This window comes from Geodermatophilus sp. SYSU D00703 (assembly GCF_054050155.1).
Window position 1 is genome coordinate 1 of the sequence record NZ_JBJGYU010000025.1, and the last position, 55,693, is coordinate 55,693.

The window sequence follows — 55,693 nt, forward strand, 5'->3', positions numbered from 1 at the left end:
GGAGGGGGGGGTGGGTGCGCACCCGCGCCGCGCCGGCGGGTGGGGGGGGGGGGGGGGGGGGGGGGGGGGGGCGGACCCCCCGCCCCCCCCCCCCCCCCCCCCCCCCGCGTCCGGAGCAGCTGGAGGCCCCGGGTGGCGGCCCCGCTTCGGCCCCGCCCCGGGCCTGCGAAGGGTGGGGAGGGCGGGGTCCTCCTAGGATCGGCCGGGTGAGCGCCCGCCGGGCCGCGCTGGTGGTCGCGGTGGTCCTCGGGGCGGCGCTCGTCGTCGTCATCGCCGTCCGGACGCCGTGGACGCTGCTGCCCGAGCCGCCCGGGGGGCGCACACCGATCCGGCCGGGAGCCGGCCTGCCGCCGGGGGTCGCCGAGCGGGCGGAGGCGTTCGCCGCCGCCCTCCGGCCGGCCTCCCTCGTCTCGCTCGTGCTGAGCCTGGCGACCTCCGCGGTCCTGGCCCTGACCCCGCTGGGCCGCCGGCTGGTGCAGGCGGTCGCGCGGCCGCTGGGCGGCGGCTGGGGCTGGCAGGTGCTCCTCGGCACGGCCGCGCTCGTGGTCGTCGGCCGCCTGGTCACGCTCGCGCCCGCCGCCTACGCCGAGGTGGTCCGGCACCGGTACGGGCTGTCCACCCGCAGCTGGTCGCTGTGGCTCCGCGACGTCGCCGTCTCCACCGCCATCAGCGCCGCGGTCACCGCCGGGGTCCTGCTCGCGCTGGTGTGGCTGGCCCGGCGCGCCCCCCGCACCTGGTGGGCCTGGGCGGCGCTGGTCGCCGCGGCGTTCGTGGTCGTCGGGTCCTTCCTCTACCCGGTGCTCATCGAACCCGCCTTCAACCGGTTCGACCCGCTGCCGGCCGGGCAGCTGCGCACCGACCTGCTGGAGCTGGCGGAGGAGAACGGCACCCCGGTCGCGGACGTGCTGGTCGCCGACGCCTCGCGGCGGACCACCGCGCTCAACGCCTACGTCTCCGGCTTCGGCTCCACCCGGCGGATCGTCGTGTACGACACGGTGCTCGACCAGCTCCCCGACGCCGAGATCGAGTCGATCGTGGCCCACGAGCTCGGCCACGTCAGCGCCGACGACGTCCTCACCGGCACGCTCACCGGGGCTCTCGGCGCGGCCGCGTCGGTGGCCGCGCTGGGCTGGCTGCTGTCGTGGACCCCGCTGCTCCGGCGTGCGGGCGTGGACGGCCCCGGCGACCCCCGGGTGGTCCCGCTGGCGCTGCTGCTGGTGGCCGTGGGCACGCTGGTGGCGACGCCGGTGCAGAACCTGGTCTCCCGGCAGACCGAGGCGCGCGCCGACCTGCACGCCCTCGACCTCACGGGGGACGCCGAGGCCTTCATCGCCATGCAGGACCGGCTGGCCGCCAGCAACCTCTCCGACCCCGACCCGCCCGCGGCCTGGCAGTGGTTCTTCGGCTCGCACCCCACCGGGCCGCAGCGGGTGGCCTTCGCGGAGGACTGGCAGCGGCTGCAGGAGGCCGGGTGAGGACGCTCGTCGTCACCAACGACTTCCCGCCGCGGCAGGGCGGCATCCAGACCTTCGTCGCGGCGCTGCTGGCCCGACGGCCACCGGACTCCCTCGTCGTGCTCGCCTCCCGGTCGCCGGGGTGGGAGGAGCACGACGCCGCGCTGCCCTATCCGGTGGTCCGCCGGCCGACCGGCGTGCTGTTGCCGACGCCGAGCACCGCGCGCGCCGCGGCCGACCTGGCCCGGCGCTACGGCTGCGACACCGCCTTCTTCGGCGCCGCGGCGCCGCTCGGGCTGCTGGCCCCCGCGCTGCGGGCCGCCGGCGTCCGGCACCTGGTGGGTGCCACGCACGGCCACGAGACCGGCTGGGCGGCCCTGCCGGGAGCGCGGCAGCTGATGCGGCGGATCGCCGGGGGGCTCGACGTCCTCACCTACATCAGCGAGTACACGCACGGCCGGCTGGCCCCGGCGCTGGGGAGCGCGGCCCGCATGGCGCAGCTGTCACCCGGGGTGGACGTCGACCTGTTCACGCCGAAGGCCGACGGCGGCGCGGTGCGGGACCGGTACGGGCTGGGCCGGGCCCCGGTGGTCGTCTGCGTCTCGAGGCTGGTCGCCCGCAAGGGGCAGGACGTGCTGGTCGCCGGTTGGCCGCGGGTGCTGGAGCGGCACCCCGACGCCCGGCTGCTGCTCGTCGGCGGCGGCCCGCTGGAGACCCGGCTGCGGCGCGCCGTCGCCGAGCGGGGCCTGTCGGAGTCCGTCGTCCTGACCGGGCCGGTGCCGCCGGACCGGCTGCCCGAGCACTACGCCGCCGGTGACGTCTTCGCCATGCCCTGCCGCACCCGCCGCCGCGGCCTGGACGTCGAGGGGCTGGGCATGGTCTACCTCGAGGCGGCCGCCTGCGGGCTGCCGGTCGTGGCCGGCACGTCCGGGGGCGCGCCGGAGACGGTGCGGGAGGGGGTGACCGGCCACGTCGTCGCCGATCCGCGGTCGCCGGACGGGGTGGCGGCGACGATCGCCGGCCTGCTCGACGACCCCGACCGGGCCCGGCGGATGGGCGCCGCCGGCCGCGCGTGGGTGGAGGAGCGGTGGTCGTGGTCGACGATCGCCGGCACCTTCGCCGCCCTGCTCGAACGCTGAGAGGCCCCGCTGCAGGGTCCCGCCCCGAGCCCTGCGAGGGGTGGGGGCAGCGGGGTCCTCCTGTCAGCGGGAGTAGAGGGCCTCGACCTCGCTGTCGAACTCCTTCATGACCACGGCCCGCTTCAGCTTGAGGCTCGGCGTCAGCATCCCGTTGGCCTCGGTGAAGTCGGTGGCCAGCACTCGGAACTTCTTGATCGACTCCGCCTTGGACACCGCCTTGTTCGCCTCGGCGACGGCGGTCTCGATCTCGGCGAGGACGTCGGGGTCCTCGGTCAGCGCCGCGGGCGTCGTGTCGGCCGGCTTCCCCTTGGACTCCAGCCAGGCGGGCAGCGCCTCCTCGTCGAGGGTGACCAGCGCGCCGATGAACGGGCGCTGGTCGCCGACGACGATGCACTGGCTGATCAGCCGGTGGGCGCGCAGCCGGTCCTCGAGCACCGCCGGGGCGACGTTCTTGCCGCCCGCGGTCACCAGGATCTCCTTCTTGCGGCCGGTGATCCGGATGAAGCCGTCGCTGTCGATGTCGCCGAGGTCGCCGGAGTGGAACCAGCCGTCGGCGTCGATCGCCTCGGCGGTGGCCTGCGCGTTCTGCCAGTAGCCGCGCATCACGATGCCGCCGCGGATGAGGATCTCCCCGTCGTCGGCGATCGCGGCCTCGACGCCGGGCAGCGGGCGCCCGACGGTGCCGATGCGGAACGCGGCGTCGTGGTTGACCGCGGCGGCCGCGGTGGTCTCGGTGAGGCCGTAACCCTCGTAGACGGTGACGCCGATGCCGCGGAAGAAGTGGCCGAGCCGCTCACCGAGCGGGGCACCGCCGGAGACCGCCCCGAGGCACCGGCCGCCGAGCGCCGCCCGCAGCTTGCCGTAGACCAGCTTGTCGAACAGCGCGTGCTGGGCGCGCAGCCCCAACCCGGGGCCGCCGGAGTCCTGGGCGCGCGACCAGTCGATGGCCACCTGAGCGGCCCGGTCGAAGACCTTCCCCTTGCCGCCGGCCTCCGCCTTGGCCTTGGCCTGGTTGTAGACCTTCTCGAACACCCGCGGGACGGCGAGCACGAAGGTCGGCTGGAAGGCGCCGAGGTCCTCGACGAGGTGGGACACGTCGGGGGTGTGGCCGATGACCGTGCGGGTCTTGACCGCGCCGACCTCCAGCACGCGGGCCAGCACGTGCGCCAGCGGGATGAACAGCAGCAGCGAGCCCTCCGCGTTGAGGAGCCGGCTCAGCAGCGTCATGCCGTTGCCGATCTCGAACAGGAAGTTCGCGTGGGTCAGCTCGCAGCCCTTGGGCCGGCCGGTGGTGCCGCTGGTGTAGATGATCGTGGCCAGGCTGGACGAGTGCAGCGTCGCTCGCCGGGCGGCCAGCTCGGCGTCGGGGACGTCGGCCCCGGCGGCGGTCAGCGTGCCGAGGGCGTCGTCGTCGATGACGAACACCGGGCCGAGCTCGGGGGCCTGGTCGCGGACCGACTCGACGGCCGCCGCGTGCTCCGGGCGCTCCACGACCGCCGCCCGCGCGCCGGAGTCGGCGAGGATCCAGGCGACCTGGTCGGCGCTGGAGGTCTCGTACACCGGGACGACGACCGCGCCGACGGCCCAGATGGCGAAGTCGAGGACGGTCCACTCGTAGCGGGTCTTGGCCTGCAGCGCGACGCGGTCACCGGCCTGCACGCCGGAGGCCACCAGGCCCTTGGCGACGCCGGCCACCTCGGCGGCGAACGCGCGCCAGGTGACGTCCTGCCACCGGCCGTCGCGGCGGACCCGCAGGCCCACCTCGTCGCCGTGCTGGGCCACGTTGGTGGCGAGCAGGTCGGGCAGGGCCTCGTCGGGGCCCACCTCGGTCGTTGCCGGGACGCTGAACTCGCGCACGCCTGGTCCTCTCCTCCCGCCCGGCCACGGCTCCGTCGCCTGCGGTCCGGGACGCGGACGTGTGCCGAATCTATCCGCTGGCCGCTACCCGGGAGTAGCAGGCGCACGTGCCACGAACGGGGGACCACACCCGGAACGGTTAGCCTGCTGCGCATGGCGGAGCAGTCCACCCAGTCGATCACCGTCGACGCCCCGGCGTCGGACGTCATGGCGGTCATCGCCGACTTCCCGGCCTATCCGCAGTGGGTGGCGGCCGCCAAGCAGGTCGAGGTCGTCGAGGCCGGCCCCGGCGGCCGCGCCCGGCGCGTGCACTTCGTGCTCGACGCCGGCATGGTCAAGGACGACTACGTCCTCGAGTACGACTGGGACGGCGACCGCCAGGTGTCCTGGCACCTGGTGACCGGTCAGATGCAGAAGCGCCAGGAGGGCTCGTACACCCTCGACGAGCGCGGCGGCCGCACCGAGGTCACCTACCGGATCACCATCGACACCCACCTGCCGCTGCTCGGCATGTTCAAGCGCAAGGCGGAGAAGGTCATCCTCGACACGGCTCTCAAGGAGCTCAAGAAGCGCGTCGAGGGCTGACCGGACCGTGCGCACGTTGCTCCTCACCGGTCCCGGTGGGGCCGGTACCACCACCCTCGCCGCGGCGGCCGCCGTGCGTGCCGCCCGCTCCGGCCGGCGCACCCTGCTCCTGGCCCGCCCCGGCACCCCACCGGTCGGCCCCGGCGCCGTCCCGGGTCTCACCGTCGACCCGGTGGAGCCGCTGGGCGCGCTGGAGGGGCTGTGGTCGACGGTGGCCGAGCAGGCGGGCGACGCCGTCCCCGGCGTGATCCTGCCCCCGCCCACGTCGGTGGTGCCGCTGCCGGGTGCCGGTCAGCTGGCGCTGCTGGCCCGGCTCGGCCGGGCCGTGCGCGGGTCCGAGGCCGACGTCGTCGTCGTCGACGCGGGCCCGCTGCCCTCCGGGGCCGCCCTGGTCGCGCTGCCCGGCGTGCTGCGCTGGTGGCTGGACCAGGCGCTGCCGACCCGGCTGCGCGTACTCGGCGCCGTCCGCACCGCCGCCGTCCGGTCGGGCACGGTCAAGCGCGGGCCGGTGGACGCCGCGCTGGACGCCGTGCCGGTCCTCGAGGAGCTGGTCGGCGGGCTGCCGCTGACCGACCCGGCCGTCACCGAGGTGCGGCTGGTGGCCACCCCGCGGCCCGCCGCGGTGGCGGCGCTGCGGTCGGCCGTGACGGCGCTGGCGCTGCACGGGCAGCGCCCGACCACCGTCCTCGCCCGCGTGCTGCCCGGCGGCGGTGCGGGGGAGTGGTGGGCGCGCCGCGCCGCCGAGCAGGACGCCGCTCTCGCCGCCCTGGCCGAGCTGGCCCCCGTGCGGCGGGTCGGGGAGTCCGCCGAGGCGCCGGGGGACGCCGCGGCGCTGGCCGCGCTGCTGCCCGAGGACGACGACCGGGGGCCGGCCGACCCGGTGACCCCCGTGACCGAGCGGGTGGACCGCGGCCGCAGGCTGGTGCTGCCGCTGCCGTTCGCCGAGCGCGCCGGCCTGGAACTGACCCGCTGGGAGGACGACCTCGTGGTCACCGTGGCGGGGACGCGCCGGTCGATCCGGCTCGACGCCCTGCTGCGGCGCTGCCTGATCACCGCCGGCACCCTCGCCGACGCCGGCACCGCGAAGGCGCGGCTCGAGGTCACCTTCACGCCCGATCCACAGCAGTGGCCGGCCTCGCTGCTGGCCGCCGAGGGGAGCACGACATGACCGACGGACCCGACTGGGTGGAGCAGGCCCGGCATCTGGTGACCGGGCTGGGGCAGACCCTCGGCTCGTCGCTGCGGGAGAGCACTCCGGACGGCGGCCACCCGGTCGACTGCCGGTGGTGCCCGGTCTGCCAGGTCGCGGCCGTGGTCCGCGGGGAGCGGCCGGAGGTCACCGCCGCGCTGGCCGACGTCCTCGGTGCGGCGGCGGCCGCCCTGCGCTCGTTCAGCGAGGCCGGCCGCGAGGCGACGCCAGGAGACGCCGCGCCGCCGCCGGAGGGCCCCGCGGCGACGCCGGATGGCCCCGGGACGGAGACGTTCCCGCCGCCCGCGGCCAGGACCTCACCGGTCCAGCGCGTCGAGATCGCCTGAGTGACCGAGACGCGGACCCCGCGCGACCCGGCCGCCGCCGGGCTGCCCGCGCTGGGCATCGACATCGGCGGCACGAAGGTCGCCGGGGGCGTGGTGGCCCCCGACGGGACGGTCCTCGCCACGGCGCGCCGGGCCACGCCAGGGGCGTCGGTCAGCGAGACCGAGGACGCCATCGTCGCCGTGGTGGAGGAGCTCGCCCTGTGGCACGGCGGGCCGATGGTCGGCGTCGGCGTCGGCGCGGCCGGCTGGTTCGACCGCACCGGGGACACCGTGCTGTTCAGCCCGCACCTGGCCTGGCGGAACTCCACGCTGCGCAAGGACCTCGCCACGCGGCTGCAGCGACCCATGTGGGTCGGGAACGACGCCGACGCCGCCGCCTGGGCCGAGTACCGCTACGGCGCGGCCGCCGGCGCCGACCTCGCGCTGATGATCACCCTCGGGACCGGCATCGGCGGCGGGATCGTGATGGGCGGCCGGCTGCAGCGCGGCTCGCACGGTGTGGCGGGGGAGTGGGGGCACATGCGCGTCGTGCCGGACGGCCGGCTGTGCGCCTGCGGCAACCGCGGCTGCTGGGAGCAGTACGCCAGCGGCACCGCGCTCGGTCACACCGCCCGCGAGGTGGCCCGCAACTCGCCGGCCGCCGCGGCGCTGCTGCTGGAGCGGGTGGACGGCGACGCCGACCGGCTCACCGGCGAGGACGTCGCCCGCGCCGCCGCCGAGGGGGACCCGCTGGCGCTGGAGCTGCTCGCCGAGGTGGGCTCGTGGCTCGGGCAGGGCATCGCCGACCTGGCCGCCGTCCTCGACCCCGAGGTCGTGGTCATCGGCGGCGGGGTGAGCGTGCTCGGCGAGATGGTGCTCGGCCCGGCGCGGGCGCGGCTGGAGCGGGCGCTGCCCGGCCGCGGCTTCCGGCCCGGGCCGCGGGTGCTCGCCGCCCGGCTGGGTGCCCAGGCCGGCCTGGTCGGCGCCGCGGACCTGGTGCGCCGCTCGGTCTCCGAGGGCGACGCCTAGCGGCGATGACGCCGTCGCCCTACCGGGCGACACCGCGGCCACGTGCCGTCCTCCTGTCGCGCTGAGCTCGTCCCGGCCCTCTTCGCGGAGGCCTCCGGCCCCCACTCGTCCAGCCGACTCACACTCCCGTGAGCTCGCGGGCCAGCTGCTCCAGGAACAGGCCGATGTCAGTGACGATGCCCATCGCCTGGGCGCTGCCGCGGTCGGCGAGCTTGGTCACCGTCGCCGGGTTGATGTCCACGCACACCAGCGGCACCGACGCCGGGAGGATGTTCCCGGTCGCGATGGCGTGCAGCATGGTCGCCACCATGATCGCGAAGCCGGCGTCCGGCAGCTGGGCGCGCATCGCCCGCTGACCCTCGATGACGTCGGTGTACACGTCGGGCAGCGGGCCGTCGTCGCGCACCGAGCCGACCAGCACGAACGGCTTGCCGGCCCGCACCATCGCGTGCATCACCCCGCCGGTCAGGACGCCGGACCGCACGGCCGCCGCGATCGAGCCGGCCCGCCGGATGGTGTTGATGGCCCGGATGTGGTGCTCGTGCCCGTGCGGCACCCCGGACCCCTTGGCCAGGTCGACGCCGAGTGAGGTGCCGTAGAGCGCGGACTCGATGTCGTGGGTGGCCAGCGCGTTGCCGGCGAACAGGACGTCGACGTAGCCGGCGTCCACCAGCCGCACCATCGCCGGCGCCGCACCGGTGTGGACGACGGCCGGACCGCCGACCCACAGCACCTTCTGCCCGGCCGCCTTGACCTCGCGCATCCGGTCGGCGATCTGCCGCACCAGCACCACCTGCGGCTTCTCGCTGGAGGCCACCGAGGACATGAAGCCGAACACCTCCTCCTCCCCGCGGGCCACCGCGGGCGGCATCTCGACCCGGACGCCGTGCGCGCCGCACACCACCGACTGCCCGGCCCGCACGTCGCTGACCGGCACGGTGCGGACGACGACCCGCCCGCCCTCCTCGGTGACGACGAGCCCGCAGTCCATCTCGGCGCGGTCGACCGGCAGCCACTCGCGGTCCAGCCGGACGAACGTGTCCAGGTTGGTCGTCGAGTAGAAGTCCTCGGGGAAGACGCCGTCGGCCGGAGCCGGGCGCAGGGTCGCCGTCCCCGGGGCGACGGCGTTGGCCCCGTGGGTCTGCAGCCGCATGACGATGCGCTCGAGCAGGTCGGGGTCGGCGGCCTTGATCTCGACGGTGGCGCGGGACTCGTCCTCGTGCTGGCGGCCGAGGTCGAGGGCCTCGATCCGGTAGTCGCCGCCGTACTCGAGGACGTCGTCGAGGACGCGGGCCAGGATGCCGGTGTCCATCAGGTGGCCGGTCAGGGTGACGGTGGTGGAGTGCAGTGCGGCGCCCACCCGCCGCAGGCTAGCCACACGACGTCCTCGGTGTGACTCCCCGCCCGCTCCGCTCCTCGCTGGTTCCTCGGTGCGATGCGCACGGGCCGTCGTCACACGACGGCGCCGTCGTCGCCGTCGTCGGTCGTGCGGTCCCGCATCCGTGACACCAGGACCCCGACGCCGCCCACGACGGCGGCCACGCCCAGCACCAGGCCGACGTCGACCGACAGCCCGAGCGCCCGCGGCGCGACGATGAGCACCGCGCCCGCGGCGATGAGCAGCACCGCGTACAGCGAGGCGGGGGCCGGAGCGGGCACCGGCGGGGGCGGCGGCGGCTCGAAGTGCTCGTCGGGCCGGTCGAGGACCTCGGGCTCGGCCGGCGCGGGCGGCGGGGCCGACGACGGCTCCTCGTCGACGACCGTCCGGCCGTGCTCGGCCTCGAACGCGGCCACGATCCGCGCCCACTCGGCGTCCTCGTCGAGGTCGCGCCGGGGCGCCCGCGACGCGCGGGTCCGCTCCTGCACGTGCTCGTCGACGTGCTGCTCGACGAGGGCGCGGCCCTCCGCCGAGCGCGCCCGGTCGACGAAGATCCGGTCGGAGGGCGGGCTGGGCAGGGAGACGGTCCGCGTGTAGGGCTCGACGTCGGTGGAGGGCTCCAGGTAGGCGGCGATGCCCGCGTCCCGCAGCACGTCGAGCAGGTGCTCACCGACCCGCGGGTCGACGTCGCGCACCGGGGTCCAGAGGGCGGCGTCGAGCCCGTTGTCGCGCCGTCCGCGCCGGCCGGTCACGCCCCGGCCTCCATCGCGGGCATGCGCTCCCGGATCCAGTCCACGGACCCGGCGAAGACGCGCGGGGCGTCGTTGTCGAGCGTGGCGACGTGGTAGCTGTCCTCGAGCAGCACCTCGGTGGTGTCGGTGCTGGCCACGCCGGCGAGCAGCACGCGCACCGACGCCGGCTCCACCACGTGGTCGGTGACACTGCGGAAGACCAGCAGCGGCGCGGTGACCCGGCCGAGGTCGGCGCGGGTCGCCGTCCACAGCCGTCGCAGTCCCAGGACCGCGCGGGTGGGCAGTTTCGGGTACGCCCGCTCGTCGACGCCCGGCTTCTTGATGTCGTTGGCGATCGCCTTCCAGCTCGGGGTGAGCCGGGCCAGCACCGGGAGCAGCTTGGCGTCGAGGCGCTCGGTCAGCAGCGAGGGGTTGACCAGCACCAGGCCGGCCACGTCGTCCGGGCGCAGCTCGGCGAGCCGGATCGCCAGCGTCCCGCCCATGGACAGCCCGGCGACGACCACCCGGTCGCACTCGGCGGCCAACGCGTCGAACGCCGTGGCGACGGCGGCCACCCACTCCTGCTCGGTGGTGAGGTTGCAGTCCTGCCAGCGGGTGCCGTGCCCGGGCAGCAGCGGCGCGCGGACGGCGAACCCCTCCGCGGCCAGGTGCTCGCCCCAGGGCCGCATGCTGAACGGCGAGCCGGTGAAGCCGTGGACGAGCAGCACGCCCGTCCCGGCACCGGCCGGGCCGCCCGGGAAGGCGAACGGCTCGGCGCCGGGCCGCACGGCGGCGGGTGCCTCGTCAGTGGGCACGGCAGGTCCTCCTCGGCGCCGGCGGCGGGGGCCGACCGGCAGGGTGGGCGGGGCGCGACCGGCGACGTGGACCTGCGATTGTCCATCCGCCACCGGGCTCCTTAGTCTGGCAGCCCCCGAGGGAGGCGTGTTGTTCTACTGGTTCCTCAAGTTCGTGGCGATCGGCCCGGTCGTGAAGCTGGTGTTCCGCCCGCAGGCCGACGGCGAGGAGAACGTCCCGCGCACGGGCGCCGCGATCCTCGCGAGCAACCACCTGTCCGCAGCGGACTGGGTGTTCATGCCCCTGTCGCTGCGCCGCCGGGTCACCTTCCTCGCCAAGTCCGAGTACTTCACCGGCACCGGCGTCAAGGGATTCCTGCAGCGGGCCTTCTTCACCGGGTCGGGCCAGGTCCCCATCGACCGCACCAACGCCTCGGCGGCGGAGAACGCGATCCGCACCGGCCTGCGCATCCTGCGCGAGGGCAAGCTCCTGGGCATCTACCCGGAGGGCACCCGCTCACCTGACGGGCGGCTCTTCCGCGGCAAGACCGGGGTGGCCCGGATGGCGCTGGAGACCGGGGTGCCGGTCGTGCCGGTGGCTATGGTCTACCGGCACCGCTCGCTGCCCCTGGTGGGGAAGCGGCTGCCGAAGGTGAGCATCCGCTTCGGGAAGCCGCTGGACTTCTCCCGCTACGAGGGGCTGGCCGGCGACCGGTTCGTCGAGCGGTCGATCACCGACGAGATCATGTACGAGATCATGACCCTGTCGGCGCAGGAGTACGTCGACGTCTACGGCGCCAAGGTCAAGAAGACGATGGACGCCACCGGAGCCAGTGCCGCCGAGGTGGTCCGCCGCATGGAGCCGCCCGCCACCGAGGCCGGCGACCGCGAGCCGGACACCCTCGCCGGCTGAACCCGCCGGGCGGACCGGCAGGCGCGGGTAAGCCGGGAGGGGTCGCCCCGTCCAGGGGCTCGCCGCGGCCCCGTCCGGAGGCTCGCCGCGAGCCTGCGAGCGGTGAGGAGGACGGGGTCGTCCCCCGGTGGGGAGGACGGCGTCCTTCAGGGCCGCCACTCGTCGCGGTAGTGCGGGTGGTCGGCGTAGGTCTGGCCGATCAGTCGCAGCGCGTGGTCCATGGTCCCGCCGCGGGCGCCCTGCTCCTCCAGGTCCCGGAAGTACTCGACCAGCTGGCGCTTGGCGGCGGCGTCGCGCAGCACGTGGGCGACCAGCGCCCGGTTGGTCGGCGCGGGGCTGGCCTGGACGAAGCGGGCGGCCTCCTCGTCCTCGTCGAACCGGGCGAGCAGGAACTCGACGAGGTCGCCGTCCCGGGTCGGCAGGTCGCGGTGGCGTCCGGTGGTCTCCACGGTCAGGCCGTCCAGCCGCCGGCCCGGCCCACGGCCGCGCGCCAGCGCTCGTGCCGGCCGTCGTCCCGCCGCCCGGGCTCCGGCTCGAAGCGGCGGTCCAGGGACCAGGTGTCGGCGAGCTCGCCGGTGCTGCGCCACACCCCGGTGCCGAGGCCGGCCAGGAACGCGGCGCCCAGCGCTGTGGTCTCGGTGACCACCGGGCGGCGCACCGGCACGCCGAGCTGGTCGGCCTGCAGCTGCATGAGCAGGTCGTTGGCGCTGGCGCCGCCGTCGGCGGACAGCTCCGGCACCGCCAGCCCCGCCTCGGTCGCCATCACGTCGACGACGTCGCGCACCTGGAAGGCGATCGCCTCGAGCGTGGCGCGGGCGAGGTGCGCGCGGGAGGTGCCGCGGGTGATGCCGAGGACGGCGCCGCGGGCGTGCGGGTCCCAGTACGGGGCGCCCAGCCCGGTGAGGGCCGGCACGAAGACGACGTCCCCCGCGTCGGGCACCGTGCGGGCCAGCCCCTCGATCTCGGCGGCGGAGTCGATGAGGCCCAGGCCGTCGCGCAGCCACTGGACCGCGGCGCCGGTGACGAAGATCGACCCCTCCAGGGCGTAGACCAGCCCGTTGCCGAGGTCCCAGGCCACGGTGGTGAGCAGCCCGGCGTCCGAACGGACCGGCGCCGAGCCGGTGTTCTGCAGCACGAACGAGCCGGTGCCGTAGGTGCACTTGCTCGTGCCGGGGGAGTAGCAGGCCTGCCCGAACAGAGCCGCCTGCTGGTCCCCGGCGATGCCGGCCACCGGCAGCGCCAGGCCGAGGAACGCGTCGGGGTCGGTGGTACCGACGACGCCGGAGCTGGGCACCACCTCGGGCAGCGCCGCCCGGGGGACGTCGAACAGCGCGCACAGCTCGTCGGACCAGGTCCCGCGCTCGAGGTCGTAGAGCAGCGTGCGGGAGGCGTTGCTCGGGTCGGTGACGTGCACCGCGCCGCCGGTGAGCCGGTGCACCACGAACGAGTCGACGGTGCCCAGCGCCAGGGTGCCGTCGCCGACGCCGGCCCACAGCGCGGGCTCCTCGGCGGCGAGCCAGCAGAACTTGGTGGCGGTGAAGTAGGGGTCCAGCCGCAGGCCGGTGAGCTCGGCGACCCGCGGCTCGTGTCCGGCCTCGCGCAGCCGGTCGCAGATGCCGCTGGTGCGCCGGTCCTGCCAGACGACGGCCGGCCGGGGAGCCCGGCCGGTGCGCCGGTCCCACACCACGGCGGTCTCGCGCTGGTCGGTGATGCCCACGCAGGTCGGGGCGACGTCGGAGCCGGCCAGCGCGGCGCGGCAGGCGGCCAGCGTCGCCGTCCAGATGTCCTCGGGCTCGTGCTCGACCCAGCCCGGGCGCGGGAAGAGCTGCGCGAACTCGCGGTAGCCGCGGGAGAGGACGTCGCCGTCCTCGCCCACGACCAGCGCGGTCACCCCGGTCGTCCCCGCGTCGATCGCCAGCACCGGCATGATCGCCAACCTAACCCGCCGCCTACGGTGGGTGCGTGCGGCGGTTCTTCTACGACACCGAGTTCATCGAGGACGGCACCACCATCGAGCTCGTGTCGATCGGCGTCGTCGACGAGGACGGCCGCGAGTTCTACGCGGTGAGCACCGAGTTCGACCCGGACAAGGCCATCCCGTGGGTGCGGCGCAACGTGCTCGACCAGCTGCCGCCGCCGTCCGACCGGGCCTGGCGCAGCCGGCAGCGGATCCGCGACGACCTGCTGGCCTTCCTCACCGGTCCCGGGCAGGAGATCGAGCTATGGGCCTGGTTCGCCGCGTACGACCACGTCGCGCTGTGCCAGCTGTGGGGGCCGATGCCGGCGCTGCCGCGGCCGATCCCGCGGTTCACCCGCGAGCTGCGCCAGCGCTGGGACGACCTCGGCCGGCCGCCGCTGCCCCCCAAGCCGAGCGGCACCCACGACGCGCTGGTCGACGCCCGGTACAACCTGGCCCGCTGGCGGGCCATGGAGGGCGCCCGCCGCTGATCAGGCGGCTCGCGCCGGCGTGGGCGTGAACGTCACCGGCAGTTCGCGGACGCCGCGCAGCACGCCTCCGGCTGACCACTGCAGCGCGTCCTCCGGCACGCCCAGGGCGAGGTCGGGAAGCCGCTCCAGCAGTGCGGTGAACGCGACCTGCCCCTCCAGCCGGGCCAGCGGCGCGCCCAGGCAGTAGTGGATGCCGTGGCCGAACGCCAGGTGCCCGCGCTCGGCGGCGGTGACGTCGAACCGGTCCGGGTCGCGGAAGCGGGCGGGGTCCCGGTCGGCCGCGGCGACGGCGAGCAGCACCATCTCCCCGCGGGGGATCCGCACCCCGCCGATCTCCACGTCCTCGAGCGTGTAGCGGGTGAGTCCCGGGTTGACCGGGCCGTCGTACCGCAGGACCTCCTCCACCGCCTGCGGCACCCGGGACGGGTCGGCGCGCAGCAGGTCCAGCTGGTCGGGGGAGCGCAGCAGCGCCAGCGTGCCGTTGCCGATGAGGTTGACCGTGGTCACGTACCCCGCGATGAGCAGCAGGAAGGTCATCGCCAGGAGCTCCTGGCGGTCGAGCCGCTCCCCCTCGTCGGTTGCCTGGACCAGGTCGGTGAGCAGGTCGTCCGCGGACCGGGCGCGCTTGGCGTCGACGAGGTCGGCGAGGTAGCCGTACATGCGCTCGCGGGCCGCCGTGACCAGGGCCATGTCCGTGTCCGGGTCGAACGGCCGGTCGAGCATCTCGTCGGTCCAGACGCGGAAGCGGTCCCGGTCGGCCTCGGGGACGCCGAGCAGCTCGCCGATGACGGTGATCGGCAGCGGCAGCGCGAACTCGCCGATCAGCTCGGCGCGGCCCCGCGGGCTGATCCGGTCGAGCAGCGACCCGGTGATCTCCGCGATCCGCGGCCGCAGCCCCTCCACCCGGCGGGCGGTGAACGCCTTGGACACCAGCCGGCGCAGCCGCGTGTGCTCGGGCGGGTCGGAGCCGATCATGCTGCGGCTGAGGAAGTCCCCGCGGAGCAGCTCGGCGAGGTCGCGGGCGTGGTGCGGGTCGTTGCTGAGCCGGGGGTCCGAGAGCGCCGCGAGGACGTCGTCGTAGCGGGCGACGACCCACACGGGCAGGCCCAGCCGCTCGTCGACGCGCCGCACGGGGCCGCTCTCGCGCCACGCGGCGAGGGCGGGGAAGGGGTCGGCCAGGTCGGTCAGGGGGCTGGTCGGCACGGTCATCGCGGGGAGCCCGGGGAGGCGGGGCTCGGCCGCGACGCGGTCTCGCTGTCGGCGTCGGTGCGGGGCACCGGCACCCCGGCGCGCTGGGCCTGCGTCAGTGCCTCGATCATCTGCGTGAACTCCGCGGCGTCCGGCGGGATGAACCGCTCGGCTGCCGGTACCCGCTCCAGCACCGTGAGGAACTCCTCGAGCTCGTTGCCGTCCGCGGCGGGCAGGTGCGCGGAGAGGATCCGGGTGGGCCGCAGCTGCCGCACGCGGTCGAGCACCTCGCCGAACACGGTGGGCTCGGCCAGGTGGACCCAGGGCGAGTCGGACGTCGCCCAGCCGAGCATGCCCCCCGCCAGCGCCTCGGGCGGCACCTCGGAGGCGGCCCGGGCCGGCTCCGGGATGATCGCCCCGAACGCGTCGACGCTGAACAGCGCGCCGGTGGAGCGGTCGAGGACGCCGACCGACAGTGGGTTGTCGAACAGCGGCGGGGCGACGGCGGTCAGCGTGCGGTCGCCCACGTGGACGTCGTCGCCGACGCGGATCGCGTGCACCCGGTCCATCGGCAGTGGCCACCAGGTCGCCATGCGCAGCGCCGAGAAACCGTGGGTGACCAGGGTCGCGTTCGGCGCCAGCTCCATGAGCCGCTGGATGCTGCCGGTGTGGTCGGCGTCGTCGTGGGTGAGCCAGATCCAGCGCAGCCGCTCCGGGGCCACGATGGAGCTCACCGCGTCGACGAACTCGTCGGCGTCGACCCCGAGACCGGTGTCGACGAGCACCGGCTCCTCGGCCATGAGCAGGAAGGCGTTGACCGGCAGGACGCCCATCCCCGGCAGCGCCAGGTTGGCGGGGAGCACGTGCACGTCGGCCGAGCACTGGTAGGGGGTGTCCATCGCCGACCTCCGGCGGTCGCAGGGACGCGCGGCGCCGACGCTAGGACGCGGCCCGGGGTGCGGACAGGGCCCTTCTCCTCCCGTCCGGCGCCCGCTCAGGCGTCCAGGGGCGCCCCGTCCCCCGGGTGCGCGCGCAGGTGCTCGGCCACCGTCCGCGCCGGGTGCCCGGTGAGCTCCGGGACGACGTCGTCCCGACCGGACGGGCGGGCGGCGACCCGCCCGCCGAGGGTCCCCGGTGGGCCGGTGACGGCCCGATCACGCGGGCCGCGCGTGCTCCCGGCCCCGGTGCGGCATCATGACCCGCACCAACCCCTGAGCAGCGGAGACCCTTCCCGCGGAGGACGCACATGCGCATCGGCATCCTGACCGGCGGCGGTGACTGCCCGGGCCTCAACGCGGTGATCCGCGCGGTGGTCCGCAAGGCCGTCCAGCACGGGGACCAGGTCGTCGGCTTCCGGGACGGCTGGCGCGGCGTGCTCGACGCCGACACCGTGTCGCTGGACCTCGCCGCGGTCCGCGGCATCCTGCCCCGCGGCGGCACCGTCCTCGGCACCTCCCGCACCAACCCCTACGGGATGGAGGGCGGCCCCGACCGGGTCATGGCGAACCTGGAGCGCCTGGGTGTCGAGGCACTCATCCCCATCGGCGGGGAGGACACCCTGGGCGTGGCCACCAAGCTGGCCGAGGCGGGCCTGCGCATCGTCGGCGTCCCCAAGACGATCGACAACGACCTCGACGCCACCGACTACACCTTCGGCTTCGACACCGCGCTGGGCGTGGCCACCGAGGCGATCGACCGGTTGCACACCACCGGCGACAGCCACCACCGCACGCTCGTCGTCGAGGTCATGGGCCGGCACGCGGGCTGGATCGCGCTGCACGCGGGCATGGCCGGCGGCGCGACCGTCGTCCTCATCCCCGAGCAGCCCTTCGACGTCGAGGCCGTGGTCGCGCACTGCCAGCACCGGTTCGATTCCGGGTACTCGCCGATCGTCGTCGTCTCCGAGGGGGCGAAGGCCAAGGGCGGCGACCTGGTGCTGGCCGCGGGGGAAAAGGACGCCTTCGGGCACGTCCGGCTGGGCGGGATCGGGACCGCGCTGGCCTCGCTGATCGAGCAGCGCACCGGCCGGGAGGCCCGCTGCGTCGTCCTCGGGCACGTGCAGCGCGGCGGGACGCCGTCCCCGTTCGACCGGGTGCTGGCCACCCGCTTCGGACTGGCCGCCGTCGACGCCGTGCACGACGGCGAGTCCGGGGTCATGGTGGCGCTGCGCGGCACCGACATCGTGCGGGTGCCGCTGACGGCGGCGACCGCCCAGCTCAAGCTGGTGCCCGTGGAGCGCTACTCCGAGGTGGAGGTCTTCTTCGGCTGAGGGAGGACCCCGTCCTCCTCACCCCTCGCAGGCTCGGGGCGAGCCTCGGGACGGGGCCTGGGCCCCCGGTACCCTCTGGAGGCGTGACGCTCCCCGATCCCGCGGACCTGGTCCCCGGTCTGGACCGGTGGCGGGAACTGCCCGCCGCCCAGCAGCCCGAGTGGCCCGACCGCGCCGTGCTGGACACCGTTCTGTCCACCCTCTCCTCGGTGCCCCCGATCGTGGCGCCCAGCGAGGTCGACGAGCTGCGCACGCGGCTGGCCGAGGTGGCGCAGGGCCGGGCGTTCCTGCTGCAGGGCGGCGACTGCGCGGAGACCTTCGACCTCAACACCGACGCGCACCTGCAGAGCACCACGCGGACGCTGCTGCAGATGGCCGTCGTGCTCACCTACGGCGCCAGCGTGCCGGTGGTGAAGGTGGGCCGGGTCGCCGGGCAGTACGCCAAGCCGCGCTCGTCGAACACCGACGCGCTGGGCCTGCCCTCCTACCGCGGGGACATGGTCAACGACCTCGAGCCGGTGCTCGAGAAGCGCATCCCCGACCCGAACCGGCTGGTGCGGGCCTACGCCAACGCCGCCGCCGCGATGAACATGATCCGCGCCTATGCCCGCGGCGGGCTGGCCGACCTGCACCGCGTGCACGAGTGGAACAAGGACTTCGTCGCCAACTCCCCGGCCGGGGTGCGCTACGAGGTGATCGCCCGCGAGATCGACCGGGCGCTGGCGTTCATGAAGGCCTGCGGGGTCGACGACACCGCCTTGCGCGGCGTCGAGCTGTACAACAGCCACGAGGCGCTGATCCTCGACTACGAGCGGGCGCTGCTGCGCGTGCACGAGAGCAGGGCCTACGCCTCGTCGGCGCACTTCGTCTGGATCGGCGAGCGCACCCGCCAGCTCGACGGCGCGCACGTGGAGTTCTTCTCCCGCATCGCCAACCCGATCGGCGTCAAGATCGGCCCGACGACCACCCCCGAGCAGGCCACCGAGCTGGTCGAGCGGCTCGACCCGGACGGCGTCCCCGGCCGGCTCACGCTGATCAGCCGGATGGGCAACGGCAAGGTCCGCGACGTCCTCCCGCCGATCGTCGAGAAGGTCACCGCGAGCGGGCACCAGGTCGTGTGGCAGTGCGACCCGATGCACGGCAACACCCACGAGTCCTCGACCGGGTACAAGACCCGGCACTTCGACCGCGTCGTCGACGAGGTGCTCGGCTTCTTCGACGTCCACCGGGCCCTGGGCACCTGGCCGGGGGGGATCCACGTCGAGCTGACCGGTGAGGACGTCACCGAGTGCCTCGGCGGCGCGATGGAGATCAGCGACGAGGACCTCAACAGCCGGTACGAGACGGCCTGCGACCCGCGGCTGAACACCGGCCAGTCGCTGGAGCTGGCGTTCCTCGTCGCCGAGATGCTGCGTGGCTGAGCTCGTCGACCTCCGCTCGGACACGGTCACCCGGCCGACCCCAGGGATGCGCCGGGCGATGGCCGAGGCCGAGGTGGGGGACGACGTCTACGGCGAGGACCCGACCATCCGGGACCTGGAGGAGCGGGTCGCCGACCTCATGGGTCACGAGGCGGCGCTGTTCGTGCCCTCGGGGACCATGGGCAACCAGATCGGCATGCGGCTGGTCTGCGAGCCCGGCCAGGAGGTCCTCTGCGACGCCGACGCGCACGTGGTCACCTACGAGATGGGTGCGGCGGCGGCGGTGTTCGGCATCTCGACCCGCACGGTGGTGTCCGAGGGCGGGCGGCTGGACGCCGGCGCGCTGATCGCCCAGGTCCGCCCGCGCGGCGACTGGCACCTGACCGCCACGGCCGCGGTGGCCGTGGAGAACACGCACAACCGCGGCGGCGGGCTGGTCCAGCCGCTCGGCGAGCTGCAGCGGCTGTGGAGCTGGTCCCGGGACGCCGGGGTCGCCGTCCACCTCGACGGCGCCCGGCTGTTCAACGCCGCCGTCGCCTCGGGCACCGACCTGGCGACCTACGGGCGGCTGGCCGACACCGCGTCGGTGTGCCTGTCCAAGGGGCTGGGCGCGCCGGTCGGCTCGGTGCTGGTGGCCTCAGCCGAGCGGATCGCGGCCGCCCGGCTGTGGCGCAAGCGCCTCGGCGGCGGGATGCGGCAGGCCGGCGTCCTGGCGGCGGCGGGCCGGTACGCGCTGGAGCACCACGTGGCACGCCTGGCCGAGGACCACGAGCACGCGCAGGTGCTGGCCAAGCGGCTCGGGGTCGACCCCGCGACGGTCGAGACGAACATGGTGGTGCTGGACGACGTCGCCGCGCCGGTGGTGGCCCAGGCGGCGAAGGCGCAGGGCGTGCTCGTCTCCCAGGTGAGCCCCCGCCGGATCCGGCTGGTCACCCACCTCGACGTCGACCGCGCCGGCATCGACCGCGCCGCCGACGTCCTCGCCGGCGTGCTCGACCGCTGAGACGGCGAGGGCCCGGCCCCGTCGAGGCCGGGCCCTCGCGTGCGGCGTCAGCCGGCGGTCGTGGCCGGGGCCGTGTAGAGCAGGCGGTTCGGGGTGCCGGTGAGCGTCCGCTTGACGACCCCCGTCGTGGCGTCTGCGGCGATCGCGGTGGCGACGGTCCCCGGGCCGGCGCTCGGGTGCGCCTGGAGGTAGAGGGCCGCCACGCCGGCGACGTGCGGCGTCGCCATGGAGGTGCCGCTGATCGTGTTGGTGGCCGACGACCCCGTGTACCAGTCGCTGGTGACGCCCACCCCGGGTGCGTAGAGGTCGACGCAGGTCCCGTAGTTGCTGAACGACGCCGAGGTGTCGGCGGAGTCGGAGGCGGCGACCGTGAGGGCTGCCGGCACCCGCGCGGGGGAGGTGGCGCAGGCGTCCTGGGGCTTGCCCGCCTGGTTGCCGTTGCCGGCCGCGACCGCGACGGTGATGCCGGCGTCGATCGCGTTCGCCACCGCCTGGTCGAGTGCGTCGCTGACCGGTCCGCCGAGGCTCAGGGTGGCCACCGCGTCCGCCGTCGGACGGAGCCTCGAGGCGACCTCCGCCACGGCCTTCTCGTGCTCCGCGGTCACCCAGTCGATCCCGGCGATGACGTCGGAGTAGGCCCCGCTGCCGGAGCAGTCGAGGACACGGACCGGGACCAGCGTGACTCCGGCCGCGACTCCCTTCGTCGTCCCGCCGATGGTGCCGGCGACGTGGGTGCCGTGGCCGTTGCAGTCCTCTGCCGTGCCGCCGTCCACGGCGTCGTAGCCGGGAGCCAGCCGGTCCTTCAGGTCCTCGTGGTCGTACCGGATGCCCGTGTCGATGACGTACGCGGTGACGCCGGCACCGGTGTGCGCCGAGCGGTACGTGGTGCTCAGCGGGAGGTTGCGCTGGTCGATGCGGTCCAGACCCCAGGGCGTCGCGTTCGGTGCCGGGGAACCGGACTTGGTCGGCCGGGCCTGCACCACCTGGTCGGGCTCGACGTCGAGCACGCCGGGCAGGCGGGACAGCGCGGCCGCCGCCGGGACGGGCAGGCGGACCGCGAAGCCGTTGAGCGCCGCGGTGTAGACGTGGCTGACCTGGCCACCCAGTCCTCGCGCCCGGTGGGCGAGCCCCGCCGGTGAGCGGTCGGGGTCGACCGTGACGACGTAGGAGGCCAGGGGGAAGCCCGGGGCGGCGGACACGGGGCCGGCGGTGGCGCCGACCCCCGCGGTGGCGAGCACGGTGAGGGCCGCGGCGGCCATCGAGCGACGGGTCTGCACGGTGTTCTCTCCAGGGGGTCGGACGGCGCCCGTCCCGACGGCCGGGCCGTGCGCAGCAAACCCTGCGGGAGAGATCACTTCCAGTCACCGCGCGGACGCGGTGTGTCTTCGTGCCGCCGACTCCCGGGACAGCGGACGGGCCCGCACCCCGGCTGGGGTGCGGGCCCGTCGCGGGACGCGGCTACTCGGCGTGGTCGCCGGGCGTCGGGTGCTCGATCTGACCGGCCAGGTAGAGCTGCTCGCCGAGGGTGTCGAGCAGGTGCAGCTGGGTCTCGAGGTAGTCGATGTGGTGCTCCTCGTCCTCGAGGATCTTCTCGAAGAGGTTCTTGCTGACCCGGTCGCCGACCGACTCGCAGTAGGGGATCGCCTCGCGCAGCCGGGCCAGGACCTCGACCTCGATGGCCATGTCGGACTCGAACTGCTCGCGGACGGTCTGCCCGATCCGCAGCGGTAGGAGCCTCTGGTAGTTGGGCAGGCCCTCGAGGAAGAGGATGCGGTCGGTGAGCCACTCCGCGTGGTGCATCTCCTCGATGGACTCGTCGCGGGTGTGCTCGGCCAGCCTGTTGTAGCCCCAGTTGGCCTGCATCTTGGCGTGCAGGAAGTACTGGTTGATGGCGGTCAGCTCGCTGGTCAACTGCTCGTTCAGGTACTCGATGACCCGTGCGTCACCCTGCATGGGATCCCTCCTCGGCTCGGTCCTGGCCGAGGCTAGCGGGGGCGCGCTGACCAGGCACGACTCAGGTCGGCCTCCGCACGGGCGGCCTGTCCTCAGGCGGCGGGCTCGCGCAGCTCCAGGCCGTGCAGCGGGTCGGCGGCGCGGAGCCGGTCGCAGATGCGGTCCAGGCAGTTGCCGCAGCCGGTGCCGGCGGAGCAGGCGTCGCCGACCTCCTCCTCGGTGCGGGCGCCGTCGGCGATGACGTCGGCCAGGTGGGCCTCGCTCACGGCGAAGCAGATGCAGACGTACACGCGCAGCACTCCCGGGGCGAGGGAAGGAAAGGCACCCCTAAGTTAGCTCACCCTTAACGGACGGCCAAGAGTCGATGTGCCCAGATCTCGCGGCCGGGAGTGTGCGGGATCACCGCGACATCCGTCCTACGGCCGGTCAACGGCGGGGGCACGCCGCCGCGGGCACCCGCCACCCGGGGTCACCGCCTGCAAGCGGTCCGAGGCGGATCGCCCCGGCGCCGTCCGGCCGGTCTCGGACCGTTGACGCCGGCGGCGGGCGTTCCGACAGTGGTGGCCGGGACCCGCGGGCGAGGCGGCGAGACGGTGGGCCGGCCCGCGGGGCTCCGTGGAGGCGTGATGGCCCAGGAGGACGCGACGTCTCCACTGACCGTGCCCGTTCCGGTCGCTCCTGCGGCTCCGGCACGTCCCCGGCGACCGGTGCGGCCAGAGAGCTCCTGGTCCGGAGGTGGTCGTCGTGCAACAGCAGGCGGGATCGGTGGTCGGGATCTGGCGGTACCCGGTGAAGTCGATGATGGGGGAGGAGCTCAACGCGTCCGAGGTCACGGAGAGGGGGTTGCTGGGTGACCGCGCGTACGGGCTGGTGGACCGCTCGACCGGCAAGGTGGCCAGCGCCAAGAACCCGCGGAAGTGGCCGCACCTGTTCGACTTCCGCGCCGCCTACGTGGACGCGCCGCGTCGCGGCGCACAGTTGCCGGCGGTCCGGATCACCCTGCCCGACGGAACGGTCCTGACCAGCGGTCAACGCGACCTCGACCGGACGCTCTCCCACGAGCTGCAGCGCGAGGTGGGTCTCGAGGCCGCCGACCGCCGTCGGCAGCCGGGGGCGGTATCGGGGGTGCCCACCCCACGGGCTCCGGAGCCCGCGCGGGCGGAGGAGTACTGGCCGGACATGGAGGGCCTCGACCACCGGGACACCGTCACCGACTTCGACATGCCCGAACGGACGTTCTTCGACCTCGCGACGGTCCACGTCCTGACCACCGCGACACTGGACCGGCTGCGCGAGCTCTACCCGCAGGGTCGGTTCGAGGTCCGGCGGTTCCGCCCCAACATCGTGGTCGGCACCCCGGACGACGTGGACGGTTTCGCGGAGAACGACTGGATCGGCTCCACGCTGCGCATCGGTGACCGGGTCCGGCTGAGCATCACCGAGGCGTGCCCCCGCTGCGTGATGACGACGCTGTCCCAGGGAGACCTGCCGAAGGACTCCGGCATCCTCCGCGCCGCGGCCCAGCACAACCACGCGAACGTGGGCGTGTACGCCGCCGTCGTCCAGGGCGGTGAGGTCCGGCGGGGCGCGGCGGTGATGGTCGAGCAGCCGGTCACGGCCCGGGTCTGAACGGGCGCGTCACCGTGCGGGTCAGGCGGCGGAGGCCTCAGGGGTGTCGCGCAGGGCCGTCAACAGCGCGATGTCGGCCGCGTGCCCGGCCCACGGGACGCCGTCCCGCTCGCTGGGCGTCTCGACGACGACCGGGACGCCGGCCATCGACGGGTGGGCCAGCAGCTCGGCGAACGGGCCGGTGCCGTACGCGCCGCCGCCGATGGTGCCCGCGCCGATGGTGGTGTGCCGGTCCCGCTTGGAGCCGCACGCGTCGAGGGAGTCGTTGGCGTGCACGAGGCCCAGCCGGCCGGGGCCCACGGTGGCCTCCAGCGCGTCGAGGGTCGCGGTCATCCCGCCCGGCACGGAGACGTCGTGGCCGGCCGCCCAGGCGTGGCAGGTGTCGAAGCAGACCCCGACCAGGGGGTGGTGCTCCAGCGCCGCCAGGTACGGGCCGAGGTCCTCGACGGTGGCGGCGAGCGACTTCCCGCCGCCGGCGGTGGGCTCGACGAGCAGCCGCGGGCCGTCGTCGGGCGCCGCCTCCAGGACCGGCAGCAGCCGCTCGTGCAGCTGGCGCAGTGCGTCGTCGTAGCGGTCCTCACCGACCGCGGAGCCGGCGTGCACGACCACGCCCCGGCAGCCGAGCTGGGCGCCGCGGGCCAGGTTGTGCGCGATGGTGGCGATCGACTGCTCGACGGTCGCCTCGGTGGGGGAGCCGACGTTGACCAGGAAGGGTGTGTGGATGAACGAGGGCACCCCGCGCTCGGCGCAGCCGGCGGTGAACAGTGCGTCCTGCCGTGGGTCGCCCGGCGTGAGCTTCCAGCCCCGGGGGTTGCCGACGAAGACCTGCACGGCCCGCGCGGCGACGTCGTCGGTGTAGGCCAGGCCGCCCTTGGCCAGCCCGCCCTTGATCTGGATGTGCGCGCCGATCGGCGGCACACCCGCAGCAGCACGCAGTGTTCTCAGTCCTATCCGAAGGTCACCAGGATGGTCACCGAGGTCCCCATGTCGACGACCTCACCGGCCTGGGGGCTCTGCCGCAGCACCCGGTCGCCGAAGAACTGGCTGACCTTCACCTGCAGCCCTGCGGCCTCGAGGAGCGCGGTGGCCTCCTCCTCGCTCTTGCCGACGACGTCCGGCACGGTCACCTGCGGCAGCCCCACCGAGACCTGGATGGTCACCGTGCTCTTGTAGGGCGCCTGCTGGCCACTGGCCGGGTCGACGGCCATGACCTCGCCGGGGTCGACGTCGGCGCTGCGCCCCTCGGCGCGCTTGACGGTGAAGCCGAGGCTCTCGAGGTTGGCGGTCGCCTCCTCGGGCGACAGGCCGACGACGGCGGGCACCGTGACCGGCTCGTGCCCGCGGCTGACGTAGACGATCAGCTCCTGGCCGCGCTTGAGCTCGGTGCCGATCTCGGGCTCGAAGCCGGTGACGTGGCCGACCGGGACGTCGTTGTCGTAGTCCTGCTGGACCTCGACCACGACCGGGATGGACTCCTCGATCTCGCCCAGGACCTCGTCCTTCGGGCGGCCGACCATGTCGGAGGTGACCTCGAACCGCTCGGGGCCCTTGGAGACGACGAGCGCCACGTCGGTGCCGCGGATCGCCTCGCCGCCGTCGGGGTCGGCGGAGATCACCACACCCGCGGCGACGTCCTCGCTGAACCGCTCCTCGCAGCAGTCGGGGTCCAGCCCCGCCTCCTGCAGCAGGTCGATGGCGGCGGCCTGGTCCTTGCCGACCAGCTGCGGCACCGTCGTCCAGCGGCCGGAGCCCAGCCACCAGCCGACCGCCCCGATGGTGACCGCCAGCAGGAACACCAGGGCGGAGGCGAACCGGGCCCGCCGCCGGCGGATGTGCTGCGGCACGCCGGGCCGGGCGCGCTCGAGCCCGGGCCGGCGCCCGCCGACGTCGGTGGTCGGGCCGGCGCCCATGCCGGGCAGCATCGAGGTGCGGCCGCCGCGGCCGGGCCGGGTGCCGTTGACCCCGAGCACCTCGGTGCGCGGGTCGCCGTCGCGGCCGGGGTCGCTGGGGTGCCGCGGCCGGGTGGGCCGGTTGGTGGGGCGCAGGGTGCCGGGCCCGGCGGTGCTGCGGCCGGTGGGCACGGGCACCCGCTCGATGCCCAGGTCGCGGCGCACGTCCTCGAGGTCGGCGAGGAACGCCCCGGCGTCCAGCGGCCGGAGGACCGGGTCCCGGCGGGTGGTGCGGGCGACGAGGTCGTCGACCTCCCACGGGATCCCGGGGACCTCGTCGGAGGGCGTGGGCATGTCGTGGTGCACGTGCTGGTAGGCCACCGCCAGCGGGCTGTCGCCGCCGTAGGGCGGGTGGCCGGTGAGCATCTCGTAGAGCACGACCCCGGCGGCGTACACGTCGCTGCGCGCGTCGGCCTTGCCCCGCTCGAGCTGCTCGGGGGAGAGGTAGGCGACCGTGCCGATGAGCACCCCGCCGGTGTGGCTGGTCTGCCCGGTGCCGGTCAGGGCTCGGGCCAGGCCGAAGTCGGCCACCTTGACCACACCGTCGGTCCCGATGAGGACGTTCTCCGGCTTGATGTCGCGGTGCACGATGCCGGCGCGGTGCGCGGCGGTCAGCCCGGAGAGCACCGGCTCCAGGACGGCGAACGCCTCGCCGATGGTGAGCCGGCCGCGGGCCTGCAGCAGGTCGCGCAGCGTGCGACCGCGGACCAGTTCCATGACGAGGAACACCAGGCCCTGGTCGCTGCCCTGGTCGCTGACCGAGACGACGTTGGGGTGGCTGAGCATTGCCGCGGCCCGCGCCTCGCGGGTGAACCGGTCGACGAACGTGGGGTCGTGGGCGAGGTGCTCGGCCATGACCTTGACCGCGACCGTCCGGTGCAGCCGCAGGTCCTGCGCGGCGTAGACGGTGGACATGCCGCCGCGGGCCAGCCGCTCCTGGAGGTGGTAACGCCCCTCCAGTACGAGGCCGACCACGGGGTCGGTCACGGCGGTGTCCACCTGCACGAGTGTAGGAGTGACGGAGCTGTTCGCCGCTCCTACACGCGGGTGTGACCGGTGTGGCGGTTCACCCGTCACACCCACCACGCTCGGCCCGTCGGTCGAGGTCAACGAGCCGATCCCGCGGGTGGCCCCGTCCAGGGCACCGCCCCGAGCTCGCGAGGGGCGGACGGCCCCGCCCAGGGCACCGCCCCGAGCTCGCGAGGGGCGGGGAGGACGGGGTCCTTCCCGGGGTCCTTCTACAGGTCGAGGCCGGGGTAGAGCGGGTGCCGGTCGAGCAGTTCGGCGGCCGCGTCGCGCGTGCGGTCGGCCAGGCCCTCGGCGGTGGCGTACTTGGCCTTGGACGGCGAGCCGTCCCGGGTGGCGGTCGGCGAGGTGCCCGAGAGGACGTCGACGATCAGCTCCGCGGTGCGGTCGAACTCGGCCGCGCCGAACCCGCGGGTGGTCAGCGCCGGCGTTCCCAGCCGGATGCCCGAGGTGTACCAGGCGCCGTTGGGGTCCGCCGGGATCGCGTTGCGGTTGGTCACGATGCCGGCGTCCAGCAGCGCGGACTCCGCCTGGCGCCCGGTCAGGCCGAAGCCGGAGACGTCGACGAGCACCAGGTGGTTGTCGGTGCCGCCGGTCACCAGCCGCGCCCCGCGGCGGGTCAGGCCCTCGGCGAGGGTCCTGGCGTTGTCGGCGACGGCCTGCGCGTAGCCGGCGAACTCCGGACGGCGGGCCTCGGCGAAGGCGACCGCCTTGGCGGCCATGACGTGCGGCAGCGGGCCGCCCAGCACCATCGGGCAGCCGCGGTCGACGGCGTCGGCGTACTCCGGCTGGGCCAGCACCGCGCCGCCGCGCGGGCCGCGCAGCGACTTGTGCGTGGTGGTGGTGACCACGTGCGCGTGCGGCACCGGGTCGAAGTCGCCGGTGAACACCTTCCCGGCGACCAGGCCCGCGAAGTGCGCCATGTCGACCACGAGGGTGGCACCCACCTCGTCGGCGATCTCGCGCATCGCCGCGAAGTCGATCCGGCGCGGGTAGGCGGAGTAGCCGGCCATGAGGATCAGCGGGCGGAACTCCCGCGCCCGCTCCCGGACGGCGGCGTAGTCGAGCAGCCCGGTCTCCGGGTCGGTGCCGTAGGAGGACTGCTCGAACATCTTGCCGCTGATGTTCGGGCGGAAGCCGTGGGTGAGGTGGCCGCCGGCGTCCAGGGACATGCCCAGCATCCGCTGGTCGCCGAGCGCGTGGCGCAGCTCGGACCAGTCGCTCTCGGTGAGCTCGTTGACGTGCCGGACGCCGGCCTTCTCCAGCGCGGGCGCCTCGACCCGGGTGGCCAGGACCGCCCAGAACGCGACCAGGTTGGCGTCGATGCCCGAGTGCGGCTGGACGTAGGCGTACGGGGCGCCGAACAGCTCGCGGGCGTGCTCGGCGGCCAGCGCCTCGACGGTGTCGACGTTCTGGCACCCGGCGTAGAAGCGGTGCCCCACGGTGCCCTCGGCGTACTTGTCGCTGAACCAGTTGCCCATCGTCAGCAGGACGGCGGGGCTGGCGTAGTTCTCGCTGGCGATCAGCTTCAGCGAGGTCCGCTGGTCGGCGAGCTCGGCGCCGATCGCCTCGGCCACGCGGGGCTCGACGGCCCCGATCACCTGCAGGGCGCTGCGGTATGCCGCCGAGGCGGTGGCGGAGTCGAAGGAGGCGGTCGCGTCGGTCATGAGGGGCTCCAGCGCGGGTGTCGAGTCAGGAGGTGCCCAGGCGCCCGGCGGGGTGGTGCGGGCCGCTCCCCGGTGGTCGGTCCCACCTCGATGCGCCAGTCACGGCCCCGGGGTGATCCTAGCGGCGCTCCCCGGGGGCCTCGGTCACCGTGTCCCGGGGGACGGCGGTGACGTCGGGAACGCCGCACAGCGCCATCGTGTGCGCCAGCTCGGCGGTCAGCCCGGCCAGCACGCGGGTCACCCCCTCGGCGCCGCCGGTCACCAGGCCCCACACGGCCGGCCGGCCGACGAACGTCGCGCGGGCGCCCAGGGCCAGGGCGGTGAGGACGTCGGAGCCGGCGCGGATGCCGCCGTCCACGTACACCTCCGCCTCGCCGGCGACCGCCTCGACCACCTCGGGAAGGGCGTGCGCGCTGGCCACCACCGGGTCGGCCTGCCGCCCGCCGTGGGTGGAGACCCACACCGCCGCCGCTCCCGCCTGCACGCAGCGGGCCGCGTCGTCCCCGCGGAGCACGCCCTTGACGACGACCGGCAGGCCGGAGAGGTCGGCGAAGCGGCCGACGTCGTCGAAGGTCCAGACGGGGACGTCGGCGGGGTCGCCGCCGTCCGGGCGGTTGGGGACGGGCAGGTCCGCGGGCAGGGCGAAGGCGGCGCGCAGGTCGCGCAGCCGCCGTCCGTAGACGGGCATGTCCGCGGTGAGCACCAGGGCGCGGTAGCCGGCGGCGCGGGCCCGGCGGGCGAGGTCGTCGGTGTGGGCCGGGGAGTGCACCCGGTAGAGCTGGAACCACTTGGGGGCGGACGGCGCGACGGCCGCGACCTCGGCCAGCCCGGTGCTCGCCGAGGTCGAGACGGTCATCAGCGCGCCGGCGGCGGCCGCGCCCTCGGCGGTGCCGCGCTCGCCCGCGGGCGAGGCCATCGCCTGGTAGGCCCACGGCGCCACACCGACCGGCGTCGCGACCTCGGAGCCCAGCAGCGTCGTGGTGAGGGAGACCGTGGCCGGGCCGCGCAGCACGCGGGGACGCAGCCGCCAGGACCGCCACGCGGCCGGAGCCTCGCGGAGGGTGACCTCGCCCTCGGCGCCGCCGGCGTAGTAGCCGGCGACGTCGGCGGGGAGCAGCTCCCGGGCCCGGGCCTCCAGCGCCTCGAGGTCGAGCAGGTCGGGCCCGGGCGCGTCGTCGGGCCCCTCGCCGGAGCGGCGCTGACCCGGCAGGGCGGGTGCCGGCGGTGTCTGCTGCTCGCGCGCCATAGGCTCGGAGCCTATGGAGACGTTCACCCCCGCGGAGGTCGCCGCTGTTCTGGGGGTCTCGCCCAACCGGGTCCGTCAGCTGCTGCGCGAGCGGAAGCTCCTCGCCGTCCCCGGCAGCGGCAACAGCCGGATCCCCGCCGACTTCTTCCGGGACGGGGCGGTCCTCAAGCACCTGCCGGGCCTGATCACCGTCCTGCGCGACGGCGGGTACAGCGACGAGGAGGTGTTCGAGTGGCTCTTCCGCGCCGACGAGTCGTTGCCGGGCACCCCGGTCGAGGCGCTGCGCAGCGACCGGCACACCGAGGTCACCCGCCGGGCCCAGGCGCTGGCGTTCTGACCCGCTCGTGGGCTCCCTGACGTACCTGGCACTGCTGGCCGGCTGCCTGGTCGTCACCGCGCCCCTGGAGCTGGTCCTGCGGGTCCGGGTCTACGCCCGCTGGCGGCGGCTGCTGCTGGCGGTGGTCCCGGAGTTCGTCGTCTTCGTCGCCTGGGTGCTCTACGCGATCGCGCAGGGCCACTGGGACTACTCCGACGAGCTCACCCTCGGCGTCCGGCTGCCCGGCGGCATCCCGGTCGAGGAGGTGCTCTTCTTCCTCGTCGTCCCGCTGTGCTCGGTGATGGCGCTGGAGGCGGTGCGGCGCGTGACGGGCTGGGACGCCGGCTACCCGGCCGAGGAGGCCGAACGGTGAGGGGTCGCTGCGGGCGTTCCTCGGGCACTGCCGGTCCTGCAGCGCCGGCCGTGCACGAGAACCGCCGGCAACGGGGCGGGGCGCGGCGGTGAGCTACTCGACGCTGGCCGTGCTGGCGGTCGTCGCCGTCCTCGTCGTGGACCTCGCGGTCTACCGGACGCGGATGGTCACCCGGCCGGTGTTCTGGCTGGCCTACGCGATCGTCGTGACCTTCCAGCTGCTGGTGAACGGCGTGCTCACCGGGCTGGGGGTGGTGACCTACGACCCGGGGACCATCTGGGGGCCGCGGATCGCCTACGCCCCGGTCGAGGACCTGCTGTTCGGGTTCGCCATGGTGACCCTCACCCTGGCGAGCTGGGCGGCGGTCAACCGGCGGGCGAACACCGCCAGGCGCCGCGGCCTGGACACCCGCACCCGGCGGTCGAGGACCCGGTAGTCGGCCCGCTCGATCTCGGTGAGGATCCCGCCGTAGAGGTCGGTGGCCGCGCGCACGCAGTCGCGGGACTCCGGCGCGAGCATCGGCGTCCCCGGGGCGGCGTCGTCGTAGCGGCGTCGCACGATCGCCACCATCTCCCGCATCAGCCCGCGGAAGCGCGCGTCGTACCGCTTGGCCGCCAGCTGCTCGCGGGTCACGCCGTGTGCGGCCATGAGGTCGGCGGGCAGGTAGACCCGGCCGCGGTCGACGTCCTCGGCGACGTCGCGGAGGAAGTTGGTCAGCTGGAACGCCTCGCCGAGCGCGATGGCGTGCGGCTCGGCCTCCTGGCGGAGGACCCCCGGCGCGGTGCCCAGCACCGGCAGCACCTGCAGGCCGATGACCGCCGCCGAGCCCCACGTGTAGCGGTCGAGGGCGTCCATGTCGGCGTAGCCGGTGACCTCCAGGTCGCTGGTCATCGCGGCGAGGAAGTCGACCAGGTGCTCCACCGGGATGGCGTACCGGCGGTAGGTGTGCACCAGCGCCAGCCGCACCGGGTCGTCGGACCAGCCGGCCTCCAGCTCGGCCAGCACCGCGCGGGACCAGTCGGCGAGGTCGCCGGCCGGGTCGGCGCCGGGGTGGTCGACGAGGTCGTCGGCGGTGCGGGCCGCGGCATAGAGGGCGTGGACCGCCGGACGGCGGTCGGCGGTGAGCAGCCGGGTGGCCAGGTGGTAGCTCTTGCCGTGCCGGGCCGCGATCGCCGCGCAGCGCCGGTAGGCGGCGGTCAGCCGCACCTGCCGCTCGGCCTGGGTGAGCGGTCGGTCCGTCGTCGTCATCCCGTGATCCGTTCCGCCGCCAGCCGGCCGCTGATGACCACCATCGGCAACCCGACACCCGGCTGCACCGAGGACCCCGCGAGGACCACGTTCTCCGGCCCGCGGCGGGGGAGCGTGGCGGGGCGGAACGGCCCGGTCTGACCGAAGGTGTGGGCCAGCGCGAACGGCGTGCCGGCGGCCATGCCCTGCGCGGCCCAGGTCTGCGGTGTGTCCATGCGCTCCACCTCGATCGCGCCGGTCAGCCCGGTCCAGCCGCGGGCCTCCAGGGTGGCCAGCACCTCGTCGCGGTAGCGCGAGCCGAGCGTCGTCCAGTCCAGGTCGGGGTTGCCGCCGCTGCGCGGGTCCAGGTTCGGGGTGGGGGCCACGACGCTGAGCACCTGGCCGCCGTCGGGGGCCAGGCTGCGGTCGGTGACCGACGGCATGGAGACCAGCAGGCTCGGGTCGGTCATCGGGCGCCCCTCGCGGGTCAGCTCGTCGAACACCTCGCGCCAGGCGGCGCCGAAGCTGATCGTGTGGTGTGCCTGCCCGGGCAGCTGGGCGCGGACGCCGACGTGCAGCGCGACGCAGCTGGGGGAGTAGACCGGCCGGCGGGGGGCCCGCAGGCCGGGCACCAGCCGGTGCGGCGCGTCGACGGTCACCACCACGGCGTCGGCCGGTAACCGCTCGCCGTCGTCCAGCACCACGCCGGTGACCCGGCGTCCGGAGGTCACCAGCTCCCGCACCGCCGTGCCGTACCGGAACCCGACGCCGGCGTCGGCGGCGGCCGCGGCCAGGGCCCGGGGGACGGCGGCGATCCCGCCCACCGGGTGCCACACGCCGGCGCCGATGTCGAGCTGGGCGATGACGGCGTAGGCGGCGATCGCCCGGTGGGGGCTGACCCCCGCGTACAGCGCCTGGAAGCTGAACAGCCGGCGCAGCCGGTCGTCGGCGAAGAACCGGGCCACGTGGTTCGACAGCCGGCCGAACCCGCCGCGCCGGACCAGCGCCAGGAGCTGGGGACCGAGCAGGTCCAGCGGGCCGTCGAGGTTGCGGTCGATGAAGGTGTCCAGCTGCAGCCGGTAGAGCGCCGCAAGGTCGGCGAGGTAGCGGCGCAGCGCGTCGGCCTCGGCCGGGCCGCACAGCGCGGCCACCTCGGCGGAGAACGCGTCGAGGTCCGCGTGCACGTCCAGGTGCGAGCCGTCGGCGAACTGCGCCCGGTAGGTGGTCGCCAGCGGCACGAGGGCCAGCCGGTCGTCGAGCTTCTCGCCGACCGCGGCGAGGGTGTCGGCGAGCAGCTCCGGCGCGGTGAACACCGAGGGGCCGGTGTCGAGGGCGTAGCCGCGCTCCTCCACCCGGCCGGCCCGCCCGCCGGGGCCGGGCCCGCGCTCGACGACGGTGACCTCGCGGCCGGCGCCGCGCAGCCGCAGCGCCGCCGACAGCCCGGCCAGCCCGGCGCCGACGACGACGACGCGGTCGGTCGGCCCGGGGACGGTGCGGACCATCAGGCGGTGCGGGTGGTCGCGGCGACCGCCAGTGCGTCCAGCGCGGCGCGGGCGTCCTCGGCCAGGGGGGCCTCGGCGATCGCCGTCCGGGCCAGCGCGGTCTGCTCGGCGATGCGCGCCTCGACCTCCGCGCGGGCGCCGGTGGCCTCCATGAGGGCGCGCAGCGCGTCGAAGTCCGCGTGGGTCGCGTCGGGGTTGCCGAGCAGGTCGGCCAGCAGCCGGCGTCCGCCGGCGTCCGCGGCCTCCTCGGCCAGGGCGACCAGCAGCGTCTGCTTGCCCTCGCGCAGGTCGTCGTCGGCCGACTTCCCGGTCACCGAGGGGTCCCCGAACACCCCGAGGACGTCGTCGCGCAGCTGGAATGCCTCGCCGAGCGGCAGCCCGACGGCGGTGTAGACCTCCGCGGCGCGGTCGCCGGCCCCGGCGATGGCCGCGCCGAGTTGCAGCGGCCGCTGCACGGTGTAGCCGGCGCTCTTGTACCGGGCGACGGTGAGCGCGCCCTGGGCGCCGGGCAGCCCGCCGGCGGCGCGCAGCAGGTCGAGGTACTGACCGGCGGTGACCTCGGTGCGCATGGTGTCCCAGACGGCGCGGGCCCGGCCGAGCGCGGCGGGGGAGAGGCCGGAGCAGCGCAGCAGCTCGTCGGACCACACCAGTGCGAGGTCGCCGACGAGGATCGCCGCGCCGACCCCGAACGCGGCGCGGTCACCGGTGAGCCGGCCCTCGCCGTGGCGGGTGGCGAACCCCACGTGCGTGGCCGGGCGGCCGCGGCGGGTCAGGGCGCCGTCCATGACGTCGTCGTGCACCAGCGCGCTGGCGTGGACGAACTCGAGCGCGGCGACCGCCCGCAGCACCGCGGCGTCGTCCTCACCCGGGCCCTCGGCCCGCACGCCGCGCCAGCCCCAGTAGGCGAACAGCGGCCGCAGCCGCTTGCCGCCCGCGGCCAGGGCCCGGACCTCCTCGGCGACCGGCACCAGCGCCGCGTCCATACCGGCCAGCGTCTCGCGCTGGACGTCCAGGAAGCCCCCGAGCGCGGCGGAGACCGCGTCCCGGACGCGGTCGAGCTCCGCGGCCGCCGGTGGTGGGGGTGGGGGGAGGGCGGTCGACTCGCGCCTGCGCGCCCCGGCGATCATCGCCCAAGTATCCCCTGCCCGCGGAGGGGCCTGTGCGGCCGCCCGGGCGTCCTCTACCAGCGTCAACGGACCAGCCTCCTCGATCCGGGCGTGCGCACCTGGCACGCCCACTTCGCCCGGACGACACCGGGCGGATGCAGGACCGACGCGACAACCGCGTCCGTATCCTCAGTCCCCATGACCCGCACCGTGCGAGACCTGCTCGCCGACGCACGGCCGACGTGGTCGTTCGAGTTCTTCCCGCCCAAGAGCCCCGAGGGCGCGGCCCAGCTGTGGACGGCGCTGCGCCAGCTCGAGCGGCTGCAGCCCTCGTTCGTCTCGGTGACCTACGGCGCCGGGGGCTCGACCCGCGAGGGCACCGTCTCGGTCACCGAGCGGATCGCGACCGAGACGACGATGACGCCGCTGGCGCACCTGACCGCCGTCGACCACAGCGTCGCCGAGCTGCGGCACGTGGTGAGCCGGCTGGCCGCCGCGGGGGTGCGCAACCTGCTCGCGCTGCGCGGCGACCCGCCCGGTGCCGACCCGCAGGCGGAGTGGGTCGCGCACCCGCAGGGGCTGAGCTACGCCGCGGAGCTGGTGGAGCTCATCCGTTCGATGGGCGACTTCTGCGTCGGCGTCGCGGCCTTCCCCGAGCGGCACCCGCGCTCGCCGGACTTCGAGACCGACGTCGAGATGTTCGTGCGCAAGTGCCGCGCCGGGGCGGACTTCGCGATCACGCAGATGTTCTTCCGCGCCGAGGACTACCTGCGGCTGCGCGACCGGGTCGCCGGCCGGGGCTGCGACGTCCCGATCATCGCCGGGGTCATGCCGGTGACCAACGCCCGGCAGATCGCCCGCATCGTCCAGCTGTCGGGCCAGGCCTTCCCGGAGCACCTGGCGACCCGCTTCGCCGAGCTCGACGGCGACCGGCCCGAGGACAAGGCCGCCGTCCGCGCCTACGGCGTCGAGGTGGCCACCGAGCTGTGCCGGACGCTGCTGGACGAGGGGGTGCCGGGCATCCACTTCATCACCATGAACCGGTCCACGGCGACCCGTGAGGTGCACGCCAACCTGACCGCGGTCGGCGCTACTCGCTGACCCGGGCCGGCGGGGACGCCAGGGCCGCGGCGGCCGCTGCGGCGGCCCGCCGCAGCGCCTCCCGCTCGGCCGCGTAGCCGCCGAACACGCCGACCACCGGCAGGTTGCTGAGGAACCGGTGCCGCAGCTTGCCCTTCGGGCGGGCGTCGAGGGTGTCGTCGATGCGGCCGAGCAGCCGGCTGACCCGCCACAGCGTGCGCAGGTTGCCCAGGACGCCGGCGCGCTCCTCGCGCGCGCCGAAGGCGTCCTCGGCGTAGGTGCCCTTGGCCCGCTCCAGCAGCGGCCGGACCCGGGCCGGTGGCAGGTCGCGGTCGAGCAGGACCGAGGCGAGCAGCGACACCCGCTCGGCAGGGTCGGTCACCCCGTGCTCGCTCGCCACCCCGCCGATGACGAGGGCCTGCACGGCCGAGCCGACGGTGTTCTGCAGCGGCAGCAGGTCGGCGAGCTTGCCGGCGAAGCGCGGTGCGGCGCTGATCCCGGCGGCGACGTGGGGCAACCCGTCGGCCCACCACCGGTCGCGCTCGTCCTGCGGCCGCGCCGGTGGCCGGCCCAGGCGGCGGACCAGCGGGGCGGTCAGCCGGTCGACCTTGCGCAGGACGTCGACCACGACCGCGTCGCTCATCGGGGGTGCCATGCCGGGGTCCCTACCCGGCGGACCCGCCGTTGCATGCGGCGACGTTCCGCCGCGCCGGGTCAATACAGACTGTATTGACCCGGGAGTAGCCTGGGCGCATGGGTTCGCTGCTCCAGGTCAGGGACGTACCGGAGGACGTGCGCCGTGCCCTCAAGGCGCGGGCGGCAGCCAGGGGCGAATCGCTGAACCGCTACCTGCTCGACGTCCTGGAGCGGGAAGCCGCCCAGCCGACGGTCCAGGAGGTCCTGGAGCGCGCTGCGCGGCGGGCCGGCCGTGGCGGCGTCCCGATCGTGGACGTCCTGGAGGCGGCGAGGCGGGAACGCGAGGACGACCTCGACCAGCGGCGTCCGTGATCGTCGTCGACTGCTCGGTCGTGGTGGACGCGCTCACGGTGGCCGACGGCGGGCACGCCCTCCGCGCTCGGTTGGGCGAGGAGACCCTCCATGCGCCGGCGCTGATCGACTACGAGGTCGCCGCTGCCGTGCGCGGCCTCGTCCTCCGACGGGACCTCGCCGTGGAACGTGCTGAAGAGGCACTGGCCGACTTCGGGGACCTGCCCATCCGGCGCTGGCCGGCGGCCGATGCGCTCCGGCGTCGCGCCCTGGCGCTCCGGGAGGACGTGTCTGCGTACGACGCGGCCTACGTCGTGCTCGCCGAGGCGCTGGACTGCCCCCTCCTCACCCGGGACGTCCGCCTCGCGCGAGCGCCGGGGCACGACGCCCGCGTCGAGGTCCTCTGACGGAGAGCCGGCCTTCCCACGGGAACGCGGTGGAGGTCCGGCCGACGGACCCAGCAGCCCGCCGGGCCGGTCGTCACCGGCGCCCTCTCCCGCTGCACGTGCGGGTGAACGTGCGCCGGACGGCGGCGCGAGGGGGGACGCGCACGTACCTTCTTCCGCATGGCCGCACGGGCGCACGGGGCGATCCTGCGCTGGGCGGTGGTCGGGGCGCTCGTCGCGGGCCTGGTCGCCCTGCCGTCCCTCATCGCCGCCATCCCGGCCGACGACGCCGACGTCCCGGCGGCCGAGCTGCGCGCCGCCGTGCTGGCCAGCGGCGACGTGGGGTTCTCCGGCTACGCGGTCTCCGCGGGCGGGCTCGCCCTGCCGGTCTCCGACGTGCTGCCCGACGTCGCCGACCTGTTCAGCGACCGCACCACGATGCGGGCCTGGTGGCGCGGTCCCGAGGACCACCGGGTCGACGTGGTCACGGCCGCGGGGGAGACCGGCGTGTACCGCACCGAGTGTCACACCTGGACCTGGGAGTACGAGTCCGCGACGGCGACCCGCGGTGAGCCGTCGTCCCTCGCGCTGCCCACCCCGCCGGACCTGCTGCCCGCCCCGCTCGGCCGGCGGCTGCTGTCGGAGGCCGCCGACGGGGAGCTCTCCCGCGCCGGCGCGCGGCGGGTCGCCGGTCGGGACGCGCTCGGCCTGCGCCTGGTGCCCGCCGACGCCGCGTCGTCGGTCGGCCGGGTCGACGTCTGGGTGGACCCCGCCAGCGGGCTGCCCCTCCAGGTCGAGGTCTTCGCCGACGGCGCGACCGACCCGGCGCTGGACACCCGCTTCCTCGACCTCGACCTCACCGTCCCGTCGGCGTCGGTCGTGGCCTTCGACCCGCCGCCGGACGCCACGGTCGGGGAGGCGCCGGACACCGACGAGCTGATCCGGGAGGCGGGACAGCGGACGCCGGCCGGGCCGCTCCCGGCGGAGCTGGCCGGGCTGCCCCGCCGGTCGCTGGAGGGGGTCCCCCCGGCGGTCGGCGTCTACGGCCGCGGCGTGACGCTGCTGGCGGTCGCCCCGGTGCCGCCCCGCCTGGCCGGCGGACTCCGGCAGACCCTGCAGGTCAGCCCGGGCGCGCTGGTCGACGAGCTCGGCCTGCGGGTGGCCGCCGGGCCGCTGGGGCTCATGCTGGTCGACACCCCGGGGCGAGGCGCGTACGTCCTCACCGGCACGGTCACCCTCGACGCGCTGGCGGCGGCCGCCCGGCAGCTGCCCGCGGGGGCGCAGCCGTGACCGCGGTGATCCGCACCCACGCGCTGGTCAAGCGCTACGGCCGGGTCCGCGCCGTCGACGGCATCGACCTGGACGTGCAGGAGGGGGACGTCTACGGCTTCCTCGGCGCGAACGGCTCGGGGAAGACCACCACGGTCCGGGTGCTGCTCGGCCTGGTGCTGCCCACCAGCGGCGAGGTCGAGCTGCTGGGCCGGCGGATGCCGCGCGCCGCCCGGCGGGTGCTGCCCCGGGTCGGCGCGCTCATCGAGGGGCCGGCCCACCACGGGCACCTGTCCGGACGGGCCAACCTGGCGCTGCTGGACGCCGCGGGCCCGGGCGCGTCGCGGCGCACGCGGCGCCGGCGGATCGAGGAGGTGCTCGAGCAGGTCGGCCTGGCCGGGGTCGACCGGCGGCCGGTCCGGGCCTACTCCCTGGGCATGCGGCAGCGGCTCGGGCTGGCCGGTGCGCTGCTGCGGCGGCCGGAGCTGCTGGTGCTCGACGAGCCCACCAACGGGCTGGACCCGCAGGGCATCTCCGAGATCCGCGAGCTGCTGCTGGACCTGCACCGCGGCGGGACGACGGTGTTCCTCTCCAGCCACCTGCTGGCCGAGGTCGAGCACCTGTGCACCCGGGTCGGCGTGCTCGACCGGGGGCGGATGGTGCTGCAGGACCGCCTCGCCACGCTGACCGCGCCCACCGGCGCCACGGTGGTGCACACCCCGGCACCGGACCGGGTGCGGGCGCTGCTCGACGGGCGGGTCGTGGCCGTCGACGGCACGCGGGTCGTCGTCCGGGGCGCGGACCCGGCCGAGGTCAACGCGCTGCTGGTCGGCTCCGGCGTCCCGGTGACCGGCCTCGCGGTGGACCGCCCCACGCTGGAGCAGGTGGTCCTCGCCGCGGCCTCGACCAGCCCCGACCGGGTGGAGGCCGGCCGGTGATCCTCGTCGAGCTGCGCAAGATGTTCCGGCGCCCGCGCACCTGGACGACGATCGGCGTCCTCAACGCGCTGCCGGTGCTGGTCGCGGTGCTGCTGGTGCTCACCGACCTAGCGCCCCGCCCCGGCGAGGGCCCGCCGTTCCTCTCCGCCGTCCTGACCAACGGGACGCTGTTCCCGCTCGCCGCGCTGGCGATCGTCCTGCCGCTGTTCCTGCCGATCGCCGTGGCCGTCGTCTCGGGGGACGCCGTGGCCGGCGAGGCCCAGGCCGGGACGCTGCGCTACCTGCTCGCCCGCCCGGCCGGCCGCACCCGGCTGCTGGTCGCCAAGCTGGTCGCGGTCATCGCGTTCGTCCTGGTCACCGTGCTGGTCGTGGCCGCCGTCGGCTACGTCATCGGGACGACGCTGTTCGACGCGCAGCCGATCGCGACCGGCGCCGCGACGTCGGTGTCGGGCACCGCGCTGACCCCGGAGGAGCTGCTGGCCCGCAGCCTGATGGCGATCGGCTACATCACCGTCTCGATGGTCGGCGTCGCCGCGTTCGGGCTGTTCTTCTCCACGCTCACCGACTCGCCGCTGGCCGCCGCCCTGGGCGCGCTCGCCGTGCTGGTCGCCTCCTCGCTGCTGTTCACCCTCGACGCGGCGTCGCCGATCGCGCCGTACCTGCCCACGCGCTACTGGCTGGCGTTCGTCGACTTCTTCCGCGACCCGGTCCTCTGGCGGGACGTCGTCCGCGGCCTGACGCTGCAGGGCGTCTACGTGGGCGTGCTGCTCGCCGCGGCGTGGGCCAACTTCACCACCAAGGACGTCACCAGCTAGGGCGGAGTGCCACGGCGCGGGAGACGCGCCCGTCGGTCCCCGCTCACCCGCCGAGGCGGGCGCAGTCGTCGGGGCCGAGCTCGACCGGGTCCCCGGCCTGCAACTCGGCGAGGACCATGGCCTGCACCAGCGGGTCGCGCGGCAGGTCGCCGTGAGCCGTCCGGGCGTCGGCGCAGACCGACTGCACCGTCAGGTTGACCGCGCCCTCGAGGCGGGCGGAGTCCGGCGGGGTGACCGTCTCGTCCTGCGTGGTCCAGATGGAGACCCAGGTCGGGCCCTCCGGCGTCTCGTCCCCGGCGTTGAGCCGGGCGATCAGCTCGCTGCGGGTGGACATCTGCTGGCACCCCAGCGGGCACTGCGACGGCGCGAGCGAGCCCGCCAGGTCCGCGAGGGTGGTGCCGTGGTGGGGCGAGCCCAGCGTGACCACCCTGCGGGCCACGTCGTCGCCGCCGTCGGCGACCCAGAGCCGGGCGATGACCCCGCCCGCCGAGTAGCCGACGACGTCCACGCTGTCGGCGCCGGTGCGCTCCAGCGCGGCGTCGGCCGCCTCGCCGAGGACCTCGGCGGAGTCGGTGAGGTCGCCGGTGCCGTCGCCGGGCACGGGCACCACGGTGGCATCGCGGCTCTCCGCGGTGAGCCGGTCGGCCAGCGGCTGCAGCGACGCGGTGGACCCGCCGTAGCCGGGCACGAGCAGCACCGGCCCGGGCTCCTGCTGGGACACCGGCCCGTCCGTGGCCTCGGACGTGCGGTCGAGCAGCAGGACGGCGCCGGCGGCGAGGACGGCGACGGCGACGAGGGCCAGCACCGCCAGGACCAGGCGGCGCCGGGCGGGGGAGAGGCCGGCGAGCACGCTCCCACTGTCCCTGGTCTCGCCGCCGTCGTGCGGCACTGGTGGACTGCGGGCGTGCTGAGCCGCGAGGAGTACCTGGCCGCCTGGTCGGCGTGGCACGGCGGCACCGACCCCGCGGCGAGCCGGCTGGTCCGCGGCTGGCTGTCGGCGGCCTACGCGGCGGCCCGCCGGCTGGCCGGGCTGCCGCCGGTGGTGGCGACCGCGCTCGGGCTGGCGGTGGCGGTCGCCGCGGTCGTCCCCGCCTGGGCCGGCGGCGCCTGGCTGCTGCTGGCCGGGCCGCTGATCGGGGTCTCCGCCGTCCTGGACTCCCTGGACGGCGCCCTGGCCATCGCCACCGGCCGAGCCTCGCGGCGCGGCTACGTGCTCGACTCGGCCGTCGACCGGCTCAGCGAGGCCGCCTTCGCCGCGGCGCTGTGGGCCGCCGGGGCGCCCGGGTGGCTGGCCGCGGCGTTCGGCGCGCTGTGCTGGCTGCCGGACTACCTGCGAGCCCGCGCCGGGCAGGCCGGGGTGGCCGAGACCGGGGCGATCTCGGTGTGGGAGCGGCCGTCGCGGGTGGCGATGACCGGGTTCACCCTGGGCGGGGCCGGCGTGGTCGCAGGCTGGGGCCTCGCCGTCCCGGTGGTCACGACCGGCGCGGCCGTCGGCTGCCTGCTCGGGGTGGTCGGGGTCGTACAGCTGGGGACGGCGCTCCGCCGGGCGCTGGCCGACTGAGCTCCCGCGGGCGACCCGGTCCTGCGGCACCTAGAGTGTCGCCTGCCGTTCACCTGGGCCCGACCCGCGCCCGGAGACCCACCCACCCCCGCACCGAGGGAGCGCTCCGTGCCCGTCGTCGTCACCGGCTCCATCGCCACCGACCACCTGATGACCTTCCCCGGGAAGTTCACCGAGCAGTTCGTCGAGGGGCAGCTGGAGAACGTCTCGCTGTCCTTCCTCGTCGACGACCTGGTGCAGCACCGGGGCGGCGCGGGCGCCAACATGGCCTACGGGCTGGGCCTGCTGGGCGTCGGTCCCGTGCTGGTCGGCGCCGTGGGCAGCGACTTCGCCGACTACGAGGCGTGGCTGTCCCGGCACGGGGTGGACACCGCCAGCGTGCACTGGTCCGAGGTCAAGCACACCGCCCGGTTCGTCTGCACCACCGACGCGGTGAACAACCAGATCGCGTCGTTCTACTCAGGCGCGATGAGCGAGGCGTCGTCCATCGAGCTGGGCCCGGTGGTCGCCCGGGTCGGGACGCCGGACCTCGTCGTCGTCGGCCCCAACGACCCGACGGCGATGGTGCGCCACACCCAGGAGTGCCGCGAGCGCGGCTACCCCTTCGCCGCCGACCCCAGCCAGCAGCTGGCCTGGGCCGACGGCGAGATGATCCGCGAGCTGGTGGACGGCGCGGAGCTGCTGTTCACCAACGAGTACGAGTCCGCGCTGCTGCAGCAGAAGACCGGCTGGACCGCCGAGGAGGTGCTCGCCCGGGTCGGTGTGTGGGTCACCACCCGCGCCGCCGACGGGGTCCTGGTGCGGCAGGCCGGCGCCGAGCCGATCTCGGTCGTCGCCGTCCCCGAGACCAAGCCGGTCGAGCCGACCGGCGGCGGCGACGCGCTGCGCGCCGGGTTCATCGCCGGCCGGACGTGGGGCCTGGACCTCGAGCGGGCCACCCAGCTCGGCTCGGCCGTGGCCACCGAGGCGGTCGAGGTCATCGGCACGCAGGAGTACTCGCTGCACCGGCAGCGGTTCCTGGAGCGGTTCGCCGACGCCTTCGGAGCGGACGCCGCCGACGAGGTCGCCGCCCACCTGCCCGGCTGAGCCCGCCTGCTACAGGCACGGCAAGGGGATCCACCAGAGCCACACCTGCTCACAGTGCTGCGGCGCGTTGTTCCCGGCACCCGCCACAGCCTGCCCCGGAGACAGGAGCACAGCCGCCGCACCCACGACCCCGACGAGGGTGACCCGGAACCACCGCATCGCTTCCCCCAGGGCTCTGCTCGCCCGTCACGGAACCCGATCGTCTCGGATGAGACCCGATCCCATCCGCCCCGTCCCGACGGTCCAAGGGTCTTTGGTCCCTCATCGGGGGTGGGCCTCGCGCCGGGCCTCCGTGCGCGTCGCGTCAGTCCTCGCGCAGTTGCTCGCCGATCGAGGGGTCCTCGGCCCAGCGGCGGTAGGAGATCCGCCTGATCTCCTTGACCTCGCCGATCGTCGACCACTCGTTGCCGCCGAGCCGGGCCAGGGGCTTGAGCTCCTCGATCCGCGGCCGCCCGTCGCGCACCGCGCTCTCCGCCACGCTGATGACCTGCACCCGCCCGAAGACGACGGTGCTGTCGCCCAGCCGCAGCGTCGAGTGCAGCGTGCACTCCACCGCGACCGGCGACTCGGCGACCCGCGGTACCGACACCCGCTCCCCGGGTTCGAGCCGGACGCCGCACTCCTCGGCCTCGCTGACCCCGGGCGGGAAGTCGGTGCCGGTGGCGTTCACCTGCTCGAACAGCCACTCGGGGGTCAGGCTGACGGTGAACTCGCCGGTGGCCTCGACGTTGCGCAGCGAGTCCTTGCGGCCGACCGAGGTGAACTGCACGACCGGCGGGTCCACGCAGGCGACGGTGTAGAAGGAGTGCGGCGCCAGGTTGACCACGCCCTCGGCCGAGCGGCTGGTCACCCACGCGATCGGGCGCGGCACCACCACCGAGTTGAGCACGCGGTAGAAGGCGCCGCTGTCCATGGCGGCCGGGTCGAACTGCACGCGGGCGTCCGGGCTGGTCACCCGCCCATCCTCACCTCAGCGCCGGGGATCGGCGCGGACGGGTCGGGCCGGCAGGGTGCGGCCGCGCCAGGTGAGCGCGCCGCGGCGGCGGGCGGTGACCGAGGAGGCCAGCAGGGCGTCGAACAGCAGCACCGAGACCGGGTGGGCGAGCGAGTCCGGCCACACCCGGCTGCCGGTGACCGCTGCGGACACCGCCCGCCCGGCCACGCCGGCCGCGTACCCGACCAGGCCGGCGCGCGAACCGCGCAGGGCCGCCAGCGCCGGCAGCACGGCGACAGCGGTCAGCCCGGCGGCGGCCGCGACGCTCGCGGCGGGCGATCCGCCGACCGAGGCCCACAGCGACTTCGTGTAGCCGGCCCGCAGCGCGGACCAGCCCTCGTACATGCGGCAGGCGGCCAGCCGGGAGCCGTCGACCGGCGCCGTCCGCCCGCCGGCCCGCTTCACCGCCCGGGCCAGGGCGACGTCCTCGATCACCTCGCCGCGCACGGCGCCGTGCCCGCCGGCCCGCTCGTACGCCGCCCGCCGCAGGACGAGGAACTGGCCGTTGGCGGCCGCCAACGACGGGCGCGGCGAGCGCTCGGCCAGCCGCACCGGCAGCGTCGTCATCCACAGCCACGGGCCCAGCGGCTGCACCAGCCGCTCGGCCGCCGTGCCGGTCACCGGCCGCGGCCAGGGGGAGACGAGGTCCAGGCCGGCGTCGTCCAGCAGGGCCACCGCCGCGGCGACCGCGTCCGGGAACAGCCGGACGTCGGCGTCGAGGAAGACCAGGACGGCGTCGTCGTCGCCGACCCCCGCCGCCCCCACCGCGCAGGCGTGCGGCTTGCCGAGCCACCCCGGCGGCGGGTCCGGTGCGGTCACCAGCCGGACGCGGGGGTCGCCGACCGCCCGGACCGCCGCGCCCGTGCCGTCGGTCGAGCCGTCGTCGACGACGACCACCCGCAGGTCGGGGACCCCCTGCTGGGCCAGGACCGCCGCCACGCAGCCGCCGACCTGCGCCTCCTCGTCCCGCACCGGCAGGACGACGGTGACCGGGCGGCGCACCGGCGGCGGGGAGGACGGCGGCCGGCGCAGCAGGACCGCGTTGACCACCGCGTGCACCGCTCCGGCGACCGCCGCCGCGGACAGCGTCCGCACCAGCCGGCCGCTCACCGCGACCGCGTCCGCCGGGCCTGCAACGCCAGCGCCGCCAGCACCGGGACGGCGAGGACCACCCCCCAGGCCGCGGAGCCGGGCAGGTCCAGCCAGCCGGCGTGGGCCAGCGCGCCGCCGAGGGTCATCCAGGCCAGCGCCAGGAGTGGTGCGCCGTCGCCGGTCCGCGGGGCGGTGTCGGGCACCAGCACGTCCAGCAGCGCCATCAGCACCAGCCCGGCCAGCAGCCAGCCGGCCAGGTTGGTCAGCGGCACGGTGTCGATGCCGGGCAGGGACGGCTGCGGGTGCGCCCACGTCCAGTACCCCGCCTGCACCATCTGCGGGTCGAGCACGACGTCCCAGCCGGCGAACACCGCGGCGGCGACGGCGACCCGGGCCGTCCGCCGCCACGCGGGGCGCACGGCGCGGGTGAGGCGGAGGGCCAGCAGCCGGCTCGGCCAGGCCATCATCAGCCAGGCCAGCGGGACCAGGAACGGGACGCCGAACAGGGTCGGGCCCAGGTCGCCGCTGTAGGTGTACTCGCCGTACGGGAACCCGGTGGCCAGGCCGACCGCCTCGAACGCCACGGCGGTCCCCGCGGTGCCCGCCAGGACGACGGCACCGGCGCGCGCGCCGCGGCTCACCGCCGCGTGCCCCACCGAGAGGGCCGCGCCCAGCAGCACGATGGTCCAGCTCACGGTGGTCCGCGCGCCGCCGTCGGTCAGCGGGTAGGCGATCGCGACGGCGACGAGCAGCCCGGCCAGGGCCCACGGCACGACGGGGGCCGCGCCGCCCGCTCTCGGCAGCGCCAGCCCGGTCACCGGCCGCTCCGCAGCCGGCCGGCCGCCCGGGCCAGCGCCCGCCGGCCGCGGGCGGCGCGTCCGCGGTCGGCGAGGACGACCCGCGCCGCCGTCCGCCCGGAGTTGCCCGACACCCCGCCGCCGGGGTGGGTCGACGCGCCGGCCAGGTAGAGGCCGGGCAGGCCCGGGACGCGGTAGCCGGCCAGCGCCGGGGTGGGCCGGAAGCCGAACATGCTGGCCAGCCCCATCTCCACGTGCATGACGTTGCCACGCAGGAGGGACAGTTCCCGTTCCAGCAGCACCGGCGTCTGGACGTACAGCCGCTGTACCGAGCCGGCGAAGCCGGGGGCGAAGCGGTCGACGGCGGCGACCAGCCGGGCCGCCTCGGACTCGGCGAGGGCGTCCCAGTCGGCGCCGTCGGCGAGCGCGTACGGGTACCACTGCCCCCAGACGGTGACCACGTGCTGCCCGGGCGGGGCGAGGGTGTCGTCGGTGGCGGAGAAGCACATCGCGAGCGGCACCGGCTCCCGGGGCAGCCGGCCGGCCCGCCAGTCGCCGGCGGCCGCGGCCAGCTGCGCGCGGTCGGTGCACAGCAGCTGCAACCCGCCGAGGGCCGTGGCGGCGTCGACGCCGGGATAGGCCGGCGGCGCGTCGGTGAGGGCGCGCACCACGAGGCCGAAGCCGTTGCCCAGCGGCGGGTCGGCGTCGCCCAGGGCGGGCGGGGCGTGCCCCCCGGCCAGGTCGCGGGTGGCCAGCACGTGGCAGGCGGCGACGACGACCGGGGCGGGCAGCCGCCGTCCCGACGTGGTCCGCACACCGGTGACCCGGCCGTCCTCGACCAGCAGCCGCTGCGCGCCGTCGCCCAGGGTGACCCGCCCGCCGTCGACCTCCAGCCGCCGGCGCAGCGCCTCCGTGAGCCCGCCGGAGCCGCCGACCGGGTGGCCGGGCGGGACGTCGTGCAGCAGCGTCGCCCAGGCGACCATCGCCGCCGTGCCCGGCTCGCTCACCGGCGGGCCGGACTGCGCGCCGAACCAGGCCAGGGCCGCCTTGAGCCGCTCGCCGGTGAACCAGCGGTCCAGCAGCGCGTCACCGGAGCCGAGGAAGTCGACGGCGAGGTCGCCGCCGGGGGTGCGCGGCCGGCCGTCGGCGGGCGCGCCCAGCGGCCAGAACGAGCGGACCAGGCCCGCGGGGCTGGGCCGCCGTCGGAAGGAGGCGACGACCGCGCGGCTGCGCGGTGCCCACACGCGCACGAACTCCCGGTAGGCCGCGGCGTCGTCGGGACCGCAGGCGGCCGCGATCGAGGCACAGGTGGCGTCGAGGTCCACGGAGAAGACGAGTGGCCGCCCGTCCGGACCGGGGTCGCCCGGGGTCGGGGCGGGGGCGAAGCCCCACGGGTCGCAGTCGACGTAGCGCAGGCCGTGCGCGGTCAGGTCGAGCTCCTCGACGATGCCGCTCTGCCGGACGATCACGTGCGCGCTGGAGCCGCGGTCGACGCGGACGCCGGGCCACCGTTCGACGGTGGAGACCGCGCCGCCGAGCACCGTGTCGCGCTCGACGACCTCGACCCGCAGGCCGGCGCGGGCCAGGTAGCAGGCGGCGACCAGCCCGTTGTGCCCGGCGCCGACGACGACGGCGTCGAGCGGACCGCCGTCGGTCACCGCGCGTCGGCGCGCGGGGGCGGGGGCCGCAGCGGCAGGCGGGCGCCGAGGATGGCGAAGGGACGGGAGTCGCCGGGGAAGTGGTGGTTGCGGGCGAGGTCGACGAAGCCGTCGGCGTGGTACAGCCGGAAGGCCTTGGTGTCGCTGTCCGGGGTCGACAGCAGCGCCGCGGGGTGGGTCAGTCCGGCCACCAGGGCGTGCAGCAGCTGCCGGCCCAGCCCGCGGCTCTGGTGGTCGGGGTGGACGTGCAGCTCGCAGACCTCGAAGGCCCCGGGCAGCCAGCGCTTCGCCGTCCGCCGGTCCAGGGCCGCGCGCACCTGGTCGTGCCACCACTGGCCGGGGGCCACCAGGTAGCCGTAGCCGAACCCGACGAGCTGCTCGCCCTCCGGGGTCGCGACGAAGGCGCCGACGGCCCGGAACCCGGCCCGCTCGGTGTGCTGGACGGCGTAGCCATACCGGCCGGCCACGACCGACGGCGAGTACCCCATCGCCGCGCCGTAGATGGCCAGGGCCTCGTGCATGTGGTCGCGCAGCCAGCCGGTGGGCAGCTCGGTGACCCGGGTCGCGGGGGTCGTACCGGTCATGGCGACACCACCTCCACGGGGGCGACGGGACCGCTGCCGACCTCGGCCGCGGTGCCCGCGGTGAGGTGCAGCAGCTCCTCGTAGCTGGTCGGGAAGACCGCGTGCGGGTGGCCGGCGGCGGCCCAGACGCGCTCGTACCGCGCCAGCTCGACGTCGACCAGCGTGCCGATCGGCTCGGGGTGCCCGATCGGCGCCACCCCGCCGATGGGCTGGCCGGTGTGCCGGCGGACGAAGTCGGGGGAGGCCGGGCGCATCCGGGGGACGCCGAGCAGGGCGGCGACCCGGTCGACGTCGACGCGGTGGGCGCCGCTGGTCAGGACGAGCAGGGGAGCGTCGTCCACGTCGAACACCAGGCTGTTGGCGATCGCCCCGACGGGGACGCCGAGCTGTGCGGCGGCGGCCGCGGCGGTGCGGGCACCCTCGGGGAGCTCGCGGACCCCCCCTGTCGCGCCGGCCTCGGCCAGGAGGCGGGCGATCGCGGCCACCCGCGGGTGCTCGGGCCGGCTCATGCGTCGATCCTCCCATCGCCTCCGGCCGACCGCTGGACCTCGGGCGGCCGGCATCCCCGCTGCTGCGCGCCCCGCTTGACGACGTCGGTGCGGTCGGGTCTACTCGACGTCGTTCGAACAAGCGTTCGAACAGCGGTCGACCTCCCGCCGCGCCCGGGTCCTTCCCCACCCCGGTGCGGTGGGCGGGCCGGCCGGGTCGGCGCAGAGCGGTGGGGAGTCTGTCATGAGCCGGGTGCTGGGTGGGGTCGGCGGGCGGGTCGGCGAGGAGGTCCGGGTCGAGCGGGGGGCGCTCGGCCCGGCGCAGTTCTGGCGGGGCCAGTCGCGGTACGTCGTGGGCGAGCTGCTCGACTCGTGGGTGGAGACCGCACCGTGGTGGCAGCGGGGCCCCGAGGCGGCCGGCGGCGCCTCCGTGGAGCTGGTCGCCACGCGCGAGGTCTGGCGGGTGGAGGCGGTCCGGGCCGGGCGGTCGCGGATGAGCTTCGCCGGCGTCTTCGACCTCAGCTGGGAGTCGACGGCCAACCGCTGGTCCCTCGTGCGGGTGCACGACTGATGGGCGCGGTCCGGGTCATGGCCGATCAGCTCCCCCTGCCCCCGCCGCTGCCGCCGGCGGCCACCCAGCTGCTCGACCAGGCCTCCCGAGCGCTGGCCGAGGCCGCGGCGAGCACCGACGCCCGGCAGCGCTACGCCACCGCCCACCTCGGCGCGCTGCGGGCCGCCGCGGCGGTGCTGGCCGCCCGCACGCGGCCGGAGTCCGGGCGCCGGCGCCCGCGCAGCGCCTGGGTGCTGCTCAGCCAGGTCGCGCCGGAGCTGGGGGAGTGGGCCACCTTCTTCGCCGCCGGCGCGGCCAAGCGGGCGGCCGCGGAGGCCGGGCTCTCCCACGCGGTCACCGAGCGCGAGGCCGACGACCTCGTCCGCGACGTCCGGGCCTTCCTCACCGTGGTGGAGAGCTGCCTGGGCAGCGACCCGGTGCCCGAGTCGCCCCGGCGCACCCGTCCGCGGGTGGTCGGCGGCACCGAGCACCGGAACCGGGGGTGAGCGGGCTCGCGAGCTCACGAGGAGGCAGAGCAGCTCCGCGAACGCGGCCGACGAGCGCCGGCGAGTCGGACTCGTGAGCGCCGACCCCTTCGTCCACCTCCACGTCGCCTCGGGCTACTCCATGCAGTACGGGGCCAACCACCCGGCCGACCTGGTGGATCGGGCTGCCGAGCACGGCATGCGGGCCCTGGCGCTCACCGACCGCGACGGGCTCTACGGCGCGGTGAAGTTCGCCCTCGCGTGCCGGGCGGCCGACGTCCGGCCGCTCTTCGGGGTGGACCTCGCCGTCGTCCCCTCGGTCGACAGCACGGTGCCACCGGCCCTGGCGCCGGTGCTGGGCGGTGGGCACTCCGCGGAGCGGACCCGCGCGCGCCGGCCGGACGCGCCCGGTCGTGCCGCCCCGGGCCGTCGGGTGCCGGCCCGGGGCGGGGCCAGCGTCGATCCGCGGCTGCCCCGGGTCACCTTCCTCGCCCGGGACGGCGCCGGCTGGCGGTCGCTGTGCCGGCTCACCAGCGCCACCCACCTGCGCGGCACCCGCGGGGAGCCGGTGAGCTCGCTGGCGCTGGCCGCCGAGCACGCGCCGGGGCTGGTCGCCCTCCTGGGGCCGGACTCCCCGGTGGGCCGGGCGCTGGCCGCGGGGCGGGCCGACGTCGCCTCCGCCCGGCTGGCCGCCTGGCGCGCGGTCTTCGGCCCCGGCGCCCTGGTGCTCGAGCTGGTCCACCACCGCGGGCAGGGCGACCGCGCCCGGGCCCAGGCGATGCTGCGCTTCGCCGCCGCGGAGGGCGTGCCGGTCGTGCTGACCAACGCCGTCCGCTACGTCGACGCCCTCGACGCCCCCACCGCCGACGTCCTCGACGCCGCGCGCCGGCTGGTCCCGCTGGACACCCGGCACGTCGACCGGCGCACCGCCGAGGGGTACCTGAAGTCGGGCAAGGAGATGGCCGAGGTCGCCGAGGACCTCGTCGGCCCCGACCGCGATGCGGTGCTGCGGCTGCTGGAGCGCACCGCCCGGCTGGCCGAGCAGTGCGCCGTCGACGTCCGGGCCGACCTGGGCATCGGCACGGTGCGCTACCCCGAGCTGGACGTGGTCACCACCCCGGCCGAGCAGGGGATGAGCCCGTCGCAGGTGCTGCGCGCCCGCTGCGAGGCGGGCCTGGGCCGGCGCGGGATGGCGCTCACCGAGCGGGTGCGGGTGCGGCTGGAGGAGGAGCTGGAGGTCATCGACTCCCTCGGCTACCCGTCCTACTTCCTCACCGTCGCCGACGTGGTCGACCTGATCAAGGGCCTGCGGGTCCGCGCGGCGGCGCGCGGGTCGGGTGCCGGCAGCCTGGTCACCTACCTGCTGGGCATCTCCGACGTCGACCCGATCCGCTACGGGCTGCTGATGGAGCGGTTCCTCTCCCCGCTGCGGCACCAGCTGCCCGACGTCGACATCGACGTGGAGTCCGCCCGCCGGATGGAGGTCTACGACGCGGTCATCGAGCGCTTCGGCGCCCACCGGGTCAGCTGCATCTCGATGATGGACACCTACCGGGTGCGGCACGCGATCCGCGACGTCGGGGCCGCCCTCGGGCTGCCCCCGGCCGAGATCGACGCGGTGGCCAAGGCCTTCCCGCACATCCGGGCCAACCAGGTGCACGCCGCGCTCAAGGACCTCCCGGAGCTGCGGGCCAGCCGGTTCGGGTCGCGGCGGGCCGGCGGCACCGGCGACCTGGACCTGTTGTTCGACCTCGTCGCGCGCCTCGACGGGCTGCCCCGGCACATCGCGCTGCACCCGTGCGGGGTGCTGCTCTCCGACGCCACGCTGCTCGACCGCACCCCGGTCGAGAACAGCTTCCTCGGCTACCCGATGAGCCAGTTCGACAAGGACGACGTCGAGGAGCTCGGGCTGCTCAAGCTGGACCTCCTGGGCATCCGGATGCAGTCGGCGATCGCCCACGCCCTCGACGAGGTGGCCCGGGTCGACGGCGAGACCGTCGACATCGACGCGATCCCGCGGGACGACCCGACGACGTTCGAGCTGATCCGCAGCACCCGCACGCTCGGCATGTTCCAGATCGAGTCGCCGGGGCAGCGGGAGCTGGTCGGCAAGTTCGGGCCGGAGACGTTCGAGGACATCGTCATCGACATCTCGCTGTTCCGGCCCGGGCCGGTGAAGAGTGACATGGTCACCCCCTTCCTCATGGCCCGGAACGGCTGGCGGGAGACCGTCTACCCGCACCCCGACCTGGAGTTCTGCCTCGCGGAGACCGCCGGGGTGGTGGTGTTCCACGAGCAGGTGCTGCAGATCGTCTCGCGGATGACCGGGGTCACCCTGGCCGAGGCCGACGAGGTGCGCCGCGCCCTGGGGGAGAAGGACGCCCACCCGGAGGTGCGCGCCTGGTTCGTCCCGCGCGCGCTGGCCGCCGGCTACCCGCCGGAGGTGGCCGAGCAGGTCTGGGAGGTGCTGGCCGCCTTCGGCTCGTTCGGCTTCTGCAAGGCCCACGCCGCGGCCTTCGCGTTGCCCACCTACCAGTCGGCCTGGCTCAAGGCCCACCACCCGGCGGCCTTCCTGGCCGGGGTGCTCACCCACGACCCGGGCATGTACCCGAAGCGGCTGATCCTCGACGACGCCCGCAACTTCGGCGTCCGGGTGCTCGGGCTGGACGTCAACGCCTCGACCGCGACGTACCGGGTGGAGCGGCTCGACGACGAGGACCCCGACGCCGAGCCGTCCTGGCGGCGGCCCGGGTGGATGCCCGCGTCGATGGCCGACCCCTCCCGCTACGGCATCCGGCTGGCGCTGGCCGACGTCAAGGGCATCTCCGAGGAGGAGGTGGCCCGCGTCGTCGCGGGCCGGCCCTACCGGTCGCTGACCGACTTCTGGCACCGGGCGTCGGTGTCCCGGCCGGTGGTCGAGCGGCTGGTGCTGGCCGGCGGCTTCGACTCCCTCTACGGCTTCGGGGTGCGCGACCGCGAGGCCGGCCGCCCCACCCGCAGCCGCCGGCAGGTCACCCGGCGCGACCTGCTGCTGCAGATCGGCGAGCTCGACCGGTGGAGCCGCAGCGGCACGCGGGCGAGCTCGAACGGGCAGCTCAGCCTCGATCTCATGGGGCTGGAGCTCCCCGGCGAGGAGGCGGCCGAGCCGGGGGCCGAGGAGCCCGGGCTGAGCTGGGCCGAGGGCAGCGGGCTGCCCGAGTTCACCGACGCCGAGCTGGTGCGGGCCGAGCTGGAGGTGCTCGGGCTGGACGCCAGCCGGCACGTCGTCGACTTCTACCGGCAGTTCCTCGCCGCGATCGGCGCGGTCCCGGCGGAGGAGCTGCTCGGCTGCCGCAGCGAGGCGGAGGTGCTCGTCGCCGGGGTCAAGGTGGCGACCCAGACACCGCCGATCCGCTCCGGCCGCCGGGTGGTCTTCGTGACCCTCGACGACGGCACCGGGTGCACCGACTCCACCTTCTTCGAGGACGCGCAGGGGCCCTACGCCGCCACGGTCTTCCACTCGTGGCTGCTGGTGATCCGCGGGGTGCTGCGGCGCACCGGCCCCCGCGGGGTGTCGCTGCGGGCCACCGGGGCGTGGGAGCTGCCCGCGCTGCACGAGGCCTGGGAGACCGGCGGCACGGCCGCGGTGGCCGAGCACATGGCCGCGCCGGGGGAGTACACGGAGGCGGCCATCGCCGGGGCCGCGGCCTCGCACGGCTCCCGGCCGGTGGTGGTCAAGCCGGTGCTGGTCCACCCGACCGGGTTCCGCATGTCGCCCTACGCCGACATCAAGCCCGCCGGGGACGACGCCGCGACCGCGGCCCGCCGTGCCGCGGCGGCGCCGCGCAAGCTGTGGCACTCCAGCCCCGGCAGCTCCGGCCACTGAGAAGGGCCCCCACGCCTCGGAGAAGGACCCGAGAAGGACCTCGTCCTCCCCACCGCTCGCCAGCTCGCGGCGGTGCCCTGGACGAGGCCGTCGACCCCTCGCGAGCTCGGGGCGGGACCCGAGACGAGGGCAGCGGGCCGCTGACGGGTGGCCGATGAGTTCCGCGCGGCCGCGGCGTCTACCCACCGACCAGCAGCACCGACCGAGGAGGAACCCCGCGATGCCCAAGCAGATCCCGTGCCTGTGGTTCGACGGCCACGCCGAGCAGGCCGCCCAGCTCTACACCTCGGTGTTCCCGAACAGCTCGATCGGCGAGGTCACCCGCTACGGCCCCGACATGCCGCCGCCGATGAAGGAGGGCGACGTCCTCACCGTGAACTTCACGCTCGACGGGCAGGAGTACACGGCCCTCAACGGCGGGCCGCAGTTCCCGTTCAGCGAGGCGATCTCCTTCCAGATCATGTGCGCCGACCAGGAGGAGGTCGACCACTACTGGGACCGGCTCACCGCCGACGGCGGCGAGGAGAGCCAGTGCGGCTGGCTCAAGGACAGGTTCGGCGTCAGCTGGCAGGTCGTCCCCATCGAGCTCACCGCGCTGCTCAGCGACCCCGACCCCGGCCGGGCACAGCGCGCCACCCAGGCGATGCTCCAGATGCGCCGGATCGACATCGCCGAGATCAAGCGGGCCGCGGACTCCGTCCCCGCCTGAGCACGCCGACGGACGGCGGCCCCCGTGCCCCGTCCGACGGCGGCTCCGCGCGCCGCTGTGACCTGCCGCGCCCGCCGCTAGGCTGCGACGGGTGCCGCCGTCTGCTCCCGCCTCCTCCACCGCGGACCAGCTGCCCGCCCGCGCGGTCGCCGTCTGGGCCGCCCTCGACCCGGTCGTCGCGGCCGGCACCCCGCTGCGCGTCCTCGACGTCGGCGGCGGGAGCGGCAACTTCGCCGTCCCGCTCGCCCGGCTCGGCCACCGGGTGACGGTCGTCGACCCCAGCGCCGACGCGCTCGCTACCCTGGACCGCCGCGCGCAGACCGCGGGGGTGGGGGACCGGGTCCACGGCGTGCAGGGCGACGGCGACCTGCTGCACGAGGTGATCCCGCCCGGCGACGACGGCGAGGGCAGCTACGACCTCGCGCTGTGCCACTCGGTGCTCGAGGTCGTCGACGACCCGGCCACCACCCTCCGTGAGATCACCCGGGCGCTGCGCCCCGGCGGCACGGCCAGCGTGGCCAGCGCCAACCGCGCCGGCGCCGTCCTCGCCCGCGCCGTCGGCGGCCACCCCGTCGAGGCCCTGGCGCTGGTGGAGGGCCGGGAACCCGCCCGCCCCGCCCGCCGCCGGTTCACCCCCGACGGCCTGCTCGCCCTCGTCGAGGCCGCCGGCCTGCGGCCGGGCACCTGGCGCGGGGTGTCGGTCGTCGCCGACCTGCTCGACGTCGCCTCCGGCGCCGACCCCTACGCGGTCCGCCGGCTCGAGCTGGCCCTGGCCGGCAGCTCCCCCTACCGGGACGTCGCCGCCGGGCTGCACGTCCTGGCCACCCGTCCGTGACGCTCCCGGCCGACCTCCGGCGTCCCGCCTACGGGACGGCCACCCTCGCCGACGTCCTCCCGGGCGTCGCCACCGCGCTCGGCGTCCCCGTGGAGCGCGACGGCCTGCCACCTGACCCCCTCGGCCTCACCGCCGCGCTGGCCGGAGCCCGCCGAGTCGCCGTGCTGCTCGTCGACGGGCTCGGCGCCGACCTCGTCCGGGCGCACGCGGACCTCGCGCCCACCCTGGCCGGACTGGCCACCCCGGTCGGCGACCTCGCCGCGCCCTGCCCCAGCACCACCCCGGTGAGCCTCACCAGCCTGGGCACCGGCCTCCCGCCGGGCAGCCACGGCGTCCTGGGCTTCGTCACCGCCGTGCCGGGGGAGGAGCGGACGCTCAACCACGTGCAGTGGTCCGACGACCCGGATCCCGCGACCTGGCAGCCCCGGCGCAGCGTGTTCGACCAGGCCGCCGCCGCGGGGGTGCCGGTGACGGCCGTGGCGCCGTACGCCTTCAAGGGCTCCGGTCTCACGAACGCCGCCTACCGCGGAGCCCGCTACTCCGGCACGGTCGGCGCCGGCGACCTCGCCGCCGGGCTGCTGCACGCGCTGGCCGCCGCACCGACGACCCTCGTCTACGGCTACACCGCCGAGCTCGACCTCACCGGCCACGTCCGCGGGGTCGACTCGGCCAGCTGGCGGGCGCAGCTGGGCCTGGTCGACCGGCTCGTCGAGCAGGTGGTCACCGGCCTGCCGGACGACGCCGCGCTGCTGGTCACCGCCGACCACGGGATGCTCGACGTCCCGCCGACCACGAGGCTGGACCTGGATGCCGAGCCCGACCTCACCGCGGGCGTGCGGCTGCTCGCCGGCGAGCCGCGGGCCCGGTACCTGCACGCCGTACCCGGCGCGGAGGCCGACCTGCTGGCCCGGTGGCGCGAGGTGCTGGGCGAGCGCGCGTGGGTCGCCGGGCGCCACGAGGCCATCGCCAGCGGCGTCTTCGGCCCCGTCGACGACGGCCTGGCGGCGCGGATCGGCGACGTCGTCGCGCTGGCGCGCGGCACGTGGGCGCTCACCACGACCGAGCGCGAGCCCGGCCCGAGCCGGCTGGTCGGGTACCACGGCTCACTCACCGCGACCGAGCTGGCGATCCCGCTGCTCGCCGCGCGGGGCCGCGCCCTCTCCTGACCGCGCGCAGGCCGGAGGGCCGTTGACGGCGGTCCCCGCGAGGACGACAGTCCGGCCGTTCGGTGTCCCCGATCCCGCCCGGGCGGAGTCCGCGATGACCACCAGACGCGCACGCCTCGTCCCTCCCCGCGCCCGCCTGGCCTGCGTGCCGGTCGCCGCGGTGTCCCTCGTGACGGCCGGCCTCGTGGCACCCGCCGCGGCGGCCCCGGCCGTCGGCAGCGCCGCCCCCGCCCTCGTGGACGACCTGCGGGCGGACCTTGAGACGTACCTGCAGGATCGCGGCGCGGCCGAGCACGTGTCCGCCGCCGGGCTGACCGTCAACCTCCCCGGCGAGGAGGCGACCATCGACGTCAGCGCCGGGACGACGGAGTTCGGCGGGTCGGTGCCGGTGGAACCGGACGCCCTGTGGCAGATCGGCAGCAACACCAAGGCGTTCACCTCGGTGCTCCTGCTGCAGCTCGAGGCCGAGGGCCGCCTCTCGATCGACGACACCGTCACCGACTGGCTGCCGCAGTACCCGCAGTGGGCCGACGTCCCCATCCGGCGGCTGCTGGACATGACCAGTGGCATCCCGACCTATGACAACCAGCCGGCCTGGCTCTCCGACTACGCCGCCGACCCGCTGCGGGA

General features: G+C 75.7%; 55 protein-coding genes, 1 pseudogene and 1 riboswitch (1 of these 57 cut by a window edge). Of the genes and pseudogenes, 30 read left to right on the forward strand and 26 right to left on the reverse strand.

The features are described 5' to 3' along the window. Positions 1-206 precede the first annotated feature (206 nt). Both ACI782_RS19425 and ACI782_RS19430 read left to right on the forward strand, forming a co-directional pair. Positions 207-1,475 carry a M48 family metallopeptidase gene (locus tag ACI782_RS19425; RefSeq protein WP_456911726.1) on the forward strand — a complete coding sequence of 423 codons (1,269 nt, stop codon included), beginning with the start codon at positions 207-209 and terminating at the stop codon, positions 1,473-1,475. Continuing rightward, positions 1,472-2,593, forward strand: a complete 1,122-nt coding sequence (locus ACI782_RS19430) for a glycosyltransferase family 4 protein (protein ID WP_456911727.1) — start codon at positions 1,472-1,474, stop codon at positions 2,591-2,593. The genes ACI782_RS19425 and ACI782_RS19430 overlap by 4 nt, the downstream gene beginning before the upstream one ends. A 63-nt stretch (positions 2,594-2,656) precedes the next feature. Here ACI782_RS19430 and ACI782_RS19435 read toward each other — a convergent pair whose 3' ends face one another. Next, positions 2,657-4,450, reverse strand: coding sequence for an AMP-dependent synthetase/ligase (locus ACI782_RS19435; protein ID WP_456911728.1), 1,794 nt, complete (start codon positions 4,448-4,450; stop codon positions 2,657-2,659). Between the two features lie 153 nt (positions 4,451-4,603). Between ACI782_RS19435 and ACI782_RS19440 the strand changes: the two genes are divergently transcribed. The 4 genes from ACI782_RS19440 to ACI782_RS19455 are packed head-to-tail and all read left to right on the forward strand — an operon-like array spanning position 4,604 to position 7,579. Next, positions 4,604-5,035, forward strand: coding sequence for an SRPBCC family protein (locus ACI782_RS19440; RefSeq protein ID WP_456911729.1), 432 nt, complete (start codon positions 4,604-4,606; stop codon positions 5,033-5,035). Between the two features lie 7 nt (positions 5,036-5,042). Beyond that, complete coding sequence (locus tag ACI782_RS19445; protein WP_456911730.1) at positions 5,043-6,203, forward strand: ArsA-related P-loop ATPase; 1,161 nt, start codon at positions 5,043-5,045, stop codon at positions 6,201-6,203. Continuing rightward, positions 6,200-6,571, forward strand: a complete 372-nt coding sequence (locus ACI782_RS19450) for a hypothetical protein (RefSeq protein WP_456911731.1) — start codon at positions 6,200-6,202, stop codon at positions 6,569-6,571. The genes ACI782_RS19445 and ACI782_RS19450 overlap by 4 nt, the downstream gene beginning before the upstream one ends. Then, positions 6,572-7,579: an ROK family glucokinase gene (locus ACI782_RS19455; RefSeq protein WP_456911732.1), complete on the forward strand. Its 1,008-nt coding sequence runs from the start codon at positions 6,572-6,574 to the stop codon at positions 7,577-7,579. It abuts the gene before it with no gap. Positions 7,580-7,697: 118 nt separating this feature from the next. Here ACI782_RS19455 and ACI782_RS19460 read toward each other — a convergent pair whose 3' ends face one another. The 3 genes from ACI782_RS19460 to ACI782_RS19470 form a co-directional block, all read right to left on the reverse strand. Then, positions 7,698-8,939, reverse strand: coding sequence for an ornithine cyclodeaminase, nickel-pincer nucleotide-dependent (locus ACI782_RS19460; RefSeq protein WP_456911733.1), 1,242 nt, complete (start codon positions 8,937-8,939; stop codon positions 7,698-7,700). A 92-nt stretch (positions 8,940-9,031) separates the two neighbouring features. Beyond that, on the reverse strand, positions 9,032-9,709 hold the full coding sequence (locus tag ACI782_RS19465) for a hypothetical protein (RefSeq protein WP_456911734.1): 678 nt from the start codon (positions 9,707-9,709) through the stop codon (positions 9,032-9,034). Then, entirely contained in the window at positions 9,706-10,503 is a 798-nt protein-coding gene (locus tag ACI782_RS19470; protein WP_456911735.1) for an alpha/beta hydrolase, read from the reverse strand. Before ACI782_RS19470 ends, ACI782_RS19465 begins: the two co-directional genes overlap by 4 nt. A gap of 127 nt (positions 10,504-10,630) precedes the next feature. Between ACI782_RS19470 and ACI782_RS19475 the strand changes: the two genes are divergently transcribed. Further along, a complete protein-coding gene (locus ACI782_RS19475; RefSeq protein ID WP_456911736.1) occupies positions 10,631-11,395 on the forward strand; it encodes a lysophospholipid acyltransferase family protein in 765 nt (254 codons plus the stop codon). Between the two features lie 146 nt (positions 11,396-11,541). Here ACI782_RS19475 and ACI782_RS19480 read toward each other — a convergent pair whose 3' ends face one another. Both ACI782_RS19480 and glpK read right to left on the reverse strand, forming a co-directional pair. Further along, a complete protein-coding gene (locus ACI782_RS19480) occupies positions 11,542-11,844 on the reverse strand; it encodes a DUF6221 family protein (RefSeq protein ID WP_456911737.1) in 303 nt (100 codons plus the stop codon). A 2-nt stretch (positions 11,845-11,846) separates the two neighbouring features. Next, complete coding sequence (glpK, locus tag ACI782_RS19485; protein WP_456911738.1) at positions 11,847-13,322, reverse strand: glycerol kinase GlpK; 1,476 nt, start codon at positions 13,320-13,322, stop codon at positions 11,847-11,849. 35 nt (positions 13,323-13,357) lie between these two features. Between glpK and ACI782_RS19490 the strand changes: the two genes are divergently transcribed. After that, the gene (locus ACI782_RS19490) at positions 13,358-13,843 is read left to right on the forward strand and encodes a polyadenylate-specific 3'-exoribonuclease AS (protein WP_456911739.1); all 486 of its coding nucleotides are present in this window, start codon (positions 13,358-13,360) and stop codon (positions 13,841-13,843) included. Here the strand turns inward: ACI782_RS19490 and ACI782_RS19495 are convergent, their stop codons facing one another. Beyond that, positions 13,844-15,052 (reverse strand): cytochrome P450 family protein, encoded by a 1,209-nt coding sequence (locus tag ACI782_RS19495; RefSeq protein ID WP_456911740.1) that lies wholly within the window; start codon positions 15,050-15,052, stop codon positions 13,844-13,846. Then, complete coding sequence (locus ACI782_RS19500; protein WP_456911741.1) at positions 15,049-15,930, reverse strand: oxygen-binding di-iron domain-containing protein; 882 nt, start codon at positions 15,928-15,930, stop codon at positions 15,049-15,051. Before ACI782_RS19500 ends, ACI782_RS19495 begins: the two co-directional genes overlap by 4 nt. Positions 15,931-16,277: 347 nt before the next feature. On the opposite strand from ACI782_RS19500, the gene ACI782_RS19505 reads away from it, so the two are divergent. The 3 genes from ACI782_RS19505 (at position 16,278) to ACI782_RS19515 (ending at position 19,724) form a co-directional block, all read left to right on the forward strand. Beyond that, positions 16,278-17,300 (forward strand): 6-phosphofructokinase, encoded by a 1,023-nt coding sequence (locus ACI782_RS19505; protein ID WP_456911742.1) that lies wholly within the window; start codon positions 16,278-16,280, stop codon positions 17,298-17,300. Between the two features lie 83 nt (positions 17,301-17,383). Further along, entirely contained in the window at positions 17,384-18,721 is a 1,338-nt protein-coding gene (locus ACI782_RS19510; protein ID WP_456911743.1) for a class II 3-deoxy-7-phosphoheptulonate synthase, read from the forward strand. Further along, a complete protein-coding gene (locus ACI782_RS19515) occupies positions 18,714-19,724 on the forward strand; it encodes a threonine aldolase family protein (RefSeq protein ID WP_456911744.1) in 1,011 nt (336 codons plus the stop codon). The genes ACI782_RS19510 and ACI782_RS19515 overlap by 8 nt, the downstream gene beginning before the upstream one ends. Positions 19,725-19,771: 47 nt before the next feature. Here ACI782_RS19515 and ACI782_RS19520 read toward each other — a convergent pair whose 3' ends face one another. The 3 genes from ACI782_RS19520 to ACI782_RS19530 all read right to left on the reverse strand — a co-directional run bounded on the left by ACI782_RS19520 (position 19,772) and on the right by ACI782_RS19530 (position 21,967). After that, entirely contained in the window at positions 19,772-21,001 is a 1,230-nt protein-coding gene (locus ACI782_RS19520) for a S8 family peptidase (protein WP_456911745.1), read from the reverse strand. Positions 21,002-21,182: 181 nt separating this feature from the next. Next, on the reverse strand, positions 21,183-21,677 hold the full coding sequence (bfr, locus tag ACI782_RS19525; RefSeq protein ID WP_456911746.1) for a bacterioferritin: 495 nt from the start codon (positions 21,675-21,677) through the stop codon (positions 21,183-21,185). Between the two features lie 92 nt (positions 21,678-21,769). Beyond that, the gene (locus ACI782_RS19530) at positions 21,770-21,967 is read right to left on the reverse strand and encodes a (2Fe-2S)-binding protein (RefSeq protein WP_456911747.1); all 198 of its coding nucleotides are present in this window, start codon (positions 21,965-21,967) and stop codon (positions 21,770-21,772) included. A gap of 454 nt (positions 21,968-22,421) precedes the next feature. On the opposite strand from ACI782_RS19530, the gene ACI782_RS19535 reads away from it, so the two are divergent. Continuing rightward, the gene (locus ACI782_RS19535; RefSeq protein WP_456911748.1) at positions 22,422-23,306 is read left to right on the forward strand and encodes an MOSC domain-containing protein; all 885 of its coding nucleotides are present in this window, start codon (positions 22,422-22,424) and stop codon (positions 23,304-23,306) included. 21 nt (positions 23,307-23,327) lie between these two features. On the opposite strand, the gene ACI782_RS19540 is transcribed toward ACI782_RS19535, so the two are convergent. From ACI782_RS19540 to ACI782_RS19555, 4 genes are all read right to left on the reverse strand, one after another. Further along, on the reverse strand, positions 23,328-24,224 hold the full coding sequence (locus tag ACI782_RS19540; protein WP_456911749.1) for a deoxyribonuclease IV: 897 nt from the start codon (positions 24,222-24,224) through the stop codon (positions 23,328-23,330). Between the two features lie 29 nt (positions 24,225-24,253). Further along, positions 24,254-26,254 carry a Stk1 family PASTA domain-containing Ser/Thr kinase gene (gene pknB, locus ACI782_RS19545; RefSeq protein WP_456911750.1) on the reverse strand — a complete coding sequence of 667 codons (2,001 nt, stop codon included), beginning with the start codon at positions 26,252-26,254 and terminating at the stop codon, positions 24,254-24,256. 239 nt (positions 26,255-26,493) lie between these two features. Further along, positions 26,494-27,948 carry a glycine hydroxymethyltransferase gene (locus ACI782_RS19550; RefSeq protein ID WP_456911751.1) on the reverse strand — a complete coding sequence of 485 codons (1,455 nt, stop codon included), beginning with the start codon at positions 27,946-27,948 and terminating at the stop codon, positions 26,494-26,496. Between the two features lie 27 nt (positions 27,949-27,975). Then, positions 27,976-28,061: riboswitch (ZMP/ZTP riboswitch) on the reverse strand. A 5-nt stretch (positions 28,062-28,066) separates the two neighbouring features. Then, positions 28,067-29,194 (reverse strand): alpha-hydroxy acid oxidase, encoded by a 1,128-nt coding sequence (locus tag ACI782_RS19555; RefSeq protein ID WP_456911752.1) that lies wholly within the window; start codon positions 29,192-29,194, stop codon positions 28,067-28,069. A 13-nt stretch (positions 29,195-29,207) separates the two neighbouring features. On the opposite strand from ACI782_RS19555, the gene ACI782_RS19560 reads away from it, so the two are divergent. The 3 genes and pseudogenes from ACI782_RS19560 to ACI782_RS19570 form a co-directional block, all read left to right on the forward strand. Continuing rightward, positions 29,208-29,531 (forward strand): Rv2175c family DNA-binding protein, encoded by a 324-nt coding sequence (locus tag ACI782_RS19560; RefSeq protein ID WP_456911753.1) that lies wholly within the window; start codon positions 29,208-29,210, stop codon positions 29,529-29,531. A 7-nt stretch (positions 29,532-29,538) separates the two neighbouring features. Further along, positions 29,539-29,883: a lycopene cyclase domain-containing protein gene (locus ACI782_RS19565; protein ID WP_456911754.1), complete on the forward strand. Its 345-nt coding sequence runs from the start codon at positions 29,539-29,541 to the stop codon at positions 29,881-29,883. 136 nt (positions 29,884-30,019) lie between these two features. Next, positions 30,020-30,181: pseudogene (locus ACI782_RS19570) on the forward strand (lycopene cyclase domain-containing protein); the annotation flags it as partial. On the opposite strand, the gene ACI782_RS19575 reads toward ACI782_RS19570, so the two are convergent. The 3 genes from ACI782_RS19575 to ACI782_RS19585 are packed head-to-tail and all read right to left on the reverse strand — an operon-like array spanning position 30,178 to position 33,739. Continuing rightward, positions 30,178-31,131, reverse strand: coding sequence for a phytoene/squalene synthase family protein (locus ACI782_RS19575; protein WP_456911755.1), 954 nt, complete (start codon positions 31,129-31,131; stop codon positions 30,178-30,180). The pseudogene ACI782_RS19570 and the gene ACI782_RS19575 sit on opposite strands and share 4 nt — an antisense overlap. Then, complete coding sequence (crtI, locus tag ACI782_RS19580; protein ID WP_456911756.1) at positions 31,128-32,612, reverse strand: phytoene desaturase family protein; 1,485 nt, start codon at positions 32,610-32,612, stop codon at positions 31,128-31,130. The genes ACI782_RS19575 and crtI overlap by 4 nt, the downstream gene beginning before the upstream one ends. Beyond that, entirely contained in the window at positions 32,612-33,739 is a 1,128-nt protein-coding gene (locus ACI782_RS19585; protein ID WP_456911757.1) for a polyprenyl synthetase family protein, read from the reverse strand. The genes crtI and ACI782_RS19585 overlap by 1 nt, the downstream gene beginning before the upstream one ends. A gap of 177 nt (positions 33,740-33,916) precedes the next feature. On the opposite strand from ACI782_RS19585, the gene metF reads away from it, so the two are divergent. Further along, complete coding sequence (metF, locus tag ACI782_RS19590) at positions 33,917-34,819, forward strand: methylenetetrahydrofolate reductase [NAD(P)H] (protein WP_456911758.1); 903 nt, start codon at positions 33,917-33,919, stop codon at positions 34,817-34,819. Here metF and ACI782_RS19595 read toward each other — a convergent pair. Beyond that, positions 34,809-35,453: a hypothetical protein gene (locus ACI782_RS19595; protein WP_456911759.1), complete on the reverse strand. Its 645-nt coding sequence runs from the start codon at positions 35,451-35,453 to the stop codon at positions 34,809-34,811. The two genes, metF and ACI782_RS19595, sit on opposite strands and share 11 nt — an antisense overlap. Before the next feature lie 98 nt (positions 35,454-35,551). On the opposite strand from ACI782_RS19595, the gene ACI782_RS19600 reads away from it, so the two are divergent. From ACI782_RS19600 to ACI782_RS19620, 5 genes are all read left to right on the forward strand, one after another. Then, positions 35,552-35,806 (forward strand): FitA-like ribbon-helix-helix domain-containing protein, encoded by a 255-nt coding sequence (locus ACI782_RS19600; protein WP_456911760.1) that lies wholly within the window; start codon positions 35,552-35,554, stop codon positions 35,804-35,806. Further along, positions 35,803-36,192 carry a type II toxin-antitoxin system VapC family toxin gene (locus ACI782_RS19605; RefSeq protein WP_456911761.1) on the forward strand — a complete coding sequence of 130 codons (390 nt, stop codon included), beginning with the start codon at positions 35,803-35,805 and terminating at the stop codon, positions 36,190-36,192. The genes ACI782_RS19600 and ACI782_RS19605 overlap by 4 nt, the downstream gene beginning before the upstream one ends. Positions 36,193-36,351: 159 nt before the next feature. Then, the gene (locus ACI782_RS19610) at positions 36,352-37,461 is read left to right on the forward strand and encodes a LolA family protein (protein ID WP_456911762.1); all 1,110 of its coding nucleotides are present in this window, start codon (positions 36,352-36,354) and stop codon (positions 37,459-37,461) included. After that, a complete protein-coding gene (locus ACI782_RS19615; protein ID WP_456911763.1) occupies positions 37,458-38,378 on the forward strand; it encodes an ABC transporter ATP-binding protein in 921 nt (306 codons plus the stop codon). Before ACI782_RS19610 ends, ACI782_RS19615 begins: the two co-directional genes overlap by 4 nt. Continuing rightward, positions 38,375-39,193, forward strand: coding sequence for an ABC transporter permease (locus ACI782_RS19620; protein ID WP_456911764.1), 819 nt, complete (start codon positions 38,375-38,377; stop codon positions 39,191-39,193). Before ACI782_RS19615 ends, ACI782_RS19620 begins: the two co-directional genes overlap by 4 nt. Before the next feature lie 43 nt (positions 39,194-39,236). Here the strand turns inward: ACI782_RS19620 and ACI782_RS19625 are convergent, their stop codons facing one another. Continuing rightward, positions 39,237-40,043: a lipase family alpha/beta hydrolase gene (locus ACI782_RS19625; RefSeq protein WP_456911765.1), complete on the reverse strand. Its 807-nt coding sequence runs from the start codon at positions 40,041-40,043 to the stop codon at positions 39,237-39,239. A gap of 54 nt (positions 40,044-40,097) precedes the next feature. On the opposite strand from ACI782_RS19625, the gene ACI782_RS19630 reads away from it, so the two are divergent. Then, on the forward strand, positions 40,098-40,754 hold the full coding sequence (locus ACI782_RS19630) for a CDP-alcohol phosphatidyltransferase family protein (RefSeq protein WP_456911766.1): 657 nt from the start codon (positions 40,098-40,100) through the stop codon (positions 40,752-40,754). A gap of 108 nt (positions 40,755-40,862) precedes the next feature. After that, a complete protein-coding gene (locus ACI782_RS19635) occupies positions 40,863-41,840 on the forward strand; it encodes a carbohydrate kinase family protein (RefSeq protein WP_456911767.1) in 978 nt (325 codons plus the stop codon). A gap of 304 nt (positions 41,841-42,144) precedes the next feature. Here ACI782_RS19635 and ACI782_RS19640 read toward each other — a convergent pair whose 3' ends face one another. Genes ACI782_RS19640 through ACI782_RS19665 form a run of 6 tightly spaced genes read right to left on the reverse strand, consistent with a single transcriptional unit; the run spans position 42,145 to position 47,474 of the window. After that, positions 42,145-42,795, reverse strand: a complete 651-nt coding sequence (locus ACI782_RS19640) for a flavin reductase family protein (RefSeq protein WP_456911768.1) — start codon at positions 42,793-42,795, stop codon at positions 42,145-42,147. A 15-nt stretch (positions 42,796-42,810) separates the two neighbouring features. Then, positions 42,811-43,944, reverse strand: coding sequence for a glycosyltransferase (locus ACI782_RS19645; protein ID WP_456911769.1), 1,134 nt, complete (start codon positions 43,942-43,944; stop codon positions 42,811-42,813). Further along, a complete protein-coding gene (locus tag ACI782_RS19650; RefSeq protein WP_456911770.1) occupies positions 43,941-44,744 on the reverse strand; it encodes a carotenoid biosynthesis protein in 804 nt (267 codons plus the stop codon). The genes ACI782_RS19645 and ACI782_RS19650 overlap by 4 nt, the downstream gene beginning before the upstream one ends. Beyond that, positions 44,741-46,381, reverse strand: a complete 1,641-nt coding sequence (locus ACI782_RS19655; protein ID WP_456911771.1) for a phytoene desaturase family protein — start codon at positions 46,379-46,381, stop codon at positions 44,741-44,743. The genes ACI782_RS19650 and ACI782_RS19655 overlap by 4 nt, the downstream gene beginning before the upstream one ends. After that, positions 46,378-46,965, reverse strand: a complete 588-nt coding sequence (locus ACI782_RS19660; protein WP_456911772.1) for a GNAT family N-acetyltransferase — start codon at positions 46,963-46,965, stop codon at positions 46,378-46,380. The genes ACI782_RS19655 and ACI782_RS19660 overlap by 4 nt, the downstream gene beginning before the upstream one ends. Next, positions 46,962-47,474: a YbaK/EbsC family protein gene (locus ACI782_RS19665; RefSeq protein WP_456911773.1), complete on the reverse strand. Its 513-nt coding sequence runs from the start codon at positions 47,472-47,474 to the stop codon at positions 46,962-46,964. Before ACI782_RS19665 ends, ACI782_RS19660 begins: the two co-directional genes overlap by 4 nt. Positions 47,475-47,697: 223 nt before the next feature. Between ACI782_RS19665 and ACI782_RS19670 the strand changes: the two genes are divergently transcribed. The 7 genes from ACI782_RS19670 to ACI782_RS19700 all read left to right on the forward strand — a co-directional run. Further along, the gene (locus ACI782_RS19670) at positions 47,698-48,024 is read left to right on the forward strand and encodes a DUF6504 family protein (protein WP_456911774.1); all 327 of its coding nucleotides are present in this window, start codon (positions 47,698-47,700) and stop codon (positions 48,022-48,024) included. 17 nt (positions 48,025-48,041) lie between these two features. Continuing rightward, the gene (locus ACI782_RS19675; protein ID WP_456911775.1) at positions 48,042-48,509 is read left to right on the forward strand and encodes an SAV_6107 family HEPN domain-containing protein; all 468 of its coding nucleotides are present in this window, start codon (positions 48,042-48,044) and stop codon (positions 48,507-48,509) included. Between the two features lie 73 nt (positions 48,510-48,582). Next, positions 48,583-52,353: a DNA polymerase III subunit alpha gene (locus tag ACI782_RS19680; protein ID WP_456911776.1), complete on the forward strand. Its 3,771-nt coding sequence runs from the start codon at positions 48,583-48,585 to the stop codon at positions 52,351-52,353. Positions 52,354-52,573: 220 nt separating this feature from the next. Then, a complete protein-coding gene (locus ACI782_RS19685) occupies positions 52,574-53,062 on the forward strand; it encodes a VOC family protein (protein WP_456911777.1) in 489 nt (162 codons plus the stop codon). A gap of 91 nt (positions 53,063-53,153) precedes the next feature. Continuing rightward, positions 53,154-53,897, forward strand: a complete 744-nt coding sequence (locus tag ACI782_RS19690) for a class I SAM-dependent methyltransferase (protein ID WP_456911778.1) — start codon at positions 53,154-53,156, stop codon at positions 53,895-53,897. Beyond that, entirely contained in the window at positions 53,894-55,063 is a 1,170-nt protein-coding gene (locus ACI782_RS19695) for an alkaline phosphatase family protein (RefSeq protein WP_456911779.1), read from the forward strand. The genes ACI782_RS19690 and ACI782_RS19695 overlap by 4 nt, the downstream gene beginning before the upstream one ends. 94 nt (positions 55,064-55,157) lie before the next feature. Beyond that, positions 55,158-55,693, forward strand: partial view of a serine hydrolase domain-containing protein gene (locus ACI782_RS19700; RefSeq protein WP_456911780.1) — the start only. 712 nt of this gene lie beyond the right edge of the window; 536 of the gene's 1,248 nt are visible here — the first part of the coding sequence; its start codon is at positions 55,158-55,160; the stop codon falls past the right edge of the window.

Excerpts from the sequence above, each read along its gene's own strand:
- ACI782_RS19440 (WP_456911729.1), top strand. The coding sequence starts at position 4,604 with ATGGCGGAGCAGTCCACCCAGTCGATCACCGTCGACGCCCCGGCGTCG.
- ACI782_RS19450 (WP_456911731.1), top strand. The coding sequence starts at position 6,200 with ATGACCGACGGACCCGACTGGGTGGAGCAGGCCCGGCATCTGGTGACC.
- glpK (WP_456911738.1), bottom strand. The coding sequence starts at position 13,322 with ATGCCGGTGCTGGCGATCGACGCGGGGACGACCGGGGTGACCGCGCTG.
- ACI782_RS19495 (WP_456911740.1), bottom strand. The coding sequence starts at position 15,052 with ATGACCGTGCCGACCAGCCCCCTGACCGACCTGGCCGACCCCTTCCCC.
- ACI782_RS19500 (WP_456911741.1), bottom strand. The coding sequence starts at position 15,930 with ATGGACACCCCCTACCAGTGCTCGGCCGACGTGCACGTGCTCCCCGCC.
- ACI782_RS19505 (WP_456911742.1), top strand. The coding sequence starts at position 16,278 with ATGCGCATCGGCATCCTGACCGGCGGCGGTGACTGCCCGGGCCTCAAC.
- bfr (WP_456911746.1), bottom strand. The coding sequence starts at position 21,677 with ATGCAGGGTGACGCACGGGTCATCGAGTACCTGAACGAGCAGTTGACC.
- ACI782_RS19550 (WP_456911751.1), bottom strand. The coding sequence starts at position 27,948 with ATGACCGACGCGACCGCCTCCTTCGACTCCGCCACCGCCTCGGCGGCA.
- ACI782_RS19555 (WP_456911752.1), bottom strand. The coding sequence starts at position 29,194 with ATGGCGCGCGAGCAGCAGACACCGCCGGCACCCGCCCTGCCGGGTCAG.
- ACI782_RS19560 (WP_456911753.1), top strand. The coding sequence starts at position 29,208 with ATGGAGACGTTCACCCCCGCGGAGGTCGCCGCTGTTCTGGGGGTCTCG.
- ACI782_RS19575 (WP_456911755.1), bottom strand. The coding sequence starts at position 31,131 with ATGACGACGACGGACCGACCGCTCACCCAGGCCGAGCGGCAGGTGCGG.
- crtI (WP_456911756.1), bottom strand. The coding sequence starts at position 32,612 with ATGGTCCGCACCGTCCCCGGGCCGACCGACCGCGTCGTCGTCGTCGGC.
- ACI782_RS19585 (WP_456911757.1), bottom strand. The coding sequence starts at position 33,739 with ATGATCGCCGGGGCGCGCAGGCGCGAGTCGACCGCCCTCCCCCCACCC.
- metF (WP_456911758.1), top strand. The coding sequence starts at position 33,917 with ATGACCCGCACCGTGCGAGACCTGCTCGCCGACGCACGGCCGACGTGG.
- ACI782_RS19595 (WP_456911759.1), bottom strand. The coding sequence starts at position 35,453 with ATGGCACCCCCGATGAGCGACGCGGTCGTGGTCGACGTCCTGCGCAAG.
- ACI782_RS19600 (WP_456911760.1), top strand. The coding sequence starts at position 35,552 with ATGGGTTCGCTGCTCCAGGTCAGGGACGTACCGGAGGACGTGCGCCGT.
- ACI782_RS19610 (WP_456911762.1), top strand. The coding sequence starts at position 36,352 with ATGGCCGCACGGGCGCACGGGGCGATCCTGCGCTGGGCGGTGGTCGGG.
- ACI782_RS19660 (WP_456911772.1), bottom strand. The coding sequence starts at position 46,965 with ATGACCGGTACGACCCCCGCGACCCGGGTCACCGAGCTGCCCACCGGC.
- ACI782_RS19665 (WP_456911773.1), bottom strand. The coding sequence starts at position 47,474 with ATGAGCCGGCCCGAGCACCCGCGGGTGGCCGCGATCGCCCGCCTCCTG.
- ACI782_RS19670 (WP_456911774.1), top strand. The coding sequence starts at position 47,698 with ATGAGCCGGGTGCTGGGTGGGGTCGGCGGGCGGGTCGGCGAGGAGGTC.
- ACI782_RS19675 (WP_456911775.1), top strand. The coding sequence starts at position 48,042 with ATGGCCGATCAGCTCCCCCTGCCCCCGCCGCTGCCGCCGGCGGCCACC.
- ACI782_RS19685 (WP_456911777.1), top strand. The coding sequence starts at position 52,574 with ATGCCCAAGCAGATCCCGTGCCTGTGGTTCGACGGCCACGCCGAGCAG.